Genomic DNA, 57,671 nt, shown 5'->3' with positions numbered 1-57,671 from the left:
CTTCGCTTTTCATGAAGGCGAGATTATATCGATCGTCGGAGAGAGCGGAAGCGGCAAGACGACGCTGGCCAAACTGGTTATGGGACTGCTGAAGGAGAGCTCCGGAACGATCGAATACATGGGCAAGCCGAGGCGACTGAAGCGGCATTCGGACCGGAGAAAATATTGGAAGCATATTCAGGCGATCTTTCAGGACCCGTTCTCTTCCTTCAATCAGTTCTATAGAGTCGAGAAGCTTCTCCTCGATTGCATCAAGCTGCAGGGGGAGAAGCTGACGAAGGAGGAGCAGCTGCGCCGCATGAAGGAGGCCTGCTCCTTCGTCAATCTGAAATACGAGGAGCTGCACAATAAGTACCCGTTCGAGCTGTCCGGCGGACAGATGCAGCGGCTTATGATCGCGAGAATTTTTATTCTCCATCCGAAGCTGCTTATCGCCGATGAACCGACCTCCATGGTCGACGCCTGCTCCAGATCGACCATCCTGGATATGCTCCTTAAGCTGCGGGAGGAGAACAATATGACGATTATTTTCATTACCCATGACGTCGGCCTGGCCTATTATGTGAGCGATACGCTTTACATCATGGAGCAGGGGAAAGTGGTTGAGAAGGGGCCGGCCGAGGAAGTCATCCTGAATCCGAAGCACCCGTATACCCGCCAGCTGATTTCCGATGTTCCGAAAATCCATTCGGAGTGGGATCTCGCCTGATTGCTTATCACGCCGGCTGTTGCATGTCAGCACAGAGCTGCCCGTAAACGGAAACGAACCGTTTACGGGCATTTGTTTTTTCGGAGGTGAGAAGCAGCAGGCGGTCAAGGACGTCCCGCTTATTCTATTGGGGCAGATGCAATACTGCAGTCTGTGTGCAAAGATTTTTTTCGTTCGATATTCGCATTTGTGCAAAATTTGCCGATATATCATTTGGCTGCCCTTCGATTCATTCCATGGAGGTAGTGAGACTGGATCGGGCATGGCATCGACAGAATGGATGACGAAGAAGGGATGAACCGCTTATTGAGACACGAAAACTTCTGGACGGCGTTTGCTATCCTCGCCATATACGCGTTGATGATCGGCATGATCATGGTGAGGAGACATAAGCAACGAAATTCGATAAAAGACGACAAAAAAAGACTCGCGGAGGCGGAAAGCAGATTTCGAATGCTGGACGATCTGCTGCATACGCTCGATGTCGGCATCTGGTCTTATGACTGCGGAGCGGGGCGGATTGTTAACGCCTCCCTGGTCTTTCATGAAATGAGCGGCTATTTGGCGGAGCATTTCGAGAACGGCATCTCATGGAGAGCCCTGATTCACCCGGAGGATCTGCCATTGCTTGAATCATGCGTTCTACAGCTGCGGCAGGGAGAAGCTGTCCATGCGCAATATCGGATCGTCCATGCCGCGGGCGATGTGCGCTGGGTCCAGGTGAAGATGATCCCGACCATGGATCAGCTGAAGCGGATGGTCCGGGTGGATGGAATCGCGATCGACGTTACTTCCCGCTATAAGATGGAAGAGGCGCTTCATGACATTACGGAGGGCAAAAAGATGGAGCAGGCGCTAAAAGAAAGCATGGAGCGATACCGCAGGCTCGTCGAATCTTCGCCGGTGGCCATTGCCGTATGCAGGCAGCACAAGCTGGTCTATGTCAATCCCGCCGGACTGCGGATTGTGGGTGCCGGCGGCCCGGAGGATTTCCTCGGGACCGATCCTTGGGACTGGCTGTACGAGCCCTGGGAACAGAGCAAGCAGGGCAGGGTCATCGAGCGCATTCGCAAGGGGAATGTCGTCCCTGAAGAGCTGTCGATCCGGAGAATGGACGGGGCCAAGGTGGACGTCATCGTTACGGCATTGCCCGACGACGAAACGGATGCGGTCCGAATTTTCTTCGAGGATGTGACGGCCCGCAAAGCGGCCGAGCGGGCCCTGATCGACAGCGAACGGATCAACCGCCATATTTTGGATATCGCTCCGGTCGCGATGGTGCTTCATTCGAATTTTGAATGTATTTATATGAATCCGGCAGGCATGCGCCTGCTTGGCGTCTCGGATCTCGCTCAGCTTGAAGGGAGGGGGTATGAGCAATTCGTTCCCCCTGATCAGATTGATCTGGTTCGAAGGGAGGTCAAGGGAGTCTATGAGCAAGGGGCCACTGCAACGCTGGTGGAGAGCCAGATTATCCAAATCGACGGCACGGTCATCGATATCGAGGTCGTTACCGCCCCAATCCCTTATATCGGGGACAATACAGCACTGACGATTATCCGGGATATTACGGAGGAGAAGAGGGCGGAGCGGGAGCGGAATGCGGCGGAGAAGCTGATCCGGGAGAGCGAGGAGCGATATTTCCAGCTGCAGATGAGCCTTGACCGGTTCTCCTCGGACCTGTTCGGGATGGTGAAGATCAGTGAACTGAATACAAGGATCGTCGAGGAAATCCAAAAAGTGCTTAAAACCGAGAAGGTCAGCCTCGTCACCTTGAACTGCGGCAGCTCAGAGTTCTGCGTCTCAGGAGGTGTCGGGGAATTCTCCAAAGACGCTCTGTATGCGATTTGCGATCGCCATCCCGAGCAGCTTCCGCTCTGCAAGCTGCACGAGACGTCAGGCGGATATTTCGTGAAGATCGGCGAGATCAACGGGGATCACAGCATGATTTACATCAGCGAGAAAGTGGCGTTGCTTCAGTACGAAGCGATAAAAATATGGCTGGAGACAATCTCGCGTTATGTGAGCGTGCTGTATGATAATTTCCGCGTGATCGAGGATTTGACCGCAGAGCTGGAGAAGCTGGGGCCCTCCCGGCAGCCCGTATGGCTGCTGCGCCTTATGCTTCACCTCTCGGAGAACGAGCGGAAGCGCCTCTCCCAGGATCTCCATGATGCGGCTCTTCAAGAGCAGATTATATGTACAGAAAGCTGAACCAGATCGTCACGGATACGGAGCTGCCTCCAAAGCTTCTGGGTCAGCTTGAGGAGATTGAGCAGGGACTGCTCGACGTCATCTATCAAATCCGGATTACGTGCAATGAGCTCCGGCCGCCGCTTCTGAAGGAAGAGGGACTTGAACGGTCGCTGGAGGCGCTGTTTGAATTCACGCAGCTGCGTACCAATTATTCCATTTCGTTCGATTGCTCGGCATTCGAAGATGATCTCAGCGACGACAGACTTATCGGACTTTACCGGATCGTGCAGGAGCTTCTTGCAAACGCGACCAAGCATTCCAATGCAACGGAGGTAAAGCTGGGCTTGTCCACCCGATCAGGCCAGGTCATTCTGAATTACGAGGACAACGGCATCGGCATGGAGCTGGAAGATCTGGAGAAGCAGAGGGATCAATTCAGCAGCATGGGCATACACGGGATGAAGGAGCGCGTGCGCTGCATGAACGGGACCATCGCGTTCGCTTCAGCCGCAGGCGGCGGACTGGCTGTATATATTTCGGTAACGGCAAGATAAGCCTGGACCTGGGATGCAGGCTGTAGATCGAGGGGGTTAAGGGATGATTGAAATTTTATTGGTGGACGACCATCCCTCCGTAATGGAGGGAACGAAGATGCTGCTTGAGCAGGAGGAGGATATGAGGGTCATGCTTGCATACACGCCGGAGCAGGCGCTCCAGCTCGTTACATCGCGGCATTTCGATGTGATGCTGATCGATATGCATATGCCGGGCATGAACGGCATTGATTTGGCGAAGAAGATTCTTGGGCTGATGCCGGATGCGATCATGCTTATCTATACCGGCTTTGAAGTGAGCTATCACTTCAATCTGATCATGGATGCTGGGTTGTCAGGCTTTGTACTGAAGACGGCGGGAAAGGAGCAGCTTGTCACGGCAGTCCGGTGCGCCCTTCGGGGGGAGGTCGTTCTTCCGCTCGGGCTGGTGAAGCAGCTTCGCCGGACAACGGGTACCATGCTGGAACGCGCCCCGGGCAACCAAGCCCAGTCGATCACGAACAAGGAATACGACATTCTAAAGGAAATAGCGCGGGGGAAGAGCAATAAAGAAATTGCGGGAACGATCATGATGAGCCAGCGTTCGCTTGAGTACTGTCTAACGAGCCTGTTCCAGAAGCTGAGTGTCAAATCCCGAATCGAGGCTGCCATCAAGGCGAAACAGCTCGGAATCCTGTCTGATACCGATTTTGTGCAAATGCAATAATAATGTAGCGAAGAATCGCATGGCTTTATTCTATCGATCTTCGTTTCTCTCTGATTGAGCTTTTAAAGGCTCATACCAAGGCAATTTACGATAAAGCAGCATTGTGAATAGGTACCCCGCAAAAAAAATGCGTGATCACGCAATAAAATTTCGGTTACGAACCGTAAGCGAGTGTATATGCTTAAGTTACTAGATGAATATAGTCTTAACGTAGGAAGGGAAGGGGCTCGTGGCATGACAAAAGACCTAGAGTTTGCTTCGGACGATCTCTTGTCGCCCGAAGAGATTGATGTCATCCTAGCTCAGCTAGAAGAGGAAATCATGAAGGCTGCAACCAGAAGAGGCGGGGGGAACGATTGATGGGATTACGGGAGAGGTTGAGATCATTATTTGCCATGAAGCTTCGGACGCGAATGATGTGGGTCATTCTAGGGTCGATTACGATTTTGCTGGGAGGAATGATTACATATATCAGCTTTACGACGAAACATGAAGCGCTGGATTCCGCCAGAACACTGGCATTTACGCAAAGCGAGAAGATTGGCGCCCTTGTACAGCGGGAGCTTGATGATGTGATGAACAGTGCAAGAACCTTGTCCGCCAGCTTTATCGGGATGAAACAGACCGGCTCGGCTGACCGTGAGGTGGTAAGTGAAATGCTGCGGATGAATTTGGAGGGCAATCCGTCCTGGGAAGGAATTTGGACCATTTGGGAGCCTAATGCCTTCGACAGCCGGGATGCGGAATTCCGGAACAAGCTGGGGAGCGATGCTTCCGGACGGATGATCTCTTATTGGGCCAGAACGAAATCCGGTCTTGAGCACACGCCGATTACGGATGATTACACCGCGGAAGGAGAAGGAGATTTTTACCTGCTTGCGAAGAACAGCGGCAAAGAGGTTATTATGGATCCTTACCTCTTCAAAGTCGGCGGTGAAGAGATGATGATGACATCGCTTGTCGTGCCGATTATCGAGAACGGAAAGACGATCGGAGTCGTTGGCGTGGATGTTTCGCTGGAGGCGCTGCAAACCGTGATGGAGCAATTCAAATTGTTCGAAACCGGGTTTGCCCATATCTACTCCAATACCGGGGTGATCGTGACCTCTCCGGAGGATGGAAGGATGGGACAGCGGCTTGAAGATGCCTATCCGGGCGAGACGGCCGGCGATATTTTGAGTGCTATTGCAAAGGGCGAGGCATATTCGGAACAGGATGACGAGCTGTTCAAGCTCTACACCCCGGTCCGGACAGGGCATACGGAGACGCCGTGGTCTGTCGCAATCATTGTTCCGACCGATGAGATTACGGCCCAGTCGGACAGGTTGCTGCAGTTGATTATCATCGCTGGCGTTGTGACGCTGCTTGAAATGGCGATTGTCGTTACGCTTCTGACAAGGTCCATCGTGAAGCCGCTTGGTCAAGCGGTTGCGATCGGCGAATCCATGTCGCGCGGAGACTTTACGCAAGAAATCCCGGAAGCCTATTTGGCCAAAGCCGATGAGATCGGAACGCTGTCCCGGGTATTTAAGCAGCTGGGCGAGAGCATGCGGACGATGATCGGGCGGGTGAACGGCAATGCCCTCTCGGTTGCGGAGGCTTCCCAGCAGCTGTCGGCAGGGGCAGAGGAGCTGGCGGTTGGCAGCAGCACGCAAGCCGAGTCCGTACAGACGATGAGCGAGCTGTTCCAGGAGTGGTCGACGGCCATTACATCGGTGGCAAGCAGCGCTTCGTCGGCATCCGAGCTCGTCAATCAGACAGCCGAGGTGGCGTCCGAAGGCGGAGCGGTGGTCCACCAATCGGTTGAAGGGATGAATCGCGTTCGCGAGCATATGGCGAGATTGGAGCAGGATTCGCAGCGGATCGGTGAGATTACGCTGGTGATCGATGACATTGCGAGACAGACGAATCTGCTTGCCCTGAACGCGGCGATTGAAGCCGCACGTGCCGGAGATCACGGCAGAGGCTTCGCGGTTGTGGCTCATGAAGTGCGCCAGCTGGCCGTGCGAAGCGGAGAAGCGACGAAGCAGATCGCCGACATTATAAAGGGCATGCAGCAAAATACAACCGACAGCGCGGAGGCGGTGCACGAAGGGGTCAGGTACACCGAGCAGGCTGGTGAAGCCTTTGAGCGCATCGTCAGCATGGTGAATGAGTCTGCCGCGAAAGTGATGGATATCGCTGCTGCGAGTGAGGAGCAGGCGGCTCAGGCCGTATCCGTGGGATCCGCGATTGAGAATATCTCATCCTCAACGCAGGAAACCGCTGCGACGAGCGAAGAAACTGCGGCTACCGCGCAATCTCTCGCCGAGCTGGCCGATGAGCTGAACCATACCGTTTCGGCGTTTAAAATCTGATGGCAAGTCCTTGAAAATGGTGATAAGCTTGGCCCTAAGGCCAGGCTTTTTTGCTTGGGAAGAGATTGGAGGATAGCGGCATGTTTGGCAGCCTGTTTCAGCGGCAGTTGTTGAGCGGCAATTTTATTCCCCGGTTTTATGCGTATTACTATAAGCAGTGGACGGATTATACGATGCCGTTTCATCACCATGATTCAACGGAAATTATGTACATGATTTCAGGGACCTGCCGCATCGAAGTGAAGGACGGAAATGAGGAGAAGGGGATCAAGCTGAGAAAAGGGGAGTTCATTATTTTGGATGCCAAGGTTCCCCACCGGCTGATCGTAGACAAGGCGGCTTCATGCCGCATGCTTAACGTGGAATTCGGTTTTGCGGAACGTGAGAGCAGTTCACCCTCCTTGCGCCATATCGCAGATGAGGAAGCGGCGGTGTACTCCTTGATCGGACAGACCTCTCCTTTTGTGGTGTTAGCTGATCGGGAAGAGGTATATCCGGTGCTGAAGAGCCTGGTGCTGGAGCTTGACCAGCGGGGAACGGAAGGAACGCTCATGACGCATCTGATGTTTATCCAGCTGCTTGTGTGTGTTGCCCGGCTGTATAAGGAGCGTGAGAGCAGCGACGTTCCTTCCAGCGAATTCTATATCAAACGGTGCGTTGATTTTCTGCATCATAATTATGACCGGAACATCCAGGTGAAGGATGTTGCGGCTGAAGTCAATCTGCACCCGGGGTACCTTCACCGCGTGTTCAAGAAGGGGACCGGGAGAACAATCACGGATTATTTGACGATGATCCGCATGGAAAAAGCCAAGCTGCTGCTGGAGCAGACCGATATCCCCATCCATGAAATTTCCGATTACGTCGGCGTTTCCAGCAGGCAGTATTTCCACCTGCTGTTTAAGAAATATACGGGGAGCACGCCGGTGGAATACCGGCATTCGAAGGACCGGAATTCCTGGAAACAGGACGAGATCAGCAATCACTCCTAGAGCAGGTTAGAATATTTGACTCGGATGAAAGCAAAGAAGTCATGATATTGATAACGCTTACCGCGGGTTCGTTGCTACAATAGCTTCAACCGATATTGAAGCTGGGAGTGAAGAACGAATGTCGTTTAAGGTAACGTTTATCGGAGCTGGAAGCATAGGGTTTACCCGCGGACTGCTGCGGGATCTCTTGATTGTACCGGAATTCCGGAATATTCAGATTGCCTTCACGGATATCAGCGAGCGCAATCTCTCGATGGTCACCGAACTCTGCCAGAGGGACATCAACGAGAACGGATTGCCGATCACCATCCAATCGACGACGGACCGGCGAGAAGCGCTGGCGGGTGCCAAGTACGTATTTTGCACGATTCGCGTTGGAGGGCTTGAAGCTTTTCAGACGGATGTGGATATACCGCTTAAATATGGCATTGATCAGTGCGTAGGCGATACGCTATGCGCGGGCGGCATTATGTACGGTCAGCGCGGAATCCCCGAAATGCTTCGCATATGCAAGGATATTCGGGAGGTTTGCCTGCCGGATGTGCTGCTTCTCAACTATTCCAACCCGATGGCGATGCTGACATGGGCTTGCAATAAGTACGGCGGCGTTCGCACGATCGGCTTGTGTCACGGGGTTCAACACGGCCATCATCAGATTGCCGAGGTCTACGGGCTGGACAAGAAGGACGTGGACATTGTCTGCGCGGGCATCAATCATCAGACTTGGTATATAAAAGCATCGCATCAGGGAAGGGATTTGACCGAGGGGCTGCTGGAGGCGTTCGAGCGCCATCCGGAATACAGCCGTACCGAGAAGGTCCGGATCGATATGCTTCGGCGCTTCGGCTATTACAGCACGGAGTCCAACGGCCATTTGAGCGAATACGTGCCGTGGTACCGCAAGCGTCCGGAGGAGATCCCGGATTGGATCGACCTGGGCAGCTGGATCAACGGAGAAACCGGCGGCTATCTTCGTGTCTGCACGGAGGGAAGGAATTGGTTCGAGACGGATTTCCCGAACTGGATGAAGGATCCGGCTGTCAGCTACACCCAAGAGAACCGTGGGGAAGAGCACGGCTCCTATATCATTGAAGGCTTGGAGACCGGGCGGGTCTATCGAGGGCATTTCAACGTCGTCAACCAGGGAGTTATCTCTAATCTGCCGGACGATGCCGTCATCGAAGCGCCGGGATATGTCGACCGGAACGGGATCTCCATGCCGCTCGTAGGAGAGCTGCCGCTTGGTCCCGCAGCCGTATGCAATGCGAGCATTTCGGTACAGCGGTTAGCGGTGGAAGCGGCCGTACATGGCGACGATCAGCTGCTTCGGCAAGCATTCATGATGGATCCGCTCGTCGGGGCGGTGTGCAATCCGAAGGAAATCTGGCAGCTGGTTGACGAGATGCTTGTAGCCGGGGAAGCTTGGCTGCCCCAATACAAGGACGCCATAGCCGAAGCGAAGCAGCGGCTGGCCGCTGGCAGCCTTCTTCCGACCCGAAGCTATGAAGGCGCCGCCCGGCTGAAGGTGAAGACGATCGAGGAGATGCGTCAGGACCGGGATCAGGCTAATCGGAATGCGGGTGAATCCGACAAGGGGAAAGACCGCGAGAAAATATCGCCCGGTCTGGAGTGAATGGAAGAAAATGGAGTCCATGAGTTAATGGAGTTAATAGAGTTAACGGAGTTAATGGAATCGTTGGAAGCAATGAGTCAATGGAAGCGATCGATGTAATGAAAGCCATAAAAGTCGATGAATCATTGAATCTAAGCAGCATTAATCATGAATGATGGATCAAGGGTGCTCGAGATCGCCGCAATGGTAGACCTCCGGCCGTTTTATGCGGCCGGAGGTCTTTTTTGGTCGCACTTGCCCAAGCAAGCGCGTATCTCGCTGGCGGCAACCGGGACGCGGCGGACAGCCGCGGTCCGGCTGTCGTCTGAGTAAGCCGGGAGCCGTTTACAGGAGACGTGCGGAAAGCTTTGTCTATATGAAATGAAAAACGTAAACATGGGCGTAAAGAGTCCGCTGCAAGGGGGTGTACGGAAAGTCGTGCAAAAGTGGATCGAAAACCTGCATCCCCAGGCATTTGTGCAAAAGTCGTACTAATAAGGGAGCAAAGGCCCTATTTCACAAATTTGACGAATATTTAAAAAAATGAGACTGCTAAATCCATGACCTCAGAAATTTTGTACAAAAAGTCGTGCAAAATCCATTGCGAAAGCGCCAACCCTCATGCATTTATACGAAAAATCATACAAACGAGAACACGCAGTTTCCCGTTGCAAACATCTTCTCCTTCAAAATTATGAATGGATAAACTTGACTTTAAAACAGGTAAGCGTGCACAATGGAAATGGTTTACAATGCATGCAAGTGGAGAGTCAAGTTTTAATGAAGAAGGAGGCCATAGGATGATCATTGGGGTTCCTAAGGAAATTAAAAATAATGAGCATCGTGTCGGCATGACGCCGGGCACTGTCGTCAGCTATACAAAGGCCGGGCACGAAGTGCTGGTGCAATCCGGTGCCGGTCTCGGCGTCGGCTTCACCGACGAGGATTACATCGCGGCAGGGGCGAAAGTGGTAGGAACTGCCGCAGATGCATGGAAGGCCGAAATGGTCGTCAAAGTAAAGGAACCCCTGCAGGAGGAATACGATTACTTCCAAGAAGATATGATTCTCTACACCTACCTGCATTTGGCTCCCGAGCCGGAGCTGACAAAAGCATTGGTAGACCGCAAGGTATGCGCGGTGGCATATGAGACGATTCAGCTTCCGGATGGCAGTTTGCCGCTCTTGACGCCGATGAGCGAAGTGGCCGGCAGAATGTCCATCCAGATCGGCGCCCATTTCCTGGAGAAGGCGCACGGCGGCAAAGGAGTGCTGCTCAGCGGCGTTCCCGGCGTAGCTCCGGGCAAGGTGGCTGTCATCGGAGGAGGCATCGTCGGTACGAATGCCGCCAGGGTTGCCCTCGGTCTTGGCGCGGATGTCAGCATTCTGGATATCAATCCGGTCCGACTTCGTCAGCTGGACGATTTATTCCAGGGGAGAGTTAAAACCATTATGTCGGACCCGTATCATATTGCGGAAACGGTGAAAACGGCAGACCTCGTCGTTGGAGCCGTCCTTATCCCGGGTGCTCGAGCCCCTCGGCTCGTTACCGAGGAGATGGTCAAGGAGATGAGCCCCGGATCCGTCATCGTGGATGTGGCGATTGACCAAGGCGGCTCTATCGAGACGATTGACCGGATTACCACCCACGATCATCCGACCTACGAGAAGCACGGCGTCATCCATTACGCCGTTGCTAACATGCCGGGTGCCGTAGCGCGCACCTCGACGCTGGCATTGACAAACGTTACGGCTCCGTATGGACTGAAGATCGCGAACAAAGGCATACGATCCGCCGCCCGGCAGGATCAGGCACTGGCCAAGGGCATTAACGTGATCGGCGGCAAAGTAACGTATGAAGCGGTCGCAGCTGCACACGGATATGCTTATACCAGCATAGACGATTACTTGCTGTCTTAAGGCTGCAGCAGATGTGTTTTACATATAAAAAAAAGCTCTTTTTCGAAATTACGAAAAAAAGAGCTCTTTTATAACAGTCATCGCCTTAGCACAAGCGGCGAATCAGAAGTCCCGGTTCATGCTCTCTTCATCGGCAACCGATTGAATTTCTTCCGATCCGATGCTGAGGACCTGGTATCCGTCCTTCGCTTGCTTGTTTAATGCGCGTTCCTTTATGAATTTCGGGCTCGCTTCGCCTGCGTCTTCATCATAAACGAGGAGGATGCCGTCGGTTTTGCGAAGAAGGAGATCATCCCTGGCTGTGAATTGCCATGGGCCACGATAGGGCTCCTTGCTGACAGCGGCATAAAAGTCGACCCCCCTCATGAGCTGCTGGAAATAGGACTTCTTGTCATCGTTCCACTGCTCCTCAGGATTCAAGTAGGCGGTAAGAATGGAGCACCTCAGCTGGGGATACGTTGTCTTCAGCTCGATGGCGGCCTCGATCGCCCATAAGTCGACTCCGTATTGTCCGGGGGTGATGACCCATTGCAATCCTTCCTCAAGCAGCGGAATGAGCCGGTTCGCTATCGCTTTGCGGATATAGGGGATGCCTTGATGCTTGTTGCTGTAGATACCGAGCTCATGGGCCCGATATCCGGTGACCAGAATGTTTTCCATCTGCGTACACTCCTTGATGGGATGTAGGATCAGTGTATAGTTTTCAGAAACATCTAGCAACATCGTTTCACAAAGTTTCGGTTTGGGTAAGTAAGCGAGAATACATATTTTAGGAGGATATTCTTTTGAAGAAATGGACAGCGTTACTACTTGGAACAATTTTGGTTATGGGATTGGCTGCATGCGGCAATGACAAAGAGGCTAAGCAAGAACCGGTAACCCCGGCTGCCGGACAGGAGGCGACGACGCCGGAAACGCCGCCGGCTGAGGATGCTAAAGAGGAGCCGAAGGAGGAAGCCGCACCGACGGCTGACGAGCTTCTGGAAAAATCGGTGGAAGCTTCCCAAAGCATGAAGAGCTTTGCCATGCAAGCCGATATTAAACAAAATATCGTTGTGGAAGGCACAGAAAAGATGGAGCAGAACATCGACATGGTGCTGGATTCGGAAGTGACGCTTGAGCCGATGGAAATGATGCAGAATATGACGATGGAATCGCCGGAAGGCAAAGTCGAGATGAAGCAATATATTACAGAGGAAGGCATCTATATGTTGATGGATGGACAATGGATGAAAATTCCTCAAGAATCGGAGCAGGAAATCCGCAGCAGCTTGGATATGGCCGCAGCGGGCCCTAAGCAGCAGATCGAGCAGTTCAAGTCGATCGCCAAGGATATGAAGGTAGCCGATGAAGGTGACAAGTACGTCTTGACGGCGGAAGTTTCCGGCGATAATTTGAAAGAGCTCGCAACGTCCATGATGAATCAGGCAGGCGGTGACCCGCAAACGGCTGCAATGATGGAACAGATGGACATCAAGAGCATCAACATCGTTTACGGCATACAGAAGGATACCTACTTGCCGACCGCGACCGATCTGGACATGGTGATGGAAATGGAAGCCGAAGGTCAGAAAGTGACGCTCGACATGAAGATGAAGAGCACGTATTCCAAGCATAATGAGGTAAGCAAGATCGAAGTACCGAAGGAAGCGTTGAGTGCGGAATAATCGGATATTATATATTAATTAAGGAAACAGCTGTCCCGCCGGATGCGGGACAGCTGTTTTTTTAGATGTGTGTGCTCGTCGGGCCGTTTATCAGCGGGTATTGTCGACATCATGGATCAGCTCGGGCAGGCCTATCGAACCTCTACAACCACGCTGCCAAACAGCTGTCCGTCAATCGAAGCCATAATCCGCCATAATCCTGGTGAAGGCAGCATCATCATAGACGGGAGCATCGCATCTGCGCCGTACATCGGGGAGGGACGGATTTCCGTCTGAAATACATCGATCAGCTCATTGGAATGCTGTTTAACGGCGGTAAACGTCAAGTCGCCGGTCAGCTCCTCGTCCTTTCCCCAGAAATGCCACATATACTTATTGGGTTTGCCTGCGGCAAAATCCATGCCGAGGAAAGCGAGACGCCCCTCCACGCCCGTTACGCTTCTCGGAGGGGCGCCCCTGGAAGCGGGGATCTTCGCTTCTTCCTCTGAAACATCGGTAACGAAGGAGGGGCTCGGCTCCCAGCTGCCGTCAGGCACATCGAAGACGATATCGCCGTATTTTTTTCCGTCGATCAGCAGATCGAACTTCCATAGCCCTGCGAGCGGCAGTCCAAAGCGGGAAACAATACGCGTCGCGTCCTTGAAGGACGAATCCGGCCCGCCTAAGTATGCCATGTCCGCCGTAATTTCCGTCTCGGCCAGTTCCTCTAGGATCATGCCGGAATCCCGATGAACGGCCGTAATGCGGACATGCTTGCCCTCAAGCTCCTCGATCGGCGACATGAGGAACCATGCCGCTCCCGCAGGAGCGCCAGCAGCGTAGTCTCCGCCGGCAAACACTTGAAGCCTCGGCTCCCCGTTCTCCGTATACAGCGTATGCGGTGTCCATTCGGAGGCCGAGCCGGGGCCCTTAAGAGGCACAAGCTGTCGAAGGGCGGGAAACGCTTGCCACCCCCATACTGCGGTTAGCAGAAGGAGCGCACATATTCCGGCAGTCAGGACAGGGACGCGGCGCCTCCAAGAAGACGCCAAGCCTTGCGAATGCTGCAAGTCAGCGGATTTCCGGCGATTCAGAATATCGGCCTTCATCTCCTCCGTGAACATTGGCTCCCGGAACGGGGAAGCTGCAAGCTCCCGGGCCCATTCCGGCCGATCCGGCTTCGATTCCTTATTCATTAGGCATCCTCTCCTCTCAGCAAATTTTCCATTCTTACGCGGGCGCGGTGGAGCCTGGATTTGATCGTCCCCTCCGAGATGCCTAGCAGCTCGGCCATTTCCTTGCGGGTCAGCTGAAAATGAAATTCCAGCAGGAGCACCTCCCGGTATGCCTGGGGTAGCTGCATGACATGCTTCCAGATCTGCGATACCGCTTCCGTATCCAAAAACTCCATTTCGGCGGAAGGGCTGGCCTGTCTGGTTGTGAGCCATCCCGCAAGCGAGACTTTGGATATGAAGGAGGATTTGAGATAATTCAGGGACAGATTGCGGGTGATGGTCAGAAGCCAGGTCTTGACGGAGCTGCGGCCTTGGAAATCCTTCAAATGCCGGAAGGCTCTTAGGAAGACGTCCTGGCTGATATCATCTGCAGCATCGCGGCGCTTCGTAAGGAAATAGGCATAATTCCATACATCCTGGCCAAAAGACTCCATAAGCTCTTTCAGGACTGATCCGGCATCGTCTGCGGCTACCATCGTCTTTAGGTACTCCAATATTCGTCACCTCATGAATTAGACAAATGAAGACATCATCGGTTCCCGGCTTGTTGTCATTTATGCGAAACGAAATCAGGCGGTTAAACGTTATATAATTATCGGCATCCGAACAAGGCGCGAGGGGAGGAAAGGGTATGGATCTGTATTTTAAGGATAACTTTTTTAGCGCGGGCTGGACAGATATTATGAATGTGAATGGGGAAAGCATCGGCATACTGGATTTGAAAAGCGCCTTCAGCTCTTCACTGGATGTATACGATGCCTCAAGGACCAAGGTATGCAGCGGCTCCTTCCGTTTCTTCTCGAACAAATGGAATGTCGTTGACGCGGAGGACAGGGAGCTTGGCGTGCTGCGTATGCGAATGAGCTTTGTAACCAAGAAATTCGAATATGATGCGGGAGATCGGGGCATTTATGAAATTGTATCTCCGGCTTTTTCCAATGAATATGAGATAAGCGATGGCAGGGGAAGCCTTGTCGCACGGTTTTCGAGGATCAGCGGATGGCTGCAGCCAGGCGCTTACCGGCTGCACAACAGCAGCGGGGTTCTCGGCGATTATGAGCTGATTGCCGTCGTGATGGGAATCCATGAAATCCGCAAGCGCAATAACAGTGCGGCGGCAAGCGCATCCCATTAACGCCGTCTTACGGGCAGGAGGGACTAGGGCAGCATGAATACAGTCAGCGATCATTTGGACTATGGCTTGACGATTATTTTTATCGGATTTAATCCGAGCTTGCGATCCGGGGAGGTTGGTCATCATTATGCGAACCCCCGCAACAATTTTTGGCGGATCTTGCATCAATCGGGCTTGACGCCCCGGCTTTATGAAGCTTCGGAGGACGGGGAGCTGCTTAAATTGGGCTACGGCTTCACCAATATCGTGGCAAGGCCGACCAGGGGGGCGGAGGATATTACGCGCGAAGAATACCGGGCCGGACGGGAGACGCTTAGGGAAAAGCTGCAGAAATACAGACCTCAAGTCGCCTGCTATGTCGGCAAAGGCGTATACACCGAATTCAGCGGCAGGACGAAGGTGCAATGGGGCTTGCAGCCCGATTCCGTCGTTGACGGGGTTCGCGATTTTGTCGCCCCCTCTTCCAGCGGACTCGTTCGAATGCCGATGGGGGAGATTGTATCGATATACCGGGAGCTATACCGACTGATTTCCGAAAGCCCGGAGATGTAAGCCAGCTTTACGCTTTACATGTCCTTTAAATGAATGATAGATTTCCCTAAAAAAGAGGAACGCCTCATAAGACACCGATATCCGGTTCTTGAGCGTTCCTCTTGTTGTGCTGCAATCTTTATGGGCTGTGCCGGCTTACAGCCGCAGCAGCGAAGGGTCGATCCGCGGGACAAGCCCTTCGTCAGCCGCGCGATCCAGCAGGGACGTAATAGCATTGTAACCGTCCGAACCAAGATCGGCCGTGAACGGGTTGACGTACAGGTTAATGTGAGCCTCCGCTACCTTCGGATCCATCTCCTGCGCATGCTCCAGTACATAGGATCGGGATTCCTCCGGATGCTTCCACGCATATTCGACCGAGGCGCGGGTCCATTCGGCAATGCGGCCAAGGTCAAGCGAACGGCGGGCAACGATGGCGCCGAGCGGGATCGGCAGGCCCGTATCCTCTTCCCACCAGCTTCCGAGATCCGTCATTAGCTTGAGGCCGTAGGAAGGATAGGTGAACCGCGCTTCATGAATGACAAGACCGGCGTCGATTTCGCCGTCCCGTACGGCAGGCATGATCCGGTCAAACGGCATGACGACAATTTCGCCAAGCCCGCCGGGTACATGCTTTGCGGCCCATAAACGGAACAGCAGGTAGGCTGTGGACCGATCGCTCGGAACAGCCACGCGGCGACCTGACAGAGATGCAGGGCTGGCCGGGGTTTGGCCGTCCGTGAGCTTGTCCGCCGTCAGCACGAGCGGGCCGCAGCCGCGGCCAAGTGCGCCGCCGCACGGAAGCAGGGCATACTCATCGAGTACCCACGGCAAGGCTGCATAAGATATTTTCAGAATGTCATGTGTCCGGTCCTCCGCAGCCCAGCGGTTCGTAATATCGATATCGGCATAGGATACATCAAGCTCTGGGGCACCCGGTATCCGTCCGTGCACCCAGGCGTGGAATACAAAGGTATCGTTCGGACAAGGGGAAAACGCAATTTTCATGACAGCACCTCCGGAAGTAGTGAACTGGCGGTCTCAAGCTGGCGCAGCGCTTCGGGAATCCGCCATGCGCTGCGATCCCTCGGACCGACCTTATTGGATATTGCGCGGATTTCCATGACCGGTACGCAGGCCATAGCGGCAGCCGTCGCCACGCCGAAGCCCTCCATTCCTTCAGCGGCAGCGCCGGGCACCTGCCCGGCTAACCCTGCCGCGCGTTCTGCACTGCCCGTTGTCGTGGAGACGGTCAGGATCGGACCAAGACTTACGGGCAAGCCGGCGCGCTTCAGCGCTTCGACAAGCCGGATGGATGCGTTAGTCTCGGCTTCAATCCGGTCGGTTCCGAAACCGAGCTCTCGAACGCTGGCAAAGCCGTCCGCCGTTTCCGATCCCAAATCCGCGGCGACGATCGAATCGGCGATAACAACGCCGCCCACTTCCGCTCTTCCGTCGAAACCGCCGGCGATGCCCGCGCTGATGACGAGGCGATATGCCGAACGGGCCAGACGGGTTGCGGCAGCAGCGGCCGCGGCAGCAGGGCCAACGCCCGCTGCAATGACATCGAAGCCGTCCGCATTCCTTAATCCCCGCATGACGGCATCCCGTTCCGCCTCTACCGCGGTAACGATCAGCACGCGACGGGCGGACGGATCCTGCGTGTTATGATTCCCGGCTCTTGCCGGGTCTGATTGAGAATGAACTTGCATGTTCTGCTCTCCTTCATGGCTGAATTCCAGCGACCTACCCTTTAACGTTATCTCGTTACGGCTCTTGTGTAAAGTCTTTGGGGCTTTCGTCTTGCCGCAGTTTTTGTAGCAGGAGCTTCCCTGCATAGAGTATAATGGACAAAACTACGTACATCGGGATGAGATTCGGAGGTTGGATATCTTTGCGCAAGAAGGGTGCGAACGGACAAGAGAGCAGGGCGAAACTGCTGATGATCGCTGCTAATGAATTCGCGAGATCAGGATATCATCATACGAAGATCAGCACCATCGTATCCCGGGCAGGGTTAACCCAGCCGTCGTTTTACCTTTATTTTGAGAGTAAAGAAGCGATCTTTCGCGAATTGGTTGGGAATTTCCGGTCCGGGCTGAAGGAGCTGATCGAAGGCAGCAGGCTGGAGGGCGGCATAAGGGAGGATGATGTTCCCGATCGGCTGCTGGCTGTCTTAACAAGCTTATTTGAGTATTTGGGCAAGGATCCTGATTCAACCCAGATCGGATTTTACATAAGCGAGGAATCTGCAGCCATCAAGTCGGAAATGGCCGCAATGATCGCGAATAATTTAAGGGCCGAGCAGCAGGAAGGTTATTTCCGGGCCGAAGCGGATATGGCGGTCATTTCGGAAAGTCTGGTCGGGGTCATCGAAAGGCTGACGCTGCAGGAGCTTCTTAACGGCAAGCGGCCTTCCGGGGATTTGGCGCGTCATGTCGTGAATCTCTTCATGCACGGCATCTGCGAACACCCGTATGGCCGAGTGTCAGGCGATAAGTTCCAGGGAGTATGACATCGATAATCTGCATTATGGATACGAATACGACTGCATCCTTCGCTTCATGCGCCGATTGCAGTCTGTTTTTGCTGCCTTTCGCGCTGCAGCATCGTTTGAAATATGGCGGGAAAGTGGAGTATATTCGTAATACACTTGTATGTAACCGATTCCATCAGGAGAGTCAGAGGAGAATGATCGGAGGATCCGCTAATGAAGAAGATGATGCTGGTTTACGGTGCGCTGATTGTCGCATTTCTCCTTTACGTATTCATGTACCGTCTTGAGGACAAGCGGACATCCAGCTGGGAGGAAGGCGGGCTTCACGGCAGCATCGGCGAGAACTACGTTATGGTCACCTTTCAATCAGGCATGGAATATTGGAAAAATATTTTGAAGGGCTTCGAGGACGGCGGAGACGCGCTTGGCGTTACCGTCGATTACCGCGGCGCTACGCAATATGACGTCAAGGAGCAGATTACCGTCCTGGAGCAGGTTATCGCCAAGCGGCCGGCAGGGATTGCTTTATCGGCCATCGATTCGAAGGCGCTCACGCCAACGATCAATAAAGCCGTTGATGCGGGAATCCCGGTCGTGCTGTTTGATGCGGACGCTCCTGACAGCAAAGCCTATTCCTTCCTGGCGACCAACAATTACAATGCCGGGGCGGCAGCTGCAGATAAGATGGCTGAGCTTCTTGGACGGGAAGGGGAGGTCGGCATCATTACCCAAACCGGCCAGCAGAACCACGATGACCGGACGGCGGGCTTCCGGGAAACGTTAGAGAAAAGCTATCCTGCCATGTCGGTGGTGGAGATTAGAGAAGGCAAAGGAGATATTATCGCCTCCAAGGAAGCTGCCGCCCGCATGATGGAGAAGTTCCCCGAGCTGAAGGGCATTTTTGCGACGGAGGCGAACGGGGGAGCCGGCGCCGCCGATGCCGCCATTGCCGCCGGCAGGGCCGAAGACGTCCGAATTATCGGGTTCGATACGAATAAAGCGACGCTCGACCGGATATCGGACGGAACGATTTCGGCCACGATCGCTCAGGGAACCTGGAATATGGGGTATTGGTCGCTGCAATATTTGTTCCATCTCCATCATGGCCTTACCGTTCCTGCGCCGACGCTCGGCAATGATGTCGCTCCTCTGCCGCCCCGGGTCGATACCGGCATTACGATCGTGACCCAAGAGAATGTGAAGGATTACTATGCGAAGTAACGGATTGGGCGCATGGCGGCAGGGGCTGAAGCGGTGGCTGCATTTTGGGGATCTGCCGCTTCGTTACAAGCTGGTCATTCTGTTTCTGATGATCGGCATTCTCCCTTCGATCGGGCTCGGGGTGCTGGTGAACTGGACGGTTAATCGGATTGTGGATCAGCAGGTGACAAGTCATACCATACAATTGATCGGGAAGGTTAATCAGACGCTCGACAACGAGATGGAGAACCTTCAGAACATCACCTATCTTATCGGCTTCGATCCCCGCACGGAGCGGTTTATGAAAGGACATATCCAGGGGGATATGCCTCCGGCTCAGGCGGGGAACAGCGTACAGGCAAATGCCGGATACGCCTCGGACAGCCGTCTGATGCAGCAGGATGATGCGGACAATTACGAGATCCACCAGTATCTTCAAGGCTTTACGACGCTGTACCCGGAGATTGCCGCTATTCTGGTGGTCAATCGTGAAGGGGCCTATATCAGCAACGAAATGTATGCCCGGGGCAGCGGGGAGCTGACGGATGAGGCTTGGTACCGGGAAGCCGTTAAGCATGAAGGAATCTTTACCGTGCTCGGGCATCCGTCGGACCGCAATGTGACAACGCACGTGCATTATGCCGATGAGGAGCTGGTTTCGGTTGTCCGTTCCTTTGTCGATCCGGATACCCGAGAGGTCTCCGGGGCGGTCCTTATTGATTTGAAGCTTCGGACCGTAGCGCGTGCGGCCCGGGATGTGACGCTGGGCAAGAACGGGTACCTTATGGTGACGGAGGCTGGGGGATCCAGCATTTATAAGCCGGACGACTCCCTGCTTCCAAGCATACCGCCGTCATGGTTTCCGGAGCAGGACAGCGGCACGTTCATACGCGAGGTGAACGGCGAGCGGGTGCAGCTGATTTACGGCACGTCCTCCTTCACCGGATGGCGGACCATCGGCGTGTTCCCAACGAACGAAACGGTTTACGAAGTGAAGGAAATCCGATTTTATTTAATCTGCTTCCTGTTTATGGTGTGCCTCTTCGGCGTTACTGCCTCATATACATTGTCGCAATCGATTTCGCGGCCGATCTGGCAGCTGATGTCGTTCATGCAAAAGGCGGAGTCCGGCGATCTTGCGATCCGCTACTGGGGGAACCGGCAGGATGAGGTCGGCATGCTTGGCCGGAGCTTCAACCGCATGCTGCTTCAGATTCGCAAGCTGATGAAGCTGAGCGAGCTGCGCGAGCGGCAGAAGCGGGAAGCGGAGCTGCGCAGCCTCCAGGCGCATATTAAGCCGCATTTTCTGTACAACACGCTCGATACGATTCATTGGATGGCCCGCAAAAAAGGGGCGGATGAGGTATCCGAGCTGGTGGAATCCTTGTCGACCCTGTTCAGGATCGGCCTCAGCAAGGGGGATGACATCATTTCGATGCAGGATGAATGGACGCATATCAGCAGCTACCTGCAAATTCAGAAGACCCGGTACCGGGACAGGCTGCAGACGCAGCTGGAGCTTGCGCCCGAGGCCGAAAGGCTGTATGTCCTTAAGCTGCTTCTGCAGCCGATCGTGGAAAATGCGATTTACCACGGCATCAAGGCGCGCCGGGGACCCGGGCGAATATCGATCAGGGCGTATACCGAGAATCATGCCCTGGTTCTGAACGTTCAAGACAATGGCGCGGGCATGCCGCAAGACAGGCTCGAGGAGCTTCGCCGGAAGCTTCGGGACCCGATCTCCGCCATGGATGAGGATGCGGGCGGGACATCTGCCGGTAGCCGCAGCTATGGCATGCTGAATGTTCAAGCCCGGATACAGCTAACGTTCGGCGAGGCTTACGGAATCACCATAGAAAGTACGGAAGGCGAAGGAACTTCAGTGACGATCCGTCACCCGCTGCTCGCTGCGATTCCTCCGCCGCCGGATAACGATAGGGGAGATAGGCTATGAATAAGGCTAACCAGGTGCTTTACCAAGTGCTGATCGCCGATGATGAGCCGATCATCCGCGAGGGGATTCGGGATGCGGTGGATTGGGCTGCGCTCGGCATGGAAGTGGCAGCCGAAGCGGAAGACGGCGAAGAGGCGCTTGAGCTTGCGCTCAGCCGCGTTATCGATATCGCGCTTGTGGATATGAACATGCCGTTCATGGGCGGCATCGCGCTGATGAAGAGGCTGAGAGAAGAACGCCCTGATTGCCGTTTCGTGATCATCACGGGCCATGACGAATTCGCATATGCGCAGGAAGCGATCCGGCTTGGCGTAAAGGATTATATTTTGAAGCCGGTGAATGCGGAGCATCTCGTATCGGTGCTGCGCAGCGTAAGGGAAGAGCTGGATGAGCGCCATATTCAGAGCAACTATTTGAAGAAGGCATCGGAACAGATCGAGAAGAATATCCCGCTCCTTCGCGAGCGCTTCTGCCAGGAATGGATCGACGGGCTGCTGGAAGAGTCTGAAGCCGTGGAGCAGCTGGAATTCCTCGGCCTGCCGCCAAAGCAGCCCGTTCAGGCAGGCATCGCGAGATGGCCCGAGCTGACCGTTCCCCAGCCGCTCATGAAGGAGAGCGACCGGCAGCTGTATCTGTTCGCTATGGAGAACATGATCGGCGAGCTGCTGCAGCCGGCTGCCCATGTGCTGTTCCGCGACCGAACGGGCCATATCGGCATGCTGCTGTGGGATGAAATCCCCGCGAAGACGTGTGCGGATGCCGAGCAGGCGGTTCAGAAATACTTGAAGCTTTCGATCCAAATGCATGTCGAGCCGGTACGGGACGACAGTGGAGGAATATCGGCCGCGTACGAAGCCTGCCGGGAGGCGGTGCTCCGTGACGCCCAGCTGTCTCCGCTGGTTCGCCGGGCCAGGCAGCTGATTCAGGAGCAGTATGCCGATCCGGAGCTGACGCTGGAGTCTTTGGCCGCGGAGCTTCAGGTGTCGCCGGTTTACCTCAGCCGTACCCTCAAGAAGGAGCTGGGCACGTCGTTTGTCGTTTTCATCACCCAGACCCGCATCCGGAAGGCGATCCAGCTTCTGAATGGCACCGATCTGTCTATTCTTGAAATCGCGGAGCGGACCGGCTATGACAGCCAGCACTACTTCAGCACAGCATTCAAGAAGGTGATGGGCGTATCGCCGAACGGCTATCGCAAGGGCCTCGCTTTTCAGGAAGAGAAGGGCGGTTGACGTATATTAACAAGCAGTCCCTGTTTGGTTGGAGCTCCCAACGAAGCAGGGACTTTTTTCTTTTCGGGATTCATCGCTGGGATCGATTCCGCGAAGCCGGTGAAGGTTTACCATTCACACTCCTCCATTCATTCACTCACTCGTTCATCCATTCATCCATTCATTTAACCATCCAATCAGGCCACAAAAGTATGAAAATTATAAAAAAGGTTGTATCTGTCGAAAGACCCTTTCCATCCGCGGGTGTATGCTGATTCATACAGAGAGGCTTTTACGGATGGTTAGGATGTAAGCGCTCTCGATCCAACTTTTCGGAAAGGGGAACAACCGATGAAGAGAGGAATGCTGGGTGTTCTTATTGCGGTCATGCTGGTTGCCCTGACGGCCTGTAACCTGGCCGAAACGGATGCCGGCGATGCGAATAAAGGCTATGTCGGGCTTGCGATGCCAACCAAGTCATCGGAGCGCTGGGTGGCCGACGGTAAAAACATGGAGCGGCTGTTTCAGGAAAAAGGCTATAAGACCGATCTTCAGTTTGCGGAGGACGTGATTGAGAACCAGATCGCCCAGATCGAGAACATGATCACCAAGGGCGTGGATGTCATCGTGATTGCATCGATCGACGGCAATACGCTGACGGATGTTATCAAGAAGGCCCATGATCAAGGGATCAAGGTCATCGCGTATGACCGTCTGATCCGCAATACCGAGCATTTGAGCTACTACGCGACCTTCGACAACTTCAAGGTCGGGGTGCTGCAGGCTTCCTATATCGAAGAAAAGCTCGGCTTGAAGGAAGGAAAGGGGCCGTTCAATATCGAGCTGTTCGGCGGCTCGCCGGACGATAACAATGCGTACTTCTTCTATGACGGGGCGATGTCGGTGCTGAAGCCGTATATCGATTCCGGCAAGCTCGTGGTGCGCAGCAAGCAGACGACCATGGCGCAGATCGCGACACTCCGTTGGGACGGCGCGCTGGCCCAGTCCCGGATGGATAATCTGATCAGTGCGAATTATTCGAACGCTCATTTGGATGCGGTCCTTTCCCCTTATGACGGCATCAGCATCGGGATCATCTCCTCGCTTAAGGGTGTAGGGTACGGTACGCCGGATAAGCCGCTGCCGATTATTACGGGGCAGGACGGGGAGCTTGCTTCGATCAAATCGATCGTGGCCGGCGAGCAGACGCAGACGGTGTTCAAGGATACGCGCCAGCTGGCGGAACAGGCAGTAAAGATGGCCGAAAGCGTAATAAAAGGTGAAGAGGCCGAGGTGAACGATACCGAGTCCTACGATAACGGAGTCAAGGTCGTGCCGGCATACCTCCTTCCACCGGTGTCAGTGGACGCTAGCAATGTCGAGAAGGAGCTTGTGGATACGGGCTACTACACGAAGGAAGAAATCGGTTTGAAGTAAATAACGGCCTTATGGATACGAAACAGAAGGGAAGGTGCAGCCCGAATGTCGGAATACATTCTTGAAATGCGGAACATAACGAAAGCGTTCCCAGGCGTGAAGGCGCTGGATAGCGTGAATCTGAAGATTCGCGAAGGCGAAATCCATTCCTTGTGCGGGGAGAACGGCGCCGGCAAATCTACGCTGATGAAGGTGCTGAGCGGCGTGTATCCGCACGGTACTTATGATGGTGATATTTTGTTCAAGGGGAAGGTATGCGAATTCAAAAGCATTAAGGACAGCGAGGACCTCGGCATCGTCATCATCCACCAGGAGCTGGCGCTGATTCCTTACTTGTCGATTGCGGAGAATATTTATCTCGGCAATGAGCGCGCCCACAAAGGCATCGTGGACTGGAACGAGACGATCCGCGGAGCGAAGGAGCTGCTGGGCAAGGTCGGGCTTACGGAAAATCCGAACACGCCAGTGGGCACCATCGGGGTCGGCAAGCAGCAGCTGGTCGAAATTGCGAAAGCGCTCTCGAAGAAGGTAAAGCTGTTGATTTTGGATGAACCGACGGCAGCCTTGAACGAGGATGACAGCGAGAACCTGCTGCAGCTGATGCTGGAATTCAAGAAGCAGGGCATCTCATGCATTCTGATCTCCCATAAGCTGAACGAGGTTTCCAAGGTGTCGGATTCCATTACGATTTTGCGGGACGGCAAAACCATCGAAACGCTGGATATGCACGGCAAAGAGGTCAATGAGGACCGCATCATCCGCGGGATGGTCGGACGGGACTTGACGAGCCGTTATCCGGAGCGTACTCCGAAGGTCGGTGAAGTCATCCTGGAGATCAAGGATTGGACGGTATATCACGAGCTGCAGGCGGACCGCAAGGTGATTGATGGCGCGAACCTCCATATTCGGCGCGGGGAAATCGTCGGCATTGCCGGACTGATGGGATCGGGCCGGACCGAGCTTGCGATGAGCGTGTTCGGCAGGGCATATGGCCGGAATATCAGCGGCGAGCTGTATAAGAACGGGCAGGTCATTCAGAACCGGACGGTGACCGAGGCGATTGCGAACGGCTTTGCCTATGTGACGGAGGACCGGAAGGATTACGGCCTGATTCTGATCGATGACATTAAGCGGAATATCTCCCTTACGGGGCTGCCGAAGCTGGCGAGGAACATGGTGATCGATGAAAGGGAGGAAATCCTCGTTGCCGAGGAGATGCGCAGGAAGCTGAAGATCAAGACGCCGAACATCTTGCAAAAGACCGGCAATCTGAGCGGAGGCAACCAGCAGAAAGTAGTCTTGAGCAAATGGATCTATTCCGAGCCGGACATCCTCATCCTCGATGAGCCGACCCGCGGCATCGATGTGGGAGCCAAGTTCGAGATTTACTCGATTATCAATCAGCTTGCGGACGAAGGCAAAGGGGTGCTGGTCATTTCCTCCGAGCTGCCGGAAATCCTCGGCATTTGCGACCGGATCTATGTCATGAATGCCGGCCGGATCACCGGTGAAGTGAGCAAGGAAGAGGCTTCGCAGGAAACGCTGATGAGATATATGACCAAGAACGGAGGGGCTTAAGCATGGAAACGCTCATGAAATTATTCAAAAACAATATTCGGCAGTACGGAATGATCATCGCCTTGGTCCTGATTATGATCTTTTTCCAGATCATTACGGGCGGGCTGCTGCTTGAGCCGATCAATATTACGAACCTGATCCTGCAAAACAGCTACATTCTCATCCTGGCCATTGGGATGGTGCTGGTCATCATTACGGGACATATTGACTTGTCCGTCGGCTCGGTGGCGGCTTTCGTTGGTGCTGTCGCAGCCGTGATGATGGTCGATATGCAGCTGCATCCGGTGATCGCCGTCATCGCCTCCTTGATCGTCGGGGGATTGATCGGCGCCTGGCAGGGCTTCTGGGTGGCGTATGTGAGAATCCCGGCCTTTATCGTAACCCTTGCCGGTATGCTGCTGTTCCGGGGCCTTACCATGATCGTCCTGGATGGGCAATCGATCTCGCCGTTTCCGGGCGGATTTCAGAAGCTCAGCTCGGGCTTCGTTCCGGATTTCGGCAACACCGGCACCAATCTGGTTGCGATTCTCGTCGGCATCGCGTTTACGGTGATTTATGTCATCAATGAGCTAAGAGACCGTAAATCCCAGAAAAAGTATAACTTCGACGTGCTTCCAGGCGGCCTGTTCCTGCTTAAGCTCGTTCTGATGGCTGCCGTTATAAATGCCTTTACGTTTATGCTGGCAAGCTATGCAGGCCTGCCGAATATTCTGATTTTGCTGCTTGTACTGATCATCATCTATTCCTTTGTCATGAACAAAACCGTGATGGGACGACATATTTATGCCCTTGGCGGCAATGAGAAGGCCGCTGCGTTGTCCGGCGTGAAGACGAAAAAGGTAACATTCTGGGTATTTGTCAACATGGGCGTCATGGCGGCAATTTCCGGCCTGATGTTTGCCGCCCGTCTGAACGCGGCAACGCCTCGTGCGGGTACGAACTTCGAGCTGGACGCCATTGCGGCAAGCTTTATCGGCGGTGCATCCGCCACAGGCGGTATCGGTACGGTGTTCGGCGCAATCATCGGCGGCCTCGTCATGGGTGTCCTGAATAACGGCATGTCCCTCGTCGGACTCGGCATCGACTGGCAGCAGGGCATCAAGGGCCTTGTCCTTCTGGCAGCCGTCGCTTTCGATATTTATAACAAGAAGAAGAGCAGCGCCTCGTAATTGCATTTTGGCGAATATACAAAAAGCACGGCCGGCTCCGCGCAGATATTTAATGTCTGCGGGAGCCGGCCGTGCTTTTTTGCGATAAACGACTAAGCTCTTAGGTGGGGTTCAATACTAGCTTATCTCAGCTTAATCGTCACTTTGCGTGTCAACAAGCGGATCAACACCAGCCCAAGAAGCATGATGACGGCCGACCCGGCAAGCGAAACGTACAGCGGCACGTCAAGGGTGAAGGCAGGCATCCAGCGATCCCATAGCGAGGCCAGTTCGAATTGCCACAGCGCATCCATGAAGCCGACAAGGACGATCGCTATGGCGATGAAGCCTAAACCTCGAATCCAGTCGTGACGGTAGAAGCCGGAGCCGATCATCCATCCCATCAGGTAGTAAACGAAGATTTGGATGCCAAAGGACGCCAGGGCAAGGAACCAGTTGTGCTCGAATGCCTGCAGTACCGGAGAGTTCCCGGTGTCCGAGAAGTTCATCGCTGAGAGCAGCAGGCTGACGGGGCCGACGACGAGCGGAAAGGCAATGGACAGCAGCAGGGCGGCCAAGGCGGCTCCTTTAAAAAAGTCCCTTCTGGTGAAGCCGTGGCGCACATAGAAGCTCAGGAAGCCGAAGGAGGATATAATGCCGATGACCAGCATGAAGCCCTTGGTCGAGCGGTAGATGATGGAGAAGAAATCGTCCTGGGCGATGTTGCTGCTGCTGCCGGTAATCCCAAGCGCGAGGTTAAGGAGGAACACGATAACCAGATATCCTATGGCCCATGAGCCTTGGTGCCAAAACATCTCCATCATTATTCTCGAAGCGGCTGACGTTGGTTGTTTCATGTTCCCTGCTCCTCCCCTGTGATATGGATAAACAAGTCCTGCAGCGAGATCGGACCCAGCTCAAGCCCCGCACGTCTAGCTGCATGCTTGGATTCCTCTCTCAGCTCTCCGTAGACGATGGCCGATTTGGTGGAGCCCAGCTGTTGAACATTCAGCACCTTCAGTCCCGGCGTGAATTCGTCCACCTTCTGCGCTGGTCCCGTAATCGAAACGCCGCGGGAGGTTAACGATTCGTAATCGTCTTGGAGGACGAACCGGCCTTTATGGATGATAATGACCTCCTCGAACAAATAATCCATCTCCGACACGAGATGCGTGGACAGGATGAACGTCCTTGGGTGCCGCTCCTGATCCTCGAGGAGCTCCCGGTAGAAAATTTCCCGGGTGGGTGCATCCATGCCCAGGTACACCTCGTCCAGAATCGTAACGGGCGAGCGGCTGGCAAGCCCGATAGTCACGTTGAAAGCCGACTGCATGCCTTTCGAGAGCTCCTTAAGCGGTTTATCCAGCGGCAGGTTGAAATTACGGGCAAGCCTAAGGGCATATTCCCTATCGAATCGGGGCCGATATCCGGCTACCGTCTCAATCGCCGTTTTGACTTTGTCCGACTCGTCCTTGTAGTCGATGTCATAGAGGAAGGAGACCTCCCGCATGATTTTTGCATTTTCAAACGGCTGCTCCCCGCCTACCTTCACCGTGCCTGATGACGGCTCGCGAAACGAAGCCAGCGCGGACAGCAGCGAGGTTTTGCCTGCGCCGTTCCGTCCGAGAAGGCCGTAAATCTTCCCGCCGTCCAATCGGAAGGACATATCCTTCACGGCCTCAACGTCCCCGTAGCGAATGGAGACCCGGTCGAATTCGATATCAAGATTCATGGGCGTCACGCTCCTTTACTTGGGTGATGATCTCAAACAAATCTTCCGTGGACAGGCCGAGCTTGTCGGCCTCCTGCACCATAGGCACCACATAATCATCTGCAAATGCATTTTTCCGGGTCCGAAGCAGCTGCTCCTTCGCCCCTTCCGCAACAAACATGCCGACACCCCGCTTTTTAAAAATGAGGCCGGATTCAACGAGCAGGTTGATCCCCTTCAAGACCGTAATGTGATTGATTTTGTAAAAGCTTGACAGCTGCGTCGTGGAAGGCACCTGCTCCCCTTCGAGCAGCTGGTCGTTCACGATCTGATCTTCGATCTTCTCCTTGATCTGGAGGAACAAGGGCTTGTTATCCGGATATACCGAGCTGCTAATTCGAATCACCGCCTTGCCGTTGATGTTTCTGTAAAGGTTATATGCTTATATATATGACTATATAACCAAAACGTGCCGAGCATGTCAAGGTCATTTTGGGAAAATTTGCACCAAAGGCTGCTAACCGATTAATCTTAAAGTGAGTAGACGTAATAAAGGGAAGGCTCCAGTCATTGATTGTAGGCTAGCAAGCTGCTGATCTGCTTTCCGACGAATGCTTTACGTTTGTATGTTTGGGCTGGAATGAAGAGGACGTTGCCGAGAGCACGACGCTCATAAAGCTAGCGAAATATTTTGAGAGAATTTATGTGGTCTCAACTCAGAATAGATTCCGTTCCCAACTTCTTGCTATTTATAAAAAATAATCGTCAAGCGTCGTCGTATAACTGCATGAATCTCCCAAAACTCTGTACTTCCTAAACTGCAAAAAGACACATGCGCACACAAGCGCATGTGTCTTTTTGCAGTTCAAAACCTTGAGAAAACAGGCCGGTCCGTGCGTTCACGGCAAATCGTTATTTCGATTTCGCTCCCTCCGAATACTCATGGATATCCGCATCCGGCAGCTTGCCGCGCTGAAGTTCGCGGATCGTCAGCCCGAAATCCATCTGCAAATGCGGATAGTCAGGGAATTTGTCCCAATCGCCGCCCCATTCGAACCCGAGCTCTTTGGCGATGGCCACCACTTCCATCCAGTCGGATTTGCCATTGCTGTTACCGTCGTATTCCATGTCCCAGATGACGCTTCCATCTTCGAGCCTCAAAGCAAAATCGATAGCGAGCCCGTAGTTGTGGAGAGATTGGCCGGCTTTGGCGTTCGTAACGATATCCCCCTCGGTTGTCCGGCCCTGATTGTAGATCCGGGTCTGTTCTTCATGGCTCCGGTATCCGTCGGTGATGACGATCGTGATGCCCCGCTGCTTGGTGAGGCGGACCAGCTCGTTTTTTTGCTTCAACACATAAGGGTGTAGGCCGGTGATCGCCGGCGTTTCTTTTTTACCAAGATCAAAATCCATGTCGTTGATGATGCCGGGAATTGCGGTTTGCATCTGCATATAAAATATGGCGAGCAGCAAGGCGGCCAGGAGGACAAGGGTCTTTCTTCTACGTTTAATCATCGGAGTTTCGTTTCTACCTACTTTCACAAGAATCACTTACGATCAATCTTCTCTCAATCTATTATATCGGCAACCGGGCCCAGGTTCCAACAGCGCCGGACTCCTGACCATAAGCAGGAATGAATAGCAATCCCTGGTTCTTCGCATGCTAAGCAACAAGATGGAAAATGCTTGTCCCAAAACGATGGCGGCGAAATCGTCGCCGGGAAAGCCGGGGCAGGGAAAGGAGAATCGTAATGAGCAGCATTCAACAGTTGCAAGGAACACTGAGTCAGCTGTCCGGCCAATTGGCGGCAGCGGAGCAGAGCGGCAGCATGGAGGAGGTCGGGGTGATTGCGGGCCAACTGGGGCAGCTTCAGACTGCGCTTCAAAGCGCACAAGCGGGGCTTACGTCGGAAGCCTCCGAGTCAGCTAGGCAGGAGCTTGTCAATTGCCGCATGCTTCTGCATAGCATGATGAACGCCGTGGAGGCCATTCAAGCCCGGGCGGCCGAGCAGTACCGCCAGGTTCTTGGCGAGAACAAGGCCGCATTTGAACAGCTGGCTGATGCAGCCAAGCAAAGCGGTTACCCGGAAGCCTACCAGTACAGGCAAATATTCCAGCAAATGGCGGAGGTCAGCCAGCAGCTGCGTCAATTGGACGGCTCCATGCTGGATATGGGTTATCAAATGGAGCGGGGGGCGCAGACCGGGGGCAGCTTGAACGGAGCGATCCCGATTGAAGAGACGACCATGGATACTCATGACGGCTGGACGATTTAACCGGGAGCATGCTTAAAAGGCCAATGAGGGCGGACCCTGCCTTTGTAGCGGGAAGTAAGCTGCTGCGAAAACAATCCCCCTATTTTCGAAGCTTCAGACCCATTTTAGCGAGGGTTCTGCAGGCTTCTTTTTTGTGATTGAAAGAAATATCTTTTTTAATATATAATCAAGGAGAAAATATCCATAAATCTATAGGGAAATGGACTAGATAAAAGAACCATTTGGAAAAGAGGGAGTTGCGATGGCGAGAGTAGGACCCAAACTGAATCAATCCAATACGCTGCTGATGATATCCAGCATCTATTCGTCACTGACCAAGACGGAGAAGAAGGTGGCCGATTACGTCAAGAGTTATCCGGAGGAGACGGTGCTGGCCACCGTTACGGACCTATCGGAAAAGGCGGGTGTCGGCGAAACCTCCGTCATCCGTTTCTGCAGAAAGCTGGGGTTTCGCGGGTTTCATGAGTTCAAGCTGTCCGTCGCCCAGGATTTGGTGGATCGTCCCCAGTCTGTGGTCGATACGGCCATCGATGAGCAGGATGACCTCATGACGGTAGCCCGCAAGCTTACGATGCAGCATGAAATTTTACTGAAAAATACGCTGGATCTCGTAAATGCCGATCATCTGAGAATGGCGGTCGATAAGCTGCTAGCCGCGAGTAAAGTGTATGTTTATGGGGTCGGATCTTCGGGCATTACGGCGCTGGACCTGCATTACCAGCTGATGCGTCTTGGCCTGAACGTCGAAGCGCACCGGGATGCTCATATCATCGCGATGTCGGCAGCTCTGTTGAAGAAGGGGGATCTGGTATTTGCCATCTCCACCTCCGGCAGCACACGCGATCTCGTGGATCCGGTGAAGGAAGCGAAGAAGAACGGGGCGGACGTCATTTGCCTGACAGGACACCTGAGATCGCCGATCGCAACCTATGCGGACACGGTGCTGCTTGTCTCTTCGCGGGAGATGCCGACTGAAGGCGGGGCGCTGGCAACCAAATTCATGCAGACGTATATGCTCAACCTCCTTACGACACTGCTGTCAATGAAGAAGGAGGACGCAATCGAATCACTCGAGAAAACGGCGAGATCGGTAGCCGATAAGCTGTACTAACATCTGTACTAACGTTACTGTACTAACGGTCGTTCCCTTATTCCTAGACAGCAGGCACGAGGCGAATCGATTTTTGGATTATGAAAAGGGAGGTCTTTGCATCATGGAGTATGCGATTGGCGTTGATATCGGAGGAACTAAGGTGCAATTTGCGGTAGTCAACCGGCAGGGGGAAATCGTCAGCCGGTATCTTGTGCCTACCGAAGCGGATAAGGGAGCCGGGCAGCTGATGGATAAACTGCTGTCCGGCATCGACCGTATGATGAATGCTGCGCAGCAGCATGGGGAAGTCTGCGGCATCGGCATTGGCAGTGCAGGTCAGATCGATTACCAGGAAGGCGTTGTTTTGTATGCCGGCGATACCTTGCCCGGATGGACCGGTGTTCCGATTAAGCAGCTCGTGTCGAACCGGTTCGGCCATAAGGTGTATGTTGATAATGACGTGAATGTGATCGCTTTTGCCGAGAAGAGGTATGGTGCCGGCATCGGCTACAGCAATTTTGTTTGTTTGGCGCTGGGGACGGGAATCGGGGGAGCGGTTATGGAATCCGGCCGTCTTCTTCGAGGCGTCTTCGGAGGCGCAGGAGAGCTGGGGCATGTCTGCGTCGATGTGAACGGTCCACGCTGCAGCTGCGGCAATAACGGATGCATTGAGCTGTATGCCTCCGGCAGCGGAATTGCGAGAATAGGTCGGGAGATGCAGGAAAATGGAAGCGCTTTATATTCGTGGAAGCCTCATTCGAGGGAAATTATTCATGCCTGGCTGCACAACGATGAGGGAGCTGCGCTGGTCATGACGAAGGTGATGCGCGCCCTTGGCGCAGCGATTGCGGGATATATCCATACCTTTAATCCTGAGGCAATTCTTATTGGCGGCGGGGTTGCGGAAGCGGGACCGCGCTTTTTCGCGGAGCTGGAACAGGAAGTGGACGTTCGGACTTCTTCGTATATGCGCAAGTGCTGCCGGATTATTCCTGCGGGTCTGGGAGTTGATGCAGGCGTGATAGGGGCAGCGGCTCTGGTATGGAATCATAACGATGAAGGGGAATTAATTTACGTAATTTAGGAGAATAATTCCTCCATTATTAAAATAATTTAAGGAATACATTTTATTTCTATTACATCAAAAGATATGAAAAACCATTGGATACACAAGGGTTTTCGCCGAAATCGTGCTGGGTCAATGAGTTAAAGCGCATACAATGCTCAGAAAATAAGGATTGACTAAAGAAAATACATCCATTATTTTTCTTGTAGGAGGATATTTCCTCCAAAAATTATTTTTCTGGAATCCAGAACATGTTGGAGGGTGAGTCATTTGAAGAAGAACTATAGAAAGAGGTCGTTTCACGCCACGCTGCTGCTGGTACTGGCCTTTTCGGTTGTGCTAAGCGCTTGTTCCGGTTCGAAGGAAGGTGGTCCGGGCAAGGGCGGAAAGGTTGAAATCCAGCTGTGGAGCTCGGCAACCGGAGACGGTGCGAAGCCGATTGAAGCGGCTATAGCCAAATTCAATGAAAGCCAGGGCGACATCGTTGTAAAGACACTCAGCAATCAGGATCACCAGAAGCAGTTGACCGCGATTTCAGGCGGCAATGCCCCCGACATCATCATTACGCAGTGGAACAACATCGGCCCGTGGTCGGAAGCCGGAGCCGTTAAATCATTGGAGGAATTCATTAAACGGGACGGTTACGACACCGGCCAGATTATCCCGGCTGCGCTGGAGCGCATGAAGGTTGACGATGAAATTTATGGGCTTCCGATCTCCATGAGTATGGCGAATAAATTGTTCTATAACAAAGAAGTGTTTGAGGAGGCTGGCCTTACAGCGCCGCCTGAAACGCTGGAGGAATTGTTCGAATACTCGAAGCGGCTGACCAAGAAGGACGACAAAGGCAATATTACGCAAATGGGCTTTATTCCGGATTATCCTTGGATCGATAACGTGTTCTGGCCCATCATATTTAATGGCTCCTGGGTGGACGAAAACGGGAAGCTGACCGCTAACCAGGAAGCAAACGTTAAAGCGATCGACTACCAGATGAGTTACTATAAGGAATTTGGGCAAGAAAGCATCGATAAATTCAAATCGGGCATGGGCGGACTCCAAACGCCGCAGGATCCGATTCTGACCGGCAAGCTGGCCATGATCATCGGCTGGGAGAACTGGTATGTGGACGACCGGGGTGAAGGCAAGGATGTCGGTGTCGCACCGTTCCCTTATCCGGCGGCCAACCCAGAGCTTAAAGGCTCCGGAATGGTAAGCCCGATTGCAATGTTCATTCCTTCCAAAGCGAAGCATCAGGAGGAAGCGTGGAAGGTGCTGCAGTATTTGCTCAGCGAGGACGTGCAGATTCAATACAGCATCGATTTCGGCTCGATCCCGGTTTTGACCAAGGCGCTGGATAATCCGAAGCTGACGCAGAATGAAGAGACGAAGGTGCTGTGGGAATATTATGAAAGCGCTAAAAGTCCGAATTTGAAAGGCTTCCCGAACAGCATTTACATTAATGAATACCTGCAAACCTTGAATGAAGAGACGGAGAAGGCGCTGAAGGGCCAACTTACCGCCCAGGAAGCCATGGATAATGTTGTGAACAAGATGCAGCCGATTGCGGACAAATACAAAAAATAACATGGCAATTTGCCTGCAGGATACCGGGGGAGAAGGATGGTAGATGGAACCTTAGCTCCCGGCATTCCCGGCATGCTTTGCAAGGGTTATTAGGAGGTGAACCCCCGCATGGATCGTTTAAAGCTCCATAGCGGTATCAAGAGCAGGGAGAGAAAGCGGCTGTTCATCGGCCTCATGTTTCTGAGTCCATGGATTTTCGGCTTCCTGGTATTCCAGCTCTATCCCATCATCATGTCGCTATATTACAGCTTTACGGAATATAACATGTTTAACCCGCCGCAATGGATCGGTCTGGACAATTACAACGAGATGTTCCGGGACGATAAAATGTTCTCTTCGCTGTACAATACGGTATTCATGGCGTTGTTCGGTTTTTTTCCGCAGCTGGTGTACGCGCTTGTGATCGCACTGCTGCTGAACCAAAGCGTAAAAGGGCTGTCTTTATACCGCACCGTTTATTTTCTCCCGACACTGGTTCCGGCCGTCGCAGGTTCTCTTCTGTGGATATGGCTGCTGAACGCGCAGTACGGTCTGGTGAATCAAATGCTCGGCGCCATTGGGCTGCCTGAACCGAACTGGCTCATGGACGAGAATTGGACGAAGCCTTCCCTGATATTAATGGGCTTCTGGGGAACGGGGACGATTACGATCATGTATCTGGCCGCCCTTCAAGAGGTGCCGAAAATGTACTATGAAGCCGCTTCGATCGACGGAGCGAACAAGTGGCACAAGTTTTGGCACATTACGCTGCCGGCAATATCTCCGATGACCTTTTTCCAGCTCATTATGGGACTTATCGGCTCATTTCAATATTTTTCACAAGGATATGTGTTCGCGGATTCCAGCAGCCAAGCCATCGGCGGCCCGGGGAATTCGATTCTGTTCTATGCGATTTATCTGTTCCAGAATGCGTTCATGTACCTGAAAATGGGCTATGCCTCCGCAATGGCGTGGATTCTGTTCATCATCGTGCTGCTGCTGACCCTGCTGATCTTCAAATCATCGAGCAAATGGGTCTTCTATGGAGGTGAAAAATAATGAATGCGTCGATCCTGGGCAGAAGGCTTCTCACCCATCTGATCCTGATTTTGGTCGGCTTGATGTTCCTGGCGCCATTCGCCTGGCTGCTGCTGACAACGTTCAAGACGGAGGATGAGATCTTTGTCATCCCTGTGCAATGGTTCCCTTCGGAATGGATCTGGGATAACTACCGCAATGCGGTTCAGATGATCCCGTTCATTAAATACACCTGGAACACTATCGTTATTGCCCTGTTGAGCGTTGCGGGCGTGGTCATCCTTTCGCCGCTCGTCGCTTACGGCTTCTCGAGAATCGATTTCAAGGGACGGAACGTACTGTTCATCATTATGCTCAGTACGCTGATGCTTCCGATGCAGGTGACGATGATTCCGCTGTATGTCGTGTTTAACAAGGCGAACCTGCTGAATTCCAACTGGCCGCTCGTCCTTAGCGCATGGTTTGGAACGGGGATGGCATTTAACGTGTTTTTGATTCGGCAGTTTTTTAACGGGATTCCGATCGAGCTGACGGAATCGGCCAAGATCGATGGCGCATCGGAATTTCGCATCTATTCCCAAATTATTCTGCCGCTGGCGAAGCCGGCGCTGCTCACGATTGGTTTGTTTACGTTTTTGGGAGCATGGGGCGATTTTCAAGGCGCGCTGATTTATTTGAACGACCAGGAGACATGGACGCTCTCCATCGGACTGAAGCAGTTCATCCGGGAAAATTCAGTGGCATGGGGGCCTCTGATGGCGGCAGCAACGCTGTTCACGGTCCCGATCATTATCCTCTACTTCTTCGTGCAGAAGAAATTCATCGAGGGGATTACGATTACAGGCATGAAATAACCGAAAAATAGGCTGCGGAGGGCTGTCATACTAAAACAGATTTAGGAGCTAACTTATGAGGCGGATGATTACAGAAAGAGGATTAGTCGTATCTTGTCAGGCTTATGAAGGTGAGCCGCTCTTCGGTCCCCATCATATGGCGGAGATGGCCAAAGCGGCCGTGCTGGGAGGGGCCATCGGCATTCGGGCGAACGGAACGGCCGACATCGCGGCGATCAAGGCTGTCGTGAATGTGCCGGTGATCGGTTTGTTGAAACGGCGGGTGGGAGACTGCCCCGTATATATTACGCCGACATTGGAGGATGCATGCGCCGTCCATGCCGCGGGTGCGGACATTGTGGCCATTGACGGGACGCGCAGGCTGCGGCCGGACGGGACAACGATTCGGCAGGTCGTAGAGGAACTGACTCGCCTTGGGGTGTGCGTCATGGCGGATGTATCTACCTTGGAGGAGGGGCTGCATGCGGCAGAGCTTGGTGTTCAATATATTTCGACGACGCTGTCGGGTTATACCCCGTACAGCCCCGGAACGAATAAACCGGACATCGAGCTTGTTCGGTGTCTCGCACAGGAAACCAGGCTGCCGGTCGTTGCCGAAGGAAGGTTCACGAGCTCGGAGCAGATGATTCAGGCATTGAACGCAGGAGCTCAATTCGTGGTGGTGGGCAGCGCGATCACCCGCCCGCAGGATATTACCGAGCGCTATCGGAAAGCGATTGAGGACAAGGTTGTATTGAATAGCTAGAAGGGGGTGATCAACGAAGAGGGGATGTGCATTTATTCCGGAAGAACAATACATGTTGAAGGGGTGAGATCATGAAACGGCTCGGATCCGGGAGCAGCGAGTTCTGAGCAAGCTGGCGATCCTAGAGCAGGTTCCACCAAGAAATGAGTTGATAGGCAGCAGCTGCAGTATCTTATGAAGTTGGTCGCAAGCTTAGAAGGAAGAAAGATGACTAATAAGGAGGATGATGATATGAAATCGTCTAGAAAACGGATATCCTTGGTTCTGGCACTCCTGATGATGTTTTCGCTCGTCCCGGCCGCCTATGCGGATGAAGCGAAAGCGGAGGCGCGGAATTTGGCCAGGGATGCGGTCTACATGTGGTCGGAAGCGCCGGAGAGCGCTTATCCCGACCCAGGGAACAAGCTGAATGACGGCGTCTTCGGGACGCGTAACGTGCTGGATCCGGCCTGGGTCGGGCATTTACGGAAGAAGACGCGGGAGGTCGTATTTGATCTCGGCGAGCCGAAATCCATCTCCGGCATTAAAGCGCATTTTCTGCAGGATTGGCCCGGGTCTGCCGTCCTGTTCCCGCTGACCGTTTCGATGTACGTATCGGATGATAATGTTCATTGGGCAACCTTGACCCATAAAGCGACCCAAACGCTATGGATCGACGGACCTCCGGTCGACGAAACCTATGCCTGGGATGCAGGCGCGGACGGCGTGCCTGGCGCGGAGGATGCAAGTCACGCCTACGCACGTTATGTTAAGGTAACGTTCACGATGCATACGAGAGCATGGACCTTCATCGACGAGATCGAAATTACAGGCACCGACGGCCAGTCGAAAGGCGCGGTCCGGGTTCCGCCGGAGGAATTCAAGATGCTGGCGCCGGGCGAAGCCACGGCGGGCATACGGGATTTGTCCCTGCTGTATAACGGGCATTACGCCAATGGAGACGGAGACTGGAGCAAAGAGGACATCATTCCGCAGATCAGTTATGTGAATCAGGATGGCGAGCCGGTCGACTGGTTCTTCGACGGCGTTCTGGTTCTCGGATTGCTGTCGCCGGACGGCAGAGATTTCGGAGGCGGCTCGAATCTGAAGGATTGGAACTGGTATCTTGATAAAACATTTGCTGCGGACGGCGATATGTTCCAGCTCAATGAGGCTACCAAGGAAGCGGGCACCAAGCTCGGCGATCCGGACCACAAAACGAAGGTCGTCGTCATGATTCCCGACCCGGGCGAATACGTAACGGACTTCGGCGATGTGGACGGGGACGGCAAATCCGAGAATTTCAATGCCGGCAGTGTGGGCGAGCAGCAGGCCATGGCCAACAGGCAGAAGGCTGTCCGGTGGTGGATGGATGAAGTGCTTAAGCGTTGGGAGAGCAGCGGATATAGCCACCTGGAGCTTGCCGGGTTGTATTGGCTGTCCGAACAGGTAAGCACGAGCGCTTCGGGACCGGATATGCTGAAATACGTTAACGGCGAAATCCATGCCGAAGGCTTGAAGTCGTTCTGGATTCCTCACTTTCTGGCTTACAAAAGCTATATGTGGAAAGAAGTCGGGTTTGATGCGGTGGCATTCCAGCCGAACTACTTCTTCGAAGAGATGAGCAGCGAACGTCTGGACGATGCGGCCTATACGGCCGAACGGTTCGGAATGGGCGTCGAGATCGAATTCGATGGGCGGATGCTCACGGATCCGGTATTCCGCCAGCGTTACAAGGAGTATCTGGATGGCGGCGTGAAATACGGGTACATGACGGATACGTTCAAAGCCTACTACAAAGGCTCCGGACCGGTGTTGGGCACAGCCGCGGCCAGCGAGGATCCTGAGATCCGGATTATGTACGATTGGCTGTATCAATTCGTGAAGGGAACATATCAGTTGGATAATACCGGCACCGTTCATATGAAAGAGCTGGTGAATCAGCTGGAAAAGGGCGGACAATTCAAAAGCCACGGGGCGGCCCGCTCTCTGACGGCGCATTGGGATTCGGTCGTTCGTTTTGAGGAGCAAGGGAACAAGGAACAGGCCTCCGGCCATTTGGACCGTTTCCTTGAGCTGCTGGAGCAGCATAAGCAGAATGGGCTGGTATCCGGCAAAGCCTATCCGTTGTTGAAAGCAAACGCCGATTATGTGGCTAAACGGCTGCGGTAAGCGCATATAAGGATACTGACAGGGGAACCCGAGGGATTTCAAATTCCAAGGGTTCCTTTTTTTGTTCAATGGAAATGATTTATTTAAAAAAGCACCGTTGGATTTAGCGGACGAACCGGCGGGACCAATACTTCTAATTCTGAAGCAGGCTCGTTTGCAGCAGGTCGAGATACTTCTCGACAGCCTCGCGGTTCATTCGATAGTAGATGCGGTTCGCTTGCTTCTCGATTTGCACGAAGCCTTGCTGGATTAAGGCGTTCATATGGTGGGAGATCGTTGCGGTCGACAGGCCCAACTGCTCGGCAAGCTCCGAGCCGTAAGCCGGCTGACGCCGAATGTACTTTAGAATGGCGAATTTGCTCGGATCGCTGAGCATTTTCAGCGTTCGGCAAATCTCCTCGTCGGATACCGACTGCCGGGCGATCTCCTCCAGCGTTTCAAACAGGACGCCGATGTACAGCGTTTCGGCCTCTGCTGTACCGGTATGGCTGAGGTATGTAACCATATTAAAGCCGATGACTTGCGGAACGATATGGACCTGTTTATCATCCAGCAGTTTGATTTGAAGCTTGCTGTTCAAGCGCTCGATGGGCTTCGAGGCGACCAGTTCCCGGTAACGGGCCTCAAAGCCTTCAAGCAGCGGCGAAACGATGTCCAGCTTTTCGCGGTATAACGAAGCCGCCCGATTCAAGATGGGAAGCAGCTCTTGCATGTACGCATCGTAATTTTGGTAGAGAAGGCTCAGGAGCCATTTCTCCTGCACGTCCACATCGAATGAATCGATCCAATTGATAAGGTCGGCATCGTTTTGCACAACGAGGTCGGCGGAGCCGTCCGCCCCGCTCGCAAACCAATGCTTGAGGTGTCCGGTATATTGCTGGAGCCGTTGTTCCTTCGGCATGGGTACGAGCGGCTTGAAGTCCGCGTCGGGGGCCTCGGGATGAGGCATATACGCATGCAGCGAGGAATGCAGGAGCATTCGGGCGCAGCACCACTTCTCATGACCCTGGCTCCTGAAGAAGAAGGCCAGACGCTCCTCATCGGCGTTGACGCCGTTATACACGTATTCGCCAAGCTCAATGATAGGTTCGAAGGCTTGCAGCAGTTCAGGGGGATCCAGGCGGTATTTATCCTGAAGCCCGCGCAAGACCGCTCTCGTGTCTTCGTTATTCGCATATCGGCAGAGCAATTCCAAGCATTCGAAGAGAATATTCGGCTGTGAATATACCGCGACTTTCATAGGGAAATACTCCTTTACAGCTGTCGTAATGTCTTTATGAAGAGCATACCAACAAACAGCAGGATTGTAAAAATTCCTGTAATCCAGAAGAGCTGTAGCAGGTTCAATTCCGTCATGACGGCCGCGATCAGCATGGATCCGAGCGGGATCGTTACGCTTGCGATCGCGTTGAAAATCGCGCCGACGCGCGATAAGTACGCCTCTTCGATATGCTCCATAAAGGATACGCCGATCACCGTTTCGACGAAGGAAGCGAAAAAGCCGAATACAAGCATGGTAATGATGAGTAAGGTATAGACGAACACGCGCTGGTCCGCATATGCAGCGATCCAGACCCAAATGAGATAACAGGCCCCGATTACGACTCCCCCCGAGATGAACAGGATGCGGGACGACAATGTTTTACGCAGATAAGGGAACAGAATCGCGCCCAAACCAAGACCGATCGTCGAAGAGATACCGGCTGCGGACATTCCGTTCGCGGATAAACCGAGGAAGTCGGTCGTATAGGGAGCCATCATGGAATTGATCGGGATCAAGAAAATGCCGATGGCGCCTCCCAGCAGGCATATCGTAAATACGGTGCGGGTGTTGCTCAGGTAATCGAAGCCTTCTTTAAGCGTATGCATATAACCTATCATATCCAGCTTGAGCCTGCCGCTAATCGATGTTTCTTTACTGTCGATTCCCAGGATGAGAGCAGCCGAAATGATGAAGGTGGCAGCATCGATCAGAATGGCGGTCCCAAGGCCGAACATTCCGATGATCGCGGCAGCGGAGCCGAGGCCGATCAGCTCCATCATTTTTTTGAGCGTCGTATTGAAGGCGATGCCGTGCGGGTACATGGATTTCTGAAGCAGCCGGGGGATGATGGCGAGCCCTGCCGGGATGCGCAGGGATTCCAAAGTCGAATTCATGAAGGTGAGCAGGAGGAGAAGCCAGGGCTGCAGCAGACCAAGCATGAACAGGATGGCCGTCGCTGCCACTGCAAGGCCGCGCCCGATGTCGGCAGCCGCCATGACATACCGCTTGTTCATTCCCTCGACGATCGCACCGGCAAAGGGCTGGAACAGAATGGACGGCAGTGCGTTGACGCCGAAGATGACAGCAACCCAGGAAGCGGAGCCCGTAAGCTGATAGACCATGAGGGAAAATGCGATCATGTCGATGGAGTCGCCGTAACGGTTGACGGCATTGGCGGCCATTAGCTTCATGTACTCTTTTTGGGTTAGTAAATCCCGGTACCGATGTGCTTTTGCTCTTCTTTGCTCTTGTAAGACCATGATCTAACCTTCTTTATAGATATAAATAAAACATAATGGTTAGATGATCGTCAATATAAATGTTAGACAAAAATAAAACTTCCGACTTCGATGCATATAAAAAAGAGAAGCCGTGCACATGGGCACGGCTCCTCTAGCTATGGGACGATCTCTCGCCTATTTCCGCATTTCCCGCCATTGTCGTATCGCATTATGCAAACGTGACATGGCTTCCTCAACCGTAGCCCGGGTGCAGGCTACATTCATACGCATGAAGCCCTCGCCATCCTTGCCGAAGGTCGCCCCGCTGTTTAATCCCAGCTTCGCCTCTTCGACGAGGAAGCGGTTCAGCTTGTCATGCTCCATCCCGAGCGAACGGAAGTCGATCCACAGGAGGTATGTAGCTTCGGGCAGGGCCACGCTCAGCTCCGGCAGATGCTCGCGGATATAATTCGCAACGAGCTCCATGTTTCCGCGAATATAAACCAGCAGCTCGTCCAGCCATGGCCCTCCTTCGCGGTATGCAGCTTCCGTGGCCACTGCTCCGAGCGGCGTAATGGAGCCGATGTGATACCGGTTCAGCACTTTCCGGAAGGTCCGGCGAAGCTGCTCATTAGGAATGATCATGTTGGCTGTGTTCATCCCTGCGATATTGAAGGTTTTGCTCGGCGCAGTACAAATGATCGAGCGAGATGCCGCGTCGTCGGACAAGGCGGCGAACGGCGTATGGCTGCCCTGCTCAAAGATGAGGTCGGCGTGAATTTCGTCGGATACGACAAGCACGTCGTACTGCCGGCACAGATCGGCCAGACGCTCAAGCTCTTCGCGTCTCCACACCCGTCCGACCGGGTTGTGCGGACTGCACAGAATCAGCATTTTTACACGGCCGCCGGCAAGGCTCTTCTCCAGATCCTCGAAATCCATTGCATAGTCCCCTTCCTCCCCGCGAATAAGCGGGTTAAGCACAAGCTCCCGCTCTTGGTCCTTGACCACGCTATGAAACGGAGGATATACCGGCGTCTGAATGACAACCTGATCTCCCGGCTCCGTAAATGCGTCCACGATCAGGCTCAGCGCGGGCACCACGCCGGGGCAGAACTGGATCCAATCCTTTTGAATGCTCCAGCCGTGACGGCTTTGCATCCATTCCGCAATAGCCTCCTGGTACGACTCCGTCGGGAAGGTGTAACCGAACACCCCATGCTCTACCCGGCGGTGAAGAGCCTCCAGCACGGCAGGCGGGGCTGCAAAATCCATATCCGCAACCCACATCGGAAGAGCGTCAGGCACGCCGAATACAGCGGGAACGTTATCCCACTTGTGACAAGCGGTGCAGCTTCGGTCAATGGTCAAATCAAAATTCATATGTCATTTCCTCCTAAGCAAAAATGGATTAGGCTATCGTTTTGGCCAGGGATATCAAGCCAGTAATGGTAATTACATTTAGTATGGTCGAGATGAGCACCGTTTGTGCAGCAAAGTCCGGCTCGTTCTGATATTCTTCCGCGAGAATGGACGAATTGACGCCGACCGGCATCCCCGAGGCGATGATGAGCGCCTGGGCCGGAATTCCCTTAAGTCCGAGCAGGAGGACAAGCGCAATCCCGATGGCGGGAGCAACGAGCAGGCGAAGCAGGACGCTCAAATAGACGTCGAGCCGGCGCAGCCGGAGCGGATATTTGATAATTTGCGCACCGAGCGTCAGCAGGGCGATGGCGACCATCGATTGGTCGGCATAGATCAGCGGCTGCGAGATAAATACGGGCAGCGGCAGGTCCAGCGCATGCAGCGCAATCCCGAGAACGAGCGCGTAAGGGACGGGCATTTTCAGAAATCCGATAATGGCTTGCTTATAGAGGCCGTTCGTCTTGGCGCCCTGAATGGAAATGACGCCGTAGGTGAACGTCAGCAGACTCTGAAAGGACATGATCAGCGCCTGAACCGAGGTTGCCATCGGATCGCCCTTGAAGGCCAAGTTGTTGATCGGAAGGCCATAGTTGCCGGAGTTGTCGAGAATTAGGCTGTTGGTGAACGCGGCCTTCATGCCGCGGTTGAACTTCCGCTGCCGAGCAACCAGCATGCTGATCCCATACAGGACGGCGATATAGAGGGCGTAGAACAAGGCGACCGTCCCCAGCAGCTGGGGCGACATCTCGGACTCGTACATGCTCATGAACACGGCAGCGGGCGTGATGTAATAAAAATTGATTTTGGCGAGTGTGTACAAATCCAGCTTGAATGCATACTGCATCGTTACGCCGAAGCCGATCAGCACGAAGATCGGGAGTACCACTTCCAATAAAATGTCGGCGATCATGCTGTTGTCATCTTCTTTCCCCGTAAATGTAGCTGAAGGTGAATGCCCTCATTGAATGATAAATGCCTTGTCATTATATCATGGCATCGCGAGGTTGACACGAGAGAACCGAGAAGAGGGCTGCATAACCGGGCGTACTTCGGGAAAAGGCCCGTCCTGGTATGTATCGGTATCGAGGGAAACTTGGATCAGGGCAATACTGGATGCTTCATTTATCGTCGTTGTGTCGCGGTAGAACACGCAACGGATGGTACCGTTGCCATGCCCAGGCATGGTCCGACAAAAAAACCTCGGTGTGGATCACAGACGAGAGCTGATCGTCCAAGACGAGATGAAGGAAAGGCCGACTGACCGAAGCCAGGGCAGCTGCGTTTGAGCGCAAACAAAGGGTACCGCTGGTTAGTGCATTCGCGCGGTTAAAGCACAACAAAACGGGTGCCCCGCTGCAGGCGGGCACCCGTTTGGATGAGCTTCGTGAGAGAAGCGGCTTTTTACTGCGGATTCGTTGTCCAGATGCCGGCGGTTTTGACAAACACGCGCTGCGGCAGCTTCAATGCGGCCAGTACAAGCTCGGCCACATCCTCCGGCTGCAGCATACGGTCCTCATCGCCGATCTTCAGCCCGGCATTGACCGCAAGCTCCGTGTTGACGGTGCTTGGCGTCAGGGCGGTGACGCGGATGTTATGCTTTCGTACCTCCTGCAGTACGGCCTCCGTCAGGCCCATGACGGCGAATTTGGAGGCGTTATAGGCCGAGCCGGTCGCAAAGCCCCGCTCTCCGGCCGTGGAAGAGATGTTGATTACGTCTCCCTGACTGCGTTCGATCATGCCTGGAAGCGCGGCGCGGAGCATATGGTAGGTTCCCATCAGATTGACGTCCACGATCCGCTTCCATGCCTCCGGCTCCATCTCCAGCAGGTTGCCGAACTGGGCAATGCCCGCGTTGTTAATCAGAATGTCGACGGAGCCAAGCTCCATGCTTACCGCTGCAAACGCCGCTTCCGCTTCCTCTTGCACCGAAATGTCGGCGACGGCAGCGACAGCTTTTACGCCATACTGCTCTGCGATCAGCGCGCTCAGCGATTCCAGATCCGAGGCGGTGCGGGCTACAAGTCCGACATGTACGCCTTCCTTCGCGAGGGCGATGGCCAGCGCGCGGCCGATGCCTTTGCCTGCGCCGGTAATCAAGGCTGTTTTATTTTTCAGGGTCATGAAACACTCACTCCTTTATTTTGAATAACTTCATATGGTTTTGTTGATCAGTATACCTCGTCAGGCCCTCCTGCGCCAAATGCCGGCAGGTCCATTTGTCCGCACAAGTCCCTTTTAGGGACGTGCACGGCCCCCGGAGCTCCAATTCGCCGGCATAAGTCCCTTTTAGGGACGTGCACGGCCCCCGGAGCTCCATATCGCCGGCATAAGTCCCTTTTAGGGACGTGCACGGCTGCCGGAGCTCCATATCGCCGGCACAAGTCCCTTTTGGGGACTTGCTCGGGCACTGGGGCTCCATTTCACCCGAACAAGTCCCTTTTGGGGACGTGCACGGCCCCCGGAGCTCCAATTCGCCGGCATAAGTCCCTTTTAGGGACGTGCACGGCCCCCGGAGCTCCATATCGCCCGCACAAGTCCTTTTTAGGGACTTGCTTGGCGCTCGGAGCTCCAATTCGGCTGCACAAGTCCTTTTTAGGGACTTGCTTGGCCCCCGGAGCTCCAATTCGCCTGGACAAGTCCCTTTTAGGGACGTGCACGGCTGCCGGAGCTCCATATCGCCCGCACAAGTCCCTTTTGGGGACTTGCTCGGGCACTGGAGCTCCATTTCACCGGCACAAGTCCTTTTTAGGGACTTGCTTGGCGCTCGGAGCTCCAATTCGCCGGCACAAGTCCCTTTTAGGGACGTGCACGGCCCCCGGAGCTCCATTTCACTCGCACAAGTCCCTTTTAGAGACTTGCTGCGATCGCTTAAAGAAGGATCTGATATAATCATAACCAGACTACGGGAGGGATAACTCCATCCTGTCCATAACCTAGGAAAGCGGAGGATGAATTTATGCTGGAATCGCTGGAGATGATCAAGGCCTTTCGCGGCGGGGACGAGTCGGTATGCAGGACGCATCCCTGGCTGTTCATGCTGGTTTCGGCTGAAGAGCGAATCGTGAACCTGGAGCGGATCTCGTCCATCGGGGAATTAGCCCATGCCAATCCTGTATTGGATTATGTAGAAAGGACGTTAACGATCCTCGACAGCTTGCCGCTGTCCTACTGGATCAAGGAGCTGCTGGAGGAGGTGCTGGCATGGGCCGAAACCGCCAAGGGCGGGACGGTACGGGAGCGGCTCCATTGGACCCGATCCGGCGTCAATCTGTTCCTCCACCATATCGGATCGGCCCAGCTGTACGAACGGCATGTCCTGGAGCGCCGGGGGAGCATGACGCCGCATGAACAAATGGTACATACGCTGATCCGGACCCACGGGCTCATCGGCCAGCATATTCGGGGCGAGGTCGCCCTTGAGGAGAACGCCCCGCTGTCCGGGCTGGTTCAAAGCGGGCAGCTTACGGCAGAGGAGCTGAGCCGGCTGCTGGTTCCGCTAAACCAATGCATCATAGGCGCGGTGTCCGAGCCATTGTGGCATGCCGTCAAAGAGGAGACCGCCCAGCTGGTGGTCCGCATAGCCGAAGGCGCCTTTGATGAGGAATGGAGCCTTCATGACCGGCTGCGCCGTCTTCGTGCGGGCTCGATCCAAAGCGGCGAAGATTTCGAATCGGAGCTTAAGCGAATCGGGGAGCAGGTCGGTCTGACGACTGCCTTAAACGATTTGCGGAACATGACGCTATGGTATGTGGAGGCCGCGCTGCAGGATTTTTCGCTCGAGGAATTCGTGAAGGTGATGCTCTTGTCTCTTCGGGCCGAGGGCGAAGGTTCAGCGGAAGGCAGGAAGGGGACCGAGGATACGAGCGGGCTTGCCATACATCCGGAGATGCCGCAGCCGATCCGTCATTTAAGCTTCGAGACACTGATGAATGACATGTATTACGACTACAAAGGGGCCAAGAAGCTGAATGTCTATAAAAAGCGGATGATCGAGCAGTATTTGCGCCAAGCGGACTGGGAAGCCTGCCTTCAAGGAGCTGTCAGCGCAAACCCGCATCTCCGTCACCGTATCGTGCGAAAGCCGGGTCTTCCGGACACCGTGTTCTTCACGTTCGAATTTTCCAAGGCGGCGGAAAAATTGATCGAATTCTGCATCGAGGCCGAGAAGTCTCCGCTATATGAGAAAGCCGTACTGCTGCTGTTCGATCTGTTCGGCCTCCGCCGGGACGCTTACGACCGGTTTCATAACGAGGAGAGCTATCTGGAGGATATGAACAGCACGGGGGACTACAAGCAAGTCATCCTTGAGTACGTAACGGGAACGGTGGTGCTGGACATCGGGCCCGGCGGCGGCGTGCTGCTTGATCTTATGGAGGAGCGGCTGCCGCAGGTTCGCCCCATCGGCATCGATATTTCATCGAACGTGATCGAAGCTCTGGAGAAGCGGAAGCGGCTTGAGCAAAGGTCATGGGAAGTAATGAAGGGGGATGCGCTTCGGCTCAAGCAGTATGTTGAGCCGGGCAAGGTCGATACCGTCATCTTCTCATCCATATTGCATGAGCTGTACTCTTACATCGAAACGGACGGGAGACGGTTCAATACCGCGACCGTCGAAGCCGCCCTCAGGAGCGCGTACGAGGTGCTGTCACCCGGCGGACGCATCATTATCCGGGACGGCATCATGACCGAAGGGGACGCATGGCGGCGCATCCGTTTTCTCGAGGAGGACGGGATGGCGTGGCTGGCCCGTTATGCCGCGGACTTTCAAGGAAGAGCGATCCGGTATGAGCCCTTGTCTGCAAATGAGGTGCGAATGCCGGTCAATGATGCGATGGAATTTTTGTACACCTATACCTGGGGGGCGGAAGCGTACGTACACGAAGTCCAGGAGCAGTTCGGCGTCTTTACGCCTTCCGGGTATGCCGCATGCATACGGAAGACGCTTGGCCCCGAGGCCCGTATTCTTGTACAGCGGCATTATTTGCAGGAGGGGTATGCCGAAGCGCTGGCAGGCCGGATTGAACTGACCGATGATGCAGGCCGGGTGACGGCCCTGCCGGACAGTACATGCCTGTTCGTTATCGAAAAACCGGCCGAGCCGGTGAAATAAAATACAAAAGGCGGTGCAGCATTCATGGCTGCACCGCCTTTTGTTGAAAATATCAGGAAGCAGAATCTCAGGGGATCCGGTCCTGATATCGCAAGGAAATTATGATTGCTTCTCAGGCTCCGGATAATCCTTGCCGAGGGTGTCGACCGTCACTTTTTTCATGATTGGCATTTTGACAGGCGTTTCGCCATTCGTTTCTACATTCACGATCCCCATTGCCACGTCCATGCCTTCAATCACCTTGCCGAACGACGCATACAGCTGATCCAGATGAGGCGCATCCGCCACCATAATGAAGAATTGGGAGCCCGCGCTGTTCGGATCCTCCCCCCGGGCCATGGATAAGACGCCCGTCGTATGCTTCAGGTCGTTCTGGAACCCGTTGGCGGTAAATTCGCCGGGAATGCTGTAGCCGGGTCCGCCGGTACCGTTCCCGTCCGGGTCGCCGCCCTGGATCATGAAGCCGGGAATAACGCGATGAAAGCCGGTTCCGTCATAGAAGCCCTGCTTGATCAGGGAAATAAAATTGTTGACGGTATTCGGCGCCACCTCCGGATACAGCTCGGCCTTGATCACGCCTCCGTCTTCCATTTCAATCGTCACGATCGGATGGCTTGCATCCGGATCGGGTACATTAGCCTCCGTTTCGGTTGTTTCAGGGGTTTTCTCCTCAGGTGCGGCCCCGTTCTCAGATCCGCTTGAGGACCCGGTCGTGGAATCGCCTGTCGAGCCTGTAGAGCCGCTTGCGGATTCACTGGCAGTTCCGCTGCCGTTTGCGCTGCCGGTTCCTTTGTCATTGTTGCCGCATGCGGAGAGGACCAGCAGCACGGCAAAGACGATACCGAGAACAGGCATCCAGCGCATTCTCTGTTTCAGCATTTCATTCTCCTCCTGTAACTAGCTATTCAGGTTAGATCGTATACCGTAACCCATTTTAACACAGGTAGGACAAGTACTGAAAACAACATTCGCAGCGTAAACATAAGTAATAGCCCCCGGAGCTTGGCGGCAAGTCCGGAGGCTACAGGCTGCAGGATGTACGTTGATAAGGCCAAAGAAAGCTTCGAGTCTTTATTTCACTTGATAGATGCCCTCCACTTTGTTCAGCGGGAGCAGGATCCGGGAGTGGTTCTTATCCTTGGCGAGCAGCTCAATGAAATCCGTGCCGATCCGGACAAGCCGGATCCGGCTAAAGGCGCCGCCCGTGGAAAAGGTGGTACGCACGCCGACATGAATCGTCCGTTTCGGCGGCTTAACATCAAATACCCGGATCGACTCGAGGCTAGCGGGCACGAACAGCTCACCCTTCACCACGATAAACTGGCTCTTCAGCACCCGCTGCAGCCGGCCGGGTTCGAGCCCCATATTCGGGCCGTTAATTTCTGCAAGATGCCCGACTAAAGAGGCCAGCCGCTGCTGCAGGGAGATATTTTGCATCAAGCGGGTCAATCGAGGTCCGTTCATCTTCACATCATCCTTCCGAATTCATATGGTGTAGTGTATGTGGGAAGGCATCCTATGGGTGAAAGATGAGAAGGACTCAGCACAGCTTTTGTACCTATATCTTTGTAGTGGATGCAAGGCTTCAGCCGCTCGAAGACTCGTTTCCGCGATGGCTGGTATCGCTGCCATCCGGCTTCTCTCGCTTGACGCTGTCGGGAATGGGAACGCTGTCCGGATAGGACCCTTCTACGAAAAGACCAAATTTCTCGTCGATGTCACGCTCGGTAACAAGAGGGGTGTCACGGTCGGAAGGCTGTTTCATGGCGAATCCTCCTACTCCTAGGTTATGGTACATCGTAGATTACAAGATAAAGAGCTTGGCCGGTATAAGAAATAGTGGCTTGACCCATACTGAATTACTATAAAAGACAGAATATGGGAGGCTCGGTATGGAACGAAAGGGCAATATACTAACAGCACTCATATGGGGAACCCTGATCGGTATCCTGCTATGGATGTCATTGCTTGGCTGGCTGGACATATTGTTCGGAAAATAGATTCATATAACAGGACCCGCTTTCACTGTGACGAAGAGAAAGCGGGTCTTGATCATTCATAGGCTCAAAACGAGCAGCTGGAATCCGGATTAATCCTCTTCACCGTTGCTGCCGTTCAAAAGATCCGTTCCATGCATTAGATCGGTCTGCGGGGCAGCGGGGTCAACCGGGCTGTCCGCTGCAATGGCGTCGGCATCCGGGACGTCCTGAAGCGGCGTGTAATCCTCATCATCACCGGCTGAATCGGTGATGAATAGATCCTGTCCCTGTCCCAGAAAAGCCGTGCCGCTTCCGGAAAAGGCAGCATCCGCTGTCACGCGGCGTTCAGCATCGCCTGCGTATTCCGCGATCACCTCATCTCCTGGCCGCGTCGGCGGCTCACCTTCCATATCCAACCATTCTCTTGCCTCACGCTCATCCCCATGGACGAAGGCGGCATTTGCCGATGCCTGGTCCAGTGGGAGCCGGCCCTCCGCTTTGGGCTCCTGCCCATCGACGGCATCTGCCGAGGACCCGGATGCCGGCTCCCCGGCGATCGTCCGGTTATAAGGCTCAGCGCCTGCCGCTTCCCAAGCATCAAGAGCGCTATGGTCCGGATTTATCACTGCTGCGGGCGGTTTCGCGTCCGCGGGGGCGGACTCATTCTGGTCGTAACCGCTGTGGTCGGCCTCCTCACTGCTAAGGCTCTGGGTTGTGTAGGTGTTTACATCCCGAATGTCATCCTCCGGAATCATATCCGTCTCGTCGATCTTCCGCTTGGTCTCATATTCCAGGTATATCAACTCAGGCAGCGTATTCCGATTGTTCTCGTCGCGCATCGGTTGATAACTCCTTTCCATACCATCCCGCTTCGGGATGTTTTATATATTCCGACTTTACCCGCTGGGTCAGGAATGAATCGCTTTTCAAAGGCCGTGAGGGAAGTCGTAAGTCTTTTGGTAGCATTCCCGGCCGCAAGAATCATTATGAAATTCTTGAAAATGGGATATCGACGCGTTATCGTTTGAATTTAAGAGGAATTGAGAGATAAACCGAAATGAATGCGCTTTATTAATATCTGAAAACAGGGACCGGCTTGATATATAATCGGAAAAGTGATTATCGGACCCGGGCAAACCTGAGAGTGGGGCGCCAACCATAAGATACGAACAGGATGTGATTTTCTCTTTGTTTGCATGGATTAAACAAGGCTTCTTTGGCAATACGCGCAAAGATATTTTGTCGGGACTTACCGTAGCATTTGCACTTATCCCCGAGGCGATCGCCTTCTCGATCATGGCCGGCGTCGACCCGATGGTCGGCTTATATGCTTCCTTTGTCATCGCGGTCAGCATTTCATTCTTCGGCGGCCGGCCGGGCATGATATCCGCGGCGACCGGGGCGATGGCTTCCCTGATGGGACCGCTCGTAGCCAAGCACGGCATTGAGTATTTATACGCAGCGACGGTTCTCACGGGACTTCTGCAATGGCTGATGGGGGCATTGAAATTCGGACGGTTTATTTCTTTCGTGCCGCAGCCGGTCATTACCGGCTTTGTGAACTCGCTTGCCATCATTATCTTTTTGGCCCAGCTTCCGAACTTTGTCGGGGAGTCATGGCCGATGTTTCTGATGGTGGCCGGGACGCTCGTGATCATCTATGTTCTGCCGCTGCTCACGAAAGCTGTTCCTTCAGCGCTTGTGGCGATCATTGTCATGACGATCATCGCGGTATGGACAGGGGCTCCCGTGCGCACGGTCGGAGATATGGGCAACATAACGCAGACGCTTCCGTTCTTCCATATTCCCGATGTGTATATCAGTCTGGAGATGATCATGACCATACTTCCAATCTCCTTGGCGCTTGCGGTCGTGGGGATGACCGAATCGCTGCTGACGGCTTCGCTCGTGGATGAATTGACCGAGACCGACAGTGACAAGAACCGGGAGATCCGGGGACAGGGAATCGCGAATATCATTACCGGATTTTTCGGGGGGATGGCCGGCTGCGCGATGATCGGACAGACGGTCATCAACGTTAAATCCGGCGGCCGCACGCGGCTCTCTACGCTCGTTGCCGGCGTGTTCCTGCTGTTTCTGATCATCGTCCTTGGTGATGTCGTCAAGCAGATTCCGATGGCTGCCCTGGTCGGCGTCATGTTCATGGTGTCCATAGGCACCTTTGAATGGAACTCGCTTCGGACGCTCCACCGGATTCCGCTCGGAGATACGGTGGTTATGCTCACGACGGTCATCATCGTTGTTGCAACCCATAACCTGGCCATCGGCGTCATGATCGGCATCGTGCTCAGCGCGCTGAATTTCGGCTGGAAGATGGCGAGAATTTATGCCAATCCGCATATCGAGGCCAATGGAGTCAAGGTATATGAAATTCGGGGACAGCTGTTTTTCGGGACCGCGATGTATTTCATCAAACTGTTCGATGCTCATAACGATCCGGACCATGTCACGATTGATTTCTCCAAGTCGCATGTGTGGGATCAGTCCGGAACGGACGCAATTTCCAAAATATTCAATAAGTACAAGGAGGCAGGCAAGCATATGACCATCGTCGGCTTGAATGAGGAAAGCAAGCGGATGGTTGAAAGAATGGGGCTTGCTTCCAGTTCTTCACACTAACCTTAAGGGATTGCTGCTTGCCACTGTGATGGCAGACCAGCAGTCCCTTTTCATTTTCTTAACAACTAAAATTTTTCTGACAACGGGTGTTGCTTTTCATGGTATATTGGTTGTAAATCAAGACGAAGTTTGTCGAATCGACATGACGCATAAACGCAGTAAAACCCTACATTATGAACGAAGGACGGTTAGAGGTGCGCACAAAATGAAGGATGTACCTAAATACATACTCCTGCTGCTGCTGATGATGCCGCTCATGTCATTCTGGGGCGCGCCCGCTCATGCGCAAGCTGCTCCCGCGGTAATCTCCGATTGGCAGGTGTTGTGGGAGTTCGAGGATCGGGAAGGGGACGTGAATCCTGCAAGCATCAGGAGCCGCAGTCAATGGATCGATGCAAAGAAGGGGATGGCATCCCCCCCTCGGCCGGATGGGGCTGTTTCGTCATGGAACCGGTTCACGCTGCCGAAGCTGCCGCCGGGACAATCGGCTGTACTGATCGAGCGGGTCAAGGGGCAGGATGTGTCGGCTTTTCTGGAAGAGCTGCCATTATACGAAGTAAAGCGGTATTTTGTATATATGAACCATACGCTGCTGCTGCCCGTTACCGGGGAGGATGCCGGCAAAACCGTCTATATATGGTCGAAGGGAACGGATACTGCACTAGGAATCCAAGGGGACATCGTGCTCGGAGAGTATGAACATATGCGGGGCGTATTCATCAAGAAGGATCTGGAGGATTTCATACTTGGCGGCTCCTTATTGTTCATCGCGGCGGTCATGACGGTATGCTGCCTGTTTCTTCCGCGGCATACGGTACCCAGCTGGCTTGCCCTGTGCATCGTTATTTTTGCATTCGGTGCGCTGCTGATTGCCTATTCGCCTTTCCTCTACACGTTCTATGGCGATCTGGGAAGCGTATGGGTAACCCTGTTTGATACGGCTTTGTTTGCCATCATGCCTGCCATGTTTTTTTATTTTGAAAAAATATACGGTCCGGGTCCTTACCGGATCATCCGCTATGGCCAAAGATTCCAGATGGGCTATTCCGGGCTGTGCCTGATTTTGCTTATCGTTCAGCTGGTCGGCACGCATCCGTTTCCTCAGCTCTACTATTTATTTACAGTGAAGATCCTCGGTATTCTGATTATTCTGGAGCTGTCGCTGCTTATCGGAATTACGATCCTGTATGCATCCAAACGTAATAAAGACGCTTATATTTTCTCGTTCGGATTCGGCATAATGGCCCTGCTGACGCTGGGTGACCTGATAAGCTTCTATATGAAAGACAGCAACTATGAATTCTATTTATGGAAATGGGGCGTTATTGCGCTCGTCGTATCGCTGATCGTCATGCTGGGGCGAAAATTCGTCCGGAGTCATCAGCAGGTGCTCGAGTACTCCCGGGAGCTGGAGCTGTTCAATAATGAACTGCAGCGCTCCGAGAAGATGGAGATTATTAGCGAATTGGCCGCTTCGGTTGCGCATGAGGTCCGAAATCCGCTGCAGGTGACGCGCGGCTTTATGCAGCTGCTCTCGCAGAGCGCCAAGCCGGAGGAGAAGGAATATTTCGCTTTGGCCTTAAAGGAGATGGACCGGGCGTCGGGGATCATTACGGATTTTCTGACGTTTGCCAAGCCGCAAGTCGAACAGATTGTGCCTCTGAACGTGTACGAGGAGCTAAAGCATGTTACCGGTATTCTTCTCCCGCTAGCCAACCTTGCAGGCGGCACGATTGAGCTGGAAGAAGCGGAGGATTTATGTATTACCGGTAATTCCTCCAAGCTGAAGCAGGCGATGATTAATATCGTGAAGAACGGTATTGAAGCTCTCGACGGGGAAGGCACTGTCCGCATTTGGGCTTATGCTCAATCGAACGAGGTCATTATCCATATCCAAGACAATGGGGTCGGGATGGATGCTCTTGAGCTGTCCAGGCTCGGAGAGCCGTATTTCTCGAATAAATCCAAGGGAACGGGCCTCGGTCTGATGGTTACCTACCGGATCATCAAGTCGATGAACGGCACCATACACTTCAACAGCAGGAAAGGGGTCGGCACCGAAGCGATTATCCGCTTCCCTGCCTGTGCATCGAACCATCAAGGAAACCCAACTTAAACGCGTTTTTAGGAGATACCGGATCGGTATCTCCTGTTATTTTAGCAAAAGAATAGAAAAATTTTTCATAATTATGAATTTTAGAAGGGGGAATGTTTTAACGCATCGAATACTTTTAGGAGGTATTCATTATAATGTTTGAGGTGCGTGCATGAGATCTGGATGGAGAATCGGTATGTCCCTGATCATCACAATTGGTATTACCCTCGGCATTCCGGGGTTATCCTCCGGCGCTGCCAGTGCGCCAGCGTCAGCTGTGATTAAGGAGTGGCGAATTCTATGGTCGGATGCAGGGGAAGTGCCGGATCGTGCGCCGCCAGAGGGAGAGATTTGGGTGGAAGGCTCCGCCCGGATTTCCGAACACCCGAAGCCGCAGAGCAAGACGTCGGCATGGATTCATATGAAACTTCCGGATATCTCCTCCTCCTCGCAAGGCATACTAATAGACAAGCTTCACGGACAGCAGGTAGCGGTGTTTGCCGGCGAACGGAAAATCTATGAATCCGCGAGAACCTACAATTATGAGCTGAACCATATCTTGCTCCCGCTGCATGAGGATTTATCCGGCCAGGACCTGTATGTATGGCTGGAAACGGCAAGAGATCATATTATGGTCGACGGAAAAATCGTGATCGGCCCATACCACGAGCTTCTGAACCGGTTCGTCCGATCGAATCTGGGCGATATCATTTTAGGCAGCGCCTTCTTATTCATTGCCTTCGTGATGCTCATATGTGCTGTCTTTTTGAACAATAAATATCTGGTCGCCGTCCTTTCTTTGGCCTTTACCATCCTATCTGTAGGCATCCTGGTGTTTACTTACTCCCCTTTCCTGTACACCGTTTTTGAAGAATACGGAAACATCTTTACACACATGTATGATATTTCATTACTCGTCCTTCTGCCTTCGTTCAGCCTGTTTTTCGAAAAAATATTCGGTCATGGCTGGAAGGGCATGCTTCACAAACTGCGCAATTTCCAAGTGTTTTACTCCTTGTTTTGTATTCTGTTCCTGATCGCCAATCAACTGGCCGCAAACCAGTGGTTTGGGCTGTACTACTTCTTTTCCGTGCAGGTGCTCGGCGTTGTTATGATCCTGCAATTCACGCTGCTGATCGGAAGCTCGATGTATTTTGCCATCAAAGGAAACAGGGATGCCGTCATTTTCAATGCAGGCTTTGCCGCGTTTGCCGTTATCGGATTGGGCGAGCTGCTGCAGTTTTTCCTCAGCCGGGGAAGCTATAATCTGTTTTTATGGAAATGGGGCGTTGTCGTCTTTATCGTATCGCTCATTGTCATTCTGGGGCGCCATTTTGCCAAAAATCATGAACGGATTCTCCAATACTCCAAGGAGCTGGAGATGTTCAACAATGAGCTGCAGCGCTCTGAGAAGATGGAGATCATCAGCGAGCTTGCAGCCTCGGTAGCCCATGAAGTCCGCAACCCGCTTCAAGTAACACGAGGATTTCTACAGCTGCTCATGGGCAAGGCCAAGGCGGCTGAACGCGAGTATCTGGATTTGGCGCTGGTGGAGCTGGATCGGGCGTCGGGCATTATTACGGACTTCCTGACCTTTGCCAAGCCGGAGTTCGGCAAGGACACCGTGCTTCAGATCTCCGACGAATTCAAGCATATCGAGGGGATTCTTGCGCCGCTTGCGCATCTGCATGGCGGAAAGATCACCGTGGACATTCCAGAGGACCTTGCCGTACGCGGCAATTCCTCCAAGTTCAAGCAGGCGTTCATTAACATTATCAAGAACAGCATTGAAGCTTTGCAAGAGGAGGGGGTCATCCAGATCCGCTGCTATCAGAAGCAGGGGCGGGTATACATACACGTCGTGGATAACGGCGAAGGAATGGGGGAGGATGTTCTGGCCCGGTTAGGCGAGCCGTACTTCTCCAACAAGACGAAAGGGACGGGACTCGGGCTTATGGTCACGTTTCGAATTATCGAGGCCATGGATGGCAGCATTCAATTTACAAGTAAAAAAGGAGTGGGGACGGATGCCGTTATCACGCTGCCCGCAGCTTACGAATAAAATCGTAGGCTGCGGACTTGGCGGAAGGCTTCCAGTCCCCACTCTTTGCTTCGTGTTCTTCCATGTATGAGTAAATCCCGGGCTGTTATGTAGTCTTTACCAGATGGCTCTTTCTTTGGCTTCGGACTTGATCACGCCTGCCGGATTCGGAGGGATGACCAGGTACAGCTCATTGGGCTGCTCTTCGAGCGTTCTTACTTCAATGTGGTCGGGGATTCGCACGCCAAGTACTTCCTTGATCGCTGATTTCGGATCGCTGACCAGCTTTGCTTTAAAGCTAGGATCCTCCCATGCTTTTTGAATCAGTTGTGTTTGAAAGATGGCTTCTGTTGTCATTAGAATCACCCTTTCAAATAAATGGTTATAATTTACTCTTTAAGGATACCATGGAATAAATTTAAAATCTATTATTTTTTGGTTGATATAGACAAATAATAATTCAAACCGCCTAAAGCCAGGGTTTGCTTGCTGTTTTCGATATGATTTGCATCCGAAATGAGCTCGTCCACCATCGTATAATGGAAGGATATCAGATTCGGCGCGTCAAGCCCGGTCTCTGTCAGGCGGGTATGCGTCTCAGCTGCAATCGCTGCATAAGGCTTCAAGAGGTTGCGGATATAAATCGCCTCTTGAGCTTCCGCTTCGGTTAGCGCTGCATCCCAGGGACGCCCTAGCCTTGCTTTAATCATGGCGAGCAGGCAGTTGTAGCTGCCGTCTGCAAGATCCTGCTTCCAGTCCATCCAATCGTCCATCATCTGC

At 53.6% G+C, this 57,671-nt stretch carries 52 protein-coding genes (2 of these 52 running past the window's edge); 32 read left to right on the top strand and 20 right to left on the bottom strand.

All coding sequences use genetic code 11. From position 1 onward, the window contains the following. The 10 genes from NST44_RS28910 to ald all read left to right on the top strand — a co-directional run. A protein-coding gene (locus tag NST44_RS28910) for an ABC transporter ATP-binding protein (protein WP_251537086.1) crosses the window boundary here: on the top strand, window positions 1-709 show its 3' portion. Its footprint begins 92 nt before the window's first position; only the last 709 of its 801 coding nucleotides appear in the window; its start codon lies off the left edge, out of view; the stop codon is at window positions 707-709. A gap of 306 nt (window positions 710-1,015) precedes the next feature. After that, window positions 1,016-2,923 carry a PAS domain S-box protein gene (locus tag NST44_RS28905; protein ID WP_340901286.1) on the top strand — a complete coding sequence of 636 codons (1,908 nt, stop codon included), beginning with the start codon at window positions 1,016-1,018 and terminating at the stop codon, window positions 2,921-2,923. Next, the gene (locus tag NST44_RS28900; RefSeq protein ID WP_340901285.1) at window positions 2,908-3,459 is read left to right on the top strand and encodes a sensor histidine kinase; all 552 of its coding nucleotides are present in this window, start codon (window positions 2,908-2,910) and stop codon (window positions 3,457-3,459) included. The genes NST44_RS28905 and NST44_RS28900 overlap by 16 nt, the downstream gene beginning before the upstream one ends. A gap of 43 nt (window positions 3,460-3,502) precedes the next feature. Next, window positions 3,503-4,165 (top strand): response regulator transcription factor, encoded by a 663-nt coding sequence (locus NST44_RS28895; protein ID WP_007130870.1) that lies wholly within the window; start codon window positions 3,503-3,505, stop codon window positions 4,163-4,165. Between the two features lie 234 nt (window positions 4,166-4,399). Beyond that, window positions 4,400-4,525 (top strand): hypothetical protein, encoded by a 126-nt coding sequence (locus NST44_RS28890; RefSeq protein WP_260842840.1) that lies wholly within the window; start codon window positions 4,400-4,402, stop codon window positions 4,523-4,525. Window positions 4,526-4,542: 17 nt separating this feature from the next. Continuing rightward, window positions 4,543-6,522 (top strand): methyl-accepting chemotaxis protein, encoded by a 1,980-nt coding sequence (locus NST44_RS28885; RefSeq protein ID WP_244869249.1) that lies wholly within the window; start codon window positions 4,543-4,545, stop codon window positions 6,520-6,522. Window positions 6,523-6,602: 80 nt separating this feature from the next. Further along, on the top strand, window positions 6,603-7,514 hold the full coding sequence (locus NST44_RS28880; protein ID WP_007130868.1) for an AraC family transcriptional regulator: 912 nt from the start codon (window positions 6,603-6,605) through the stop codon (window positions 7,512-7,514). Between the two features lie 118 nt (window positions 7,515-7,632). Continuing rightward, window positions 7,633-9,147: an alpha-glucosidase/alpha-galactosidase gene (locus NST44_RS28875; protein WP_007130867.1), complete on the top strand. Its 1,515-nt coding sequence runs from the start codon at window positions 7,633-7,635 to the stop codon at window positions 9,145-9,147. A gap of 147 nt (window positions 9,148-9,294) precedes the next feature. Beyond that, window positions 9,295-9,459, top strand: coding sequence for a hypothetical protein (locus tag NST44_RS28870; RefSeq protein WP_340901282.1), 165 nt, complete (start codon window positions 9,295-9,297; stop codon window positions 9,457-9,459). 467 nt (window positions 9,460-9,926) lie between these two features. Then, on the top strand, window positions 9,927-11,045 hold the full coding sequence (ald, locus tag NST44_RS28865) for an alanine dehydrogenase (protein WP_007130866.1): 1,119 nt from the start codon (window positions 9,927-9,929) through the stop codon (window positions 11,043-11,045). 102 nt (window positions 11,046-11,147) lie between these two features. Here ald and NST44_RS28860 read toward each other — a convergent pair whose 3' ends face one another. Beyond that, on the bottom strand, window positions 11,148-11,705 hold the full coding sequence (locus NST44_RS28860) for a DUF1273 domain-containing protein (protein ID WP_340901281.1): 558 nt from the start codon (window positions 11,703-11,705) through the stop codon (window positions 11,148-11,150). Window positions 11,706-11,830: 125 nt separating this feature from the next. Here NST44_RS28860 and NST44_RS28855 point away from each other — a divergent pair, with 125 nt between their 5' ends. Next, a complete protein-coding gene (locus tag NST44_RS28855) occupies window positions 11,831-12,712 on the top strand; it encodes a DUF6612 family protein (RefSeq protein ID WP_340901280.1) in 882 nt (293 codons plus the stop codon). 131 nt (window positions 12,713-12,843) lie between these two features. Here NST44_RS28855 and NST44_RS28850 read toward each other — a convergent pair whose 3' ends face one another. Together NST44_RS28850 and NST44_RS28845 are read right to left on the bottom strand one after the other, a co-directional pair. Continuing rightward, the gene (locus NST44_RS28850) at window positions 12,844-13,887 is read right to left on the bottom strand and encodes a DUF4871 domain-containing protein (RefSeq protein WP_340901279.1); all 1,044 of its coding nucleotides are present in this window, start codon (window positions 13,885-13,887) and stop codon (window positions 12,844-12,846) included. Continuing rightward, window positions 13,887-14,402 carry an RNA polymerase sigma factor gene (locus tag NST44_RS28845; protein WP_144878478.1) on the bottom strand — a complete coding sequence of 172 codons (516 nt, stop codon included), beginning with the start codon at window positions 14,400-14,402 and terminating at the stop codon, window positions 13,887-13,889. The genes NST44_RS28850 and NST44_RS28845 overlap by 1 nt, the downstream gene beginning before the upstream one ends. Window positions 14,403-14,557: 155 nt before the next feature. Between NST44_RS28845 and NST44_RS28840 the strand changes: the two genes are divergently transcribed. Together NST44_RS28840 and NST44_RS28835 are read left to right on the top strand one after the other, a co-directional pair. Further along, the gene (locus NST44_RS28840; protein ID WP_340901277.1) at window positions 14,558-15,061 is read left to right on the top strand and encodes a hypothetical protein; all 504 of its coding nucleotides are present in this window, start codon (window positions 14,558-14,560) and stop codon (window positions 15,059-15,061) included. Between the two features lie 33 nt (window positions 15,062-15,094). Continuing rightward, window positions 15,095-15,613 carry a mismatch-specific DNA-glycosylase gene (locus NST44_RS28835; protein ID WP_340901276.1) on the top strand — a complete coding sequence of 173 codons (519 nt, stop codon included), beginning with the start codon at window positions 15,095-15,097 and terminating at the stop codon, window positions 15,611-15,613. 135 nt (window positions 15,614-15,748) lie between these two features. Here NST44_RS28835 and NST44_RS28830 read toward each other — a convergent pair whose 3' ends face one another. Then, window positions 15,749-16,600: a 1,4-dihydroxy-6-naphthoate synthase gene (locus NST44_RS28830; RefSeq protein WP_210095176.1), complete on the bottom strand. Its 852-nt coding sequence runs from the start codon at window positions 16,598-16,600 to the stop codon at window positions 15,749-15,751. Further along, the gene (locus tag NST44_RS28825) at window positions 16,597-17,304 is read right to left on the bottom strand and encodes a futalosine hydrolase (RefSeq protein ID WP_340901275.1); all 708 of its coding nucleotides are present in this window, start codon (window positions 17,302-17,304) and stop codon (window positions 16,597-16,599) included. The genes NST44_RS28830 and NST44_RS28825 overlap by 4 nt, the downstream gene beginning before the upstream one ends. A gap of 182 nt (window positions 17,305-17,486) precedes the next feature. On the opposite strand from NST44_RS28825, the gene NST44_RS28820 reads away from it, so the two are divergent. From NST44_RS28820 to mmsB, 7 genes are all read left to right on the top strand, one after another. Next, a complete protein-coding gene (locus NST44_RS28820; RefSeq protein WP_007130857.1) occupies window positions 17,487-18,107 on the top strand; it encodes a TetR/AcrR family transcriptional regulator in 621 nt (206 codons plus the stop codon). A 195-nt stretch (window positions 18,108-18,302) separates the two neighbouring features. Next, window positions 18,303-19,310 carry a substrate-binding domain-containing protein gene (locus NST44_RS28815; RefSeq protein WP_340901274.1) on the top strand — a complete coding sequence of 336 codons (1,008 nt, stop codon included), beginning with the start codon at window positions 18,303-18,305 and terminating at the stop codon, window positions 19,308-19,310. After that, on the top strand, window positions 19,300-21,243 hold the full coding sequence (locus NST44_RS28810) for a cache domain-containing sensor histidine kinase (protein ID WP_340901273.1): 1,944 nt from the start codon (window positions 19,300-19,302) through the stop codon (window positions 21,241-21,243). The genes NST44_RS28815 and NST44_RS28810 overlap by 11 nt, the downstream gene beginning before the upstream one ends. After that, window positions 21,240-22,475, top strand: a complete 1,236-nt coding sequence (locus NST44_RS28805) for a response regulator transcription factor (protein ID WP_340901272.1) — start codon at window positions 21,240-21,242, stop codon at window positions 22,473-22,475. The genes NST44_RS28810 and NST44_RS28805 overlap by 4 nt, the downstream gene beginning before the upstream one ends. Window positions 22,476-22,805: 330 nt before the next feature. Next, the gene (chvE, locus tag NST44_RS28800; RefSeq protein WP_007130853.1) at window positions 22,806-23,891 is read left to right on the top strand and encodes a multiple monosaccharide ABC transporter substrate-binding protein; all 1,086 of its coding nucleotides are present in this window, start codon (window positions 22,806-22,808) and stop codon (window positions 23,889-23,891) included. A gap of 45 nt (window positions 23,892-23,936) precedes the next feature. Beyond that, window positions 23,937-25,469, top strand: coding sequence for a multiple monosaccharide ABC transporter ATP-binding protein (gene mmsA / locus NST44_RS28795; protein WP_007130852.1), 1,533 nt, complete (start codon window positions 23,937-23,939; stop codon window positions 25,467-25,469). Window positions 25,470-25,471: 2 nt separating this feature from the next. Further along, window positions 25,472-26,638, top strand: a complete 1,167-nt coding sequence (gene mmsB / locus NST44_RS28790) for a multiple monosaccharide ABC transporter permease (protein WP_340901270.1) — start codon at window positions 25,472-25,474, stop codon at window positions 26,636-26,638. A 122-nt stretch (window positions 26,639-26,760) separates the two neighbouring features. Here mmsB and NST44_RS28785 read toward each other — a convergent pair whose 3' ends face one another. From NST44_RS28785 to NST44_RS28770, 4 genes are all read right to left on the bottom strand, one after another. Beyond that, window positions 26,761-27,474 carry a Tat pathway signal protein gene (locus NST44_RS28785; RefSeq protein ID WP_340901269.1) on the bottom strand — a complete coding sequence of 238 codons (714 nt, stop codon included), beginning with the start codon at window positions 27,472-27,474 and terminating at the stop codon, window positions 26,761-26,763. Beyond that, a complete protein-coding gene (locus NST44_RS28780) occupies window positions 27,471-28,349 on the bottom strand; it encodes an ABC transporter ATP-binding protein (protein WP_340901268.1) in 879 nt (292 codons plus the stop codon). The genes NST44_RS28785 and NST44_RS28780 overlap by 4 nt, the downstream gene beginning before the upstream one ends. Next, window positions 28,339-28,725, bottom strand: coding sequence for a GntR family transcriptional regulator (locus NST44_RS28775; protein ID WP_040739034.1), 387 nt, complete (start codon window positions 28,723-28,725; stop codon window positions 28,339-28,341). The genes NST44_RS28780 and NST44_RS28775 overlap by 11 nt, the downstream gene beginning before the upstream one ends. Window positions 28,726-29,240: 515 nt before the next feature. Beyond that, the gene (locus tag NST44_RS28770) at window positions 29,241-29,843 is read right to left on the bottom strand and encodes a M15 family metallopeptidase (protein WP_213616009.1); all 603 of its coding nucleotides are present in this window, start codon (window positions 29,841-29,843) and stop codon (window positions 29,241-29,243) included. Between the two features lie 236 nt (window positions 29,844-30,079). On the opposite strand from NST44_RS28770, the gene NST44_RS28765 reads away from it, so the two are divergent. The 8 genes from NST44_RS28765 (at window position 30,080) to NST44_RS28730 (ending at window position 39,117) form a co-directional block, all read left to right on the top strand. Continuing rightward, window positions 30,080-30,604, top strand: coding sequence for a hypothetical protein (locus tag NST44_RS28765; protein WP_340901266.1), 525 nt, complete (start codon window positions 30,080-30,082; stop codon window positions 30,602-30,604). A gap of 241 nt (window positions 30,605-30,845) precedes the next feature. After that, a complete protein-coding gene (locus NST44_RS28760) occupies window positions 30,846-31,715 on the top strand; it encodes a MurR/RpiR family transcriptional regulator (protein WP_340901265.1) in 870 nt (289 codons plus the stop codon). A gap of 103 nt (window positions 31,716-31,818) precedes the next feature. Next, window positions 31,819-32,781, top strand: a complete 963-nt coding sequence (locus NST44_RS28755) for an ROK family protein (RefSeq protein WP_340901264.1) — start codon at window positions 31,819-31,821, stop codon at window positions 32,779-32,781. Between the two features lie 252 nt (window positions 32,782-33,033). Next, a complete protein-coding gene (locus NST44_RS28750; protein WP_340901263.1) occupies window positions 33,034-34,350 on the top strand; it encodes an ABC transporter substrate-binding protein in 1,317 nt (438 codons plus the stop codon). 108 nt (window positions 34,351-34,458) lie between these two features. Continuing rightward, window positions 34,459-35,388, top strand: a complete 930-nt coding sequence (locus tag NST44_RS28745; RefSeq protein ID WP_007130842.1) for a carbohydrate ABC transporter permease — start codon at window positions 34,459-34,461, stop codon at window positions 35,386-35,388. Next, window positions 35,388-36,221, top strand: coding sequence for a carbohydrate ABC transporter permease (locus NST44_RS28740; protein WP_007130841.1), 834 nt, complete (start codon window positions 35,388-35,390; stop codon window positions 36,219-36,221). The genes NST44_RS28745 and NST44_RS28740 overlap by 1 nt, the downstream gene beginning before the upstream one ends. 55 nt (window positions 36,222-36,276) lie before the next feature. Further along, window positions 36,277-36,966 (top strand): N-acetylmannosamine-6-phosphate 2-epimerase, encoded by a 690-nt coding sequence (locus NST44_RS28735; protein ID WP_007130840.1) that lies wholly within the window; start codon window positions 36,277-36,279, stop codon window positions 36,964-36,966. Window positions 36,967-37,197: 231 nt separating this feature from the next. Beyond that, window positions 37,198-39,117: a DUF4855 domain-containing protein gene (locus tag NST44_RS28730; RefSeq protein WP_028406334.1), complete on the top strand. Its 1,920-nt coding sequence runs from the start codon at window positions 37,198-37,200 to the stop codon at window positions 39,115-39,117. Window positions 39,118-39,250: 133 nt separating this feature from the next. Here the strand turns inward: NST44_RS28730 and NST44_RS28725 are convergent, their stop codons facing one another. The 5 genes from NST44_RS28725 to NST44_RS28705 all read right to left on the bottom strand — a co-directional run bounded on the left by NST44_RS28725 (window position 39,251) and on the right by NST44_RS28705 (window position 45,147). Then, entirely contained in the window at window positions 39,251-40,357 is a 1,107-nt protein-coding gene (locus NST44_RS28725; protein WP_340901259.1) for an ArsR/SmtB family transcription factor, read from the bottom strand. A 14-nt stretch (window positions 40,358-40,371) separates the two neighbouring features. Beyond that, on the bottom strand, window positions 40,372-41,640 hold the full coding sequence (locus NST44_RS28720) for an MFS transporter (RefSeq protein ID WP_340901258.1): 1,269 nt from the start codon (window positions 41,638-41,640) through the stop codon (window positions 40,372-40,374). Between the two features lie 156 nt (window positions 41,641-41,796). Beyond that, window positions 41,797-42,984 carry a MalY/PatB family protein gene (locus tag NST44_RS28715; RefSeq protein WP_340901257.1) on the bottom strand — a complete coding sequence of 396 codons (1,188 nt, stop codon included), beginning with the start codon at window positions 42,982-42,984 and terminating at the stop codon, window positions 41,797-41,799. A 28-nt stretch (window positions 42,985-43,012) separates the two neighbouring features. Next, window positions 43,013-43,936, bottom strand: coding sequence for an AEC family transporter (locus NST44_RS28710; RefSeq protein WP_007130835.1), 924 nt, complete (start codon window positions 43,934-43,936; stop codon window positions 43,013-43,015). 491 nt (window positions 43,937-44,427) lie between these two features. Continuing rightward, window positions 44,428-45,147 carry a 3-ketoacyl-ACP reductase gene (locus NST44_RS28705; protein ID WP_007130834.1) on the bottom strand — a complete coding sequence of 240 codons (720 nt, stop codon included), beginning with the start codon at window positions 45,145-45,147 and terminating at the stop codon, window positions 44,428-44,430. Window positions 45,148-45,982: 835 nt separating this feature from the next. Here NST44_RS28705 and NST44_RS28700 point away from each other — a divergent pair. Further along, entirely contained in the window at window positions 45,983-48,136 is a 2,154-nt protein-coding gene (locus tag NST44_RS28700; protein WP_007130832.1) for a class I SAM-dependent methyltransferase, read from the top strand. A 99-nt stretch (window positions 48,137-48,235) separates the two neighbouring features. On the opposite strand, the gene NST44_RS28695 is transcribed toward NST44_RS28700, so the two are convergent. The 4 genes from NST44_RS28695 to NST44_RS28680 all read right to left on the bottom strand — a co-directional run bounded on the left by NST44_RS28695 (window position 48,236) and on the right by NST44_RS28680 (window position 50,954). Further along, on the bottom strand, window positions 48,236-49,015 hold the full coding sequence (locus NST44_RS28695) for a peptidylprolyl isomerase (RefSeq protein WP_007130831.1): 780 nt from the start codon (window positions 49,013-49,015) through the stop codon (window positions 48,236-48,238). Window positions 49,016-49,207: 192 nt separating this feature from the next. Then, entirely contained in the window at window positions 49,208-49,600 is a 393-nt protein-coding gene (locus tag NST44_RS28690) for a hypothetical protein (RefSeq protein ID WP_007130830.1), read from the bottom strand. 121 nt (window positions 49,601-49,721) lie between these two features. Continuing rightward, the gene (locus NST44_RS28685; protein ID WP_007130829.1) at window positions 49,722-49,901 is read right to left on the bottom strand and encodes a hypothetical protein; all 180 of its coding nucleotides are present in this window, start codon (window positions 49,899-49,901) and stop codon (window positions 49,722-49,724) included. Window positions 49,902-50,225: 324 nt separating this feature from the next. Further along, the gene (locus NST44_RS28680; RefSeq protein ID WP_007130827.1) at window positions 50,226-50,954 is read right to left on the bottom strand and encodes a hypothetical protein; all 729 of its coding nucleotides are present in this window, start codon (window positions 50,952-50,954) and stop codon (window positions 50,226-50,228) included. 349 nt (window positions 50,955-51,303) lie between these two features. On the opposite strand from NST44_RS28680, the gene NST44_RS28675 reads away from it, so the two are divergent. The 3 genes from NST44_RS28675 to NST44_RS28665 all read left to right on the top strand — a co-directional run bounded on the left by NST44_RS28675 (window position 51,304) and on the right by NST44_RS28665 (window position 56,912). After that, window positions 51,304-52,755, top strand: a complete 1,452-nt coding sequence (locus tag NST44_RS28675; protein ID WP_007130826.1) for a SulP family inorganic anion transporter — start codon at window positions 51,304-51,306, stop codon at window positions 52,753-52,755. A 205-nt stretch (window positions 52,756-52,960) separates the two neighbouring features. Continuing rightward, window positions 52,961-54,871, top strand: coding sequence for a sensor histidine kinase (locus NST44_RS28670; RefSeq protein ID WP_007130825.1), 1,911 nt, complete (start codon window positions 52,961-52,963; stop codon window positions 54,869-54,871). Window positions 54,872-55,022: 151 nt separating this feature from the next. After that, window positions 55,023-56,912: a sensor histidine kinase gene (locus NST44_RS28665; protein ID WP_007130824.1), complete on the top strand. Its 1,890-nt coding sequence runs from the start codon at window positions 55,023-55,025 to the stop codon at window positions 56,910-56,912. Between the two features lie 96 nt (window positions 56,913-57,008). Here NST44_RS28665 and NST44_RS28660 read toward each other — a convergent pair whose 3' ends face one another. After that, a complete protein-coding gene (locus tag NST44_RS28660) occupies window positions 57,009-57,248 on the bottom strand; it encodes an NHLP leader peptide family RiPP precursor (protein ID WP_007130823.1) in 240 nt (79 codons plus the stop codon). Between the two features lie 71 nt (window positions 57,249-57,319). Continuing rightward, a protein-coding gene (locus tag NST44_RS28655; protein ID WP_007130822.1) for a hypothetical protein crosses the window boundary here: on the bottom strand, window positions 57,320-57,671 show its final stretch. 602 nt of this gene lie beyond the right edge of the window; 352 of the gene's 954 nt are visible here — the last part of the coding sequence; the start codon falls outside the window, past its right edge; it ends in the stop codon at window positions 57,320-57,322.

Origin of the sequence: Paenibacillus sp. FSL W8-0919, from assembly GCF_038003785.1 — a bacterium.
Taxonomy (GTDB): Bacteria; Bacillota; Bacilli; order Paenibacillales; family Paenibacillaceae; genus Paenibacillus_AQ; species Paenibacillus_AQ lactis.
This window is presented reverse-complemented; position numbering and strand designations above follow the sequence as displayed.

What these genes read in the sequence shown, in the direction of transcription:
- NST44_RS28720 (WP_340901258.1), bottom strand. Translation starts at nt 41,640, where the DNA reads ATGGTCTTACAAGAGCAAAGAAGAGCAAAAGCACATCGGTACCGGGAT.
- NST44_RS28725 (WP_340901259.1), bottom strand. Translation starts at nt 40,357, where the DNA reads ATGAAAGTCGCGGTATATTCACAGCCGAATATTCTCTTCGAATGCTTG.
- NST44_RS28685 (WP_007130829.1), bottom strand. Translation starts at nt 49,901, where the DNA reads ATGAAACAGCCTTCCGACCGTGACACCCCTCTTGTTACCGAGCGTGAC.
- NST44_RS28730 (WP_028406334.1), top strand. Translation starts at nt 37,198, where the DNA reads ATGAAATCGTCTAGAAAACGGATATCCTTGGTTCTGGCACTCCTGATG.
- NST44_RS28760 (WP_340901265.1), top strand. Translation starts at nt 30,846, where the DNA reads ATGGCGAGAGTAGGACCCAAACTGAATCAATCCAATACGCTGCTGATG.
- NST44_RS28680 (WP_007130827.1), bottom strand. Translation starts at nt 50,954, where the DNA reads ATGCGCGACGAGAACAATCGGAATACGCTGCCTGAGTTGATATACCTG.
- NST44_RS28900 (WP_340901285.1), top strand. Translation starts at nt 2,908, where the DNA reads ATGTACAGAAAGCTGAACCAGATCGTCACGGATACGGAGCTGCCTCCA.
- NST44_RS28835 (WP_340901276.1), top strand. Translation starts at nt 15,095, where the DNA reads ATGAATACAGTCAGCGATCATTTGGACTATGGCTTGACGATTATTTTT.
- NST44_RS28690 (WP_007130830.1), bottom strand. Translation starts at nt 49,600, where the DNA reads ATGAACGGACCTCGATTGACCCGCTTGATGCAAAATATCTCCCTGCAG.
- NST44_RS28755 (WP_340901264.1), top strand. Translation starts at nt 31,819, where the DNA reads ATGGAGTATGCGATTGGCGTTGATATCGGAGGAACTAAGGTGCAATTT.
- NST44_RS28850 (WP_340901279.1), bottom strand. Translation starts at nt 13,887, where the DNA reads ATGAATAAGGAATCGAAGCCGGATCGGCCGGAATGGGCCCGGGAGCTT.
- NST44_RS28665 (WP_007130824.1), top strand. Translation starts at nt 55,023, where the DNA reads ATGAGATCTGGATGGAGAATCGGTATGTCCCTGATCATCACAATTGGT.
- NST44_RS28825 (WP_340901275.1), bottom strand. Translation starts at nt 17,304, where the DNA reads ATGCAAGTTCATTCTCAATCAGACCCGGCAAGAGCCGGGAATCATAAC.
- NST44_RS28715 (WP_340901257.1), bottom strand. Translation starts at nt 42,984, where the DNA reads ATGAATTTTGATTTGACCATTGACCGAAGCTGCACCGCTTGTCACAAG.
- NST44_RS28815 (WP_340901274.1), top strand. Translation starts at nt 18,303, where the DNA reads ATGAAGAAGATGATGCTGGTTTACGGTGCGCTGATTGTCGCATTTCTC.
- NST44_RS28810 (WP_340901273.1), top strand. Translation starts at nt 19,300, where the DNA reads ATGCGAAGTAACGGATTGGGCGCATGGCGGCAGGGGCTGAAGCGGTGG.
- NST44_RS28785 (WP_340901269.1), bottom strand. Translation starts at nt 27,474, where the DNA reads ATGAAACAACCAACGTCAGCCGCTTCGAGAATAATGATGGAGATGTTT.
- NST44_RS28700 (WP_007130832.1), top strand. Translation starts at nt 45,983, where the DNA reads ATGCTGGAATCGCTGGAGATGATCAAGGCCTTTCGCGGCGGGGACGAG.
- NST44_RS28840 (WP_340901277.1), top strand. Translation starts at nt 14,558, where the DNA reads ATGGATCTGTATTTTAAGGATAACTTTTTTAGCGCGGGCTGGACAGAT.
- NST44_RS28860 (WP_340901281.1), bottom strand. Translation starts at nt 11,705, where the DNA reads ATGGAAAACATTCTGGTCACCGGATATCGGGCCCATGAGCTCGGTATC.
- mmsB (WP_340901270.1), top strand. Translation starts at nt 25,472, where the DNA reads ATGGAAACGCTCATGAAATTATTCAAAAACAATATTCGGCAGTACGGA.
- NST44_RS28660 (WP_007130823.1), bottom strand. Translation starts at nt 57,248, where the DNA reads ATGACAACAGAAGCCATCTTTCAAACACAACTGATTCAAAAAGCATGG.
- NST44_RS28710 (WP_007130835.1), bottom strand. Translation starts at nt 43,936, where the DNA reads ATGATCGCCGACATTTTATTGGAAGTGGTACTCCCGATCTTCGTGCTG.
- mmsA (WP_007130852.1), top strand. Translation starts at nt 23,937, where the DNA reads ATGTCGGAATACATTCTTGAAATGCGGAACATAACGAAAGCGTTCCCA.
- NST44_RS28670 (WP_007130825.1), top strand. Translation starts at nt 52,961, where the DNA reads ATGAAGGATGTACCTAAATACATACTCCTGCTGCTGCTGATGATGCCG.
- NST44_RS28890 (WP_260842840.1), top strand. Translation starts at nt 4,400, where the DNA reads ATGACAAAAGACCTAGAGTTTGCTTCGGACGATCTCTTGTCGCCCGAA.
- NST44_RS28845 (WP_144878478.1), bottom strand. Translation starts at nt 14,402, where the DNA reads ATGGTAGCCGCAGACGATGCCGGATCAGTCCTGAAAGAGCTTATGGAG.
- NST44_RS28880 (WP_007130868.1), top strand. Translation starts at nt 6,603, where the DNA reads ATGTTTGGCAGCCTGTTTCAGCGGCAGTTGTTGAGCGGCAATTTTATT.
- NST44_RS28745 (WP_007130842.1), top strand. Translation starts at nt 34,459, where the DNA reads ATGGATCGTTTAAAGCTCCATAGCGGTATCAAGAGCAGGGAGAGAAAG.
- NST44_RS28875 (WP_007130867.1), top strand. Translation starts at nt 7,633, where the DNA reads ATGTCGTTTAAGGTAACGTTTATCGGAGCTGGAAGCATAGGGTTTACC.
- NST44_RS28735 (WP_007130840.1), top strand. Translation starts at nt 36,277, where the DNA reads ATGAGGCGGATGATTACAGAAAGAGGATTAGTCGTATCTTGTCAGGCT.
- NST44_RS28805 (WP_340901272.1), top strand. Translation starts at nt 21,240, where the DNA reads ATGAATAAGGCTAACCAGGTGCTTTACCAAGTGCTGATCGCCGATGAT.
- NST44_RS28765 (WP_340901266.1), top strand. Translation starts at nt 30,080, where the DNA reads ATGAGCAGCATTCAACAGTTGCAAGGAACACTGAGTCAGCTGTCCGGC.
- ald (WP_007130866.1), top strand. Translation starts at nt 9,927, where the DNA reads ATGATCATTGGGGTTCCTAAGGAAATTAAAAATAATGAGCATCGTGTC.
- chvE (WP_007130853.1), top strand. Translation starts at nt 22,806, where the DNA reads ATGAAGAGAGGAATGCTGGGTGTTCTTATTGCGGTCATGCTGGTTGCC.
- NST44_RS28695 (WP_007130831.1), bottom strand. Translation starts at nt 49,015, where the DNA reads ATGCTGAAACAGAGAATGCGCTGGATGCCTGTTCTCGGTATCGTCTTT.
- NST44_RS28770 (WP_213616009.1), bottom strand. Translation starts at nt 29,843, where the DNA reads ATGATTAAACGTAGAAGAAAGACCCTTGTCCTCCTGGCCGCCTTGCTG.
- NST44_RS28780 (WP_340901268.1), bottom strand. Translation starts at nt 28,349, where the DNA reads ATGAATCTTGATATCGAATTCGACCGGGTCTCCATTCGCTACGGGGAC.
- NST44_RS28705 (WP_007130834.1), bottom strand. Translation starts at nt 45,147, where the DNA reads ATGACCCTGAAAAATAAAACAGCCTTGATTACCGGCGCAGGCAAAGGC.
- NST44_RS28870 (WP_340901282.1), top strand. Translation starts at nt 9,295, where the DNA reads ATGAATGATGGATCAAGGGTGCTCGAGATCGCCGCAATGGTAGACCTC.
- NST44_RS28895 (WP_007130870.1), top strand. Translation starts at nt 3,503, where the DNA reads ATGATTGAAATTTTATTGGTGGACGACCATCCCTCCGTAATGGAGGGA.
- NST44_RS28830 (WP_210095176.1), bottom strand. Translation starts at nt 16,600, where the DNA reads ATGAAAATTGCGTTTTCCCCTTGTCCGAACGATACCTTTGTATTCCAC.
- NST44_RS28740 (WP_007130841.1), top strand. Translation starts at nt 35,388, where the DNA reads ATGAATGCGTCGATCCTGGGCAGAAGGCTTCTCACCCATCTGATCCTG.